Annotated in this window: 38 protein-coding genes and 3 pseudogenes; 19 read left to right on the top strand and 22 right to left on the bottom strand. The window is 54.1% G+C overall.

Annotated features, from left to right (window positions below):
* A partial coding sequence (locus ACTH5D_RS07175) for a M15 family metallopeptidase (protein WP_441669679.1) occupies positions 1-339 on the top strand: 339 nt, incomplete at its 5' end.
* 29 nt (positions 340-368) lie between these two features.
* Here the strand turns inward: ACTH5D_RS07175 and ACTH5D_RS07170 are convergent.
* The 4 genes from ACTH5D_RS07170 to ACTH5D_RS07155 form a co-directional block, all read right to left on the bottom strand.
* Positions 369-1136, bottom strand: a complete 768-nt coding sequence (locus ACTH5D_RS07170; RefSeq protein WP_441669677.1) for an amino acid ABC transporter ATP-binding protein — start codon at positions 1134-1136, stop codon at positions 369-371.
* Complete coding sequence (locus ACTH5D_RS07165) at positions 1129-1794, bottom strand: amino acid ABC transporter permease (protein ID WP_441669675.1); 666 nt, start codon at positions 1792-1794, stop codon at positions 1129-1131. The genes ACTH5D_RS07170 and ACTH5D_RS07165 overlap by 8 nt, the downstream gene beginning before the upstream one ends.
* Before the next feature lie 24 nt (positions 1795-1818).
* Positions 1819-2460, bottom strand: a complete 642-nt coding sequence (locus tag ACTH5D_RS07160) for an amino acid ABC transporter permease (protein WP_441669673.1) — start codon at positions 2458-2460, stop codon at positions 1819-1821.
* Positions 2461-2541: 81 nt separating this feature from the next.
* The gene (locus ACTH5D_RS07155) at positions 2542-3399 is read right to left on the bottom strand and encodes a transporter substrate-binding domain-containing protein (RefSeq protein ID WP_441669671.1); all 858 of its coding nucleotides are present in this window, start codon (positions 3397-3399) and stop codon (positions 2542-2544) included.
* A gap of 196 nt (positions 3400-3595) precedes the next feature.
* Between ACTH5D_RS07155 and pdxR the strand changes: the two genes are divergently transcribed.
* A complete protein-coding gene (gene pdxR, locus ACTH5D_RS07150) occupies positions 3596-5083 on the top strand; it encodes a MocR-like pyridoxine biosynthesis transcription factor PdxR (protein WP_441669669.1) in 1488 nt (495 codons plus the stop codon).
* A 10-nt stretch (positions 5084-5093) separates the two neighbouring features.
* Here the strand turns inward: pdxR and ACTH5D_RS07145 are convergent, their stop codons facing one another.
* Positions 5094-6440 (bottom strand): aspartate aminotransferase family protein, encoded by a 1347-nt coding sequence (locus ACTH5D_RS07145; protein WP_441669667.1) that lies wholly within the window; start codon positions 6438-6440, stop codon positions 5094-5096.
* 270 nt (positions 6441-6710) lie between these two features.
* Between ACTH5D_RS07145 and ACTH5D_RS07140 the strand changes: the two genes are divergently transcribed.
* Both ACTH5D_RS07140 and ACTH5D_RS07135 read left to right on the top strand, forming a co-directional pair.
* The gene (locus tag ACTH5D_RS07140; RefSeq protein WP_441669665.1) at positions 6711-7472 is read left to right on the top strand and encodes an SDR family NAD(P)-dependent oxidoreductase; all 762 of its coding nucleotides are present in this window, start codon (positions 6711-6713) and stop codon (positions 7470-7472) included.
* Between the two features lie 134 nt (positions 7473-7606).
* On the top strand, positions 7607-8116 hold the full coding sequence (locus ACTH5D_RS07135) for a LysE/ArgO family amino acid transporter (protein WP_441669663.1): 510 nt from the start codon (positions 7607-7609) through the stop codon (positions 8114-8116).
* Here the strand turns inward: ACTH5D_RS07135 and ACTH5D_RS07130 are convergent.
* The 9 genes and pseudogenes from ACTH5D_RS07130 to ltnD all read right to left on the bottom strand — a co-directional run.
* A complete protein-coding gene (locus ACTH5D_RS07130) occupies positions 8069-8959 on the bottom strand; it encodes an NAD(P)-dependent oxidoreductase (RefSeq protein ID WP_441669661.1) in 891 nt (296 codons plus the stop codon). The genes ACTH5D_RS07135 and ACTH5D_RS07130 overlap by 48 nt on opposite strands.
* Positions 8960-9006: 47 nt before the next feature.
* Complete coding sequence (locus ACTH5D_RS07125; RefSeq protein ID WP_441669659.1) at positions 9007-10467, bottom strand: aldehyde dehydrogenase family protein; 1461 nt, start codon at positions 10465-10467, stop codon at positions 9007-9009.
* Between the two features lie 11 nt (positions 10468-10478).
* The gene (locus ACTH5D_RS07120) at positions 10479-11753 is read right to left on the bottom strand and encodes a TRAP transporter large permease (RefSeq protein ID WP_441669657.1); all 1275 of its coding nucleotides are present in this window, start codon (positions 11751-11753) and stop codon (positions 10479-10481) included.
* On the bottom strand, positions 11750-12310 hold the full coding sequence (locus ACTH5D_RS07115; RefSeq protein ID WP_441669655.1) for a TRAP transporter small permease: 561 nt from the start codon (positions 12308-12310) through the stop codon (positions 11750-11752). The genes ACTH5D_RS07120 and ACTH5D_RS07115 overlap by 4 nt, the downstream gene beginning before the upstream one ends.
* 61 nt (positions 12311-12371) lie before the next feature.
* Positions 12372-13373, bottom strand: a complete 1002-nt coding sequence (locus ACTH5D_RS07110; RefSeq protein ID WP_441669653.1) for a TRAP transporter substrate-binding protein — start codon at positions 13371-13373, stop codon at positions 12372-12374.
* 90 nt (positions 13374-13463) lie between these two features.
* Positions 13464-14426: a D-erythronate dehydrogenase gene (denD, locus tag ACTH5D_RS07105; protein ID WP_441669651.1), complete on the bottom strand. Its 963-nt coding sequence runs from the start codon at positions 14424-14426 to the stop codon at positions 13464-13466.
* A 90-nt stretch (positions 14427-14516) separates the two neighbouring features.
* On the bottom strand, positions 14517-15311 hold the full coding sequence (gene otnI / locus ACTH5D_RS07100) for a 2-oxo-tetronate isomerase (protein WP_441669649.1): 795 nt from the start codon (positions 15309-15311) through the stop codon (positions 14517-14519).
* Positions 15312-15446: 135 nt separating this feature from the next.
* Positions 15447-15632 (bottom strand): annotated as a pseudogene (locus tag ACTH5D_RS07095) (four-carbon acid sugar kinase family protein); the annotation flags it as partial.
* 62 nt (positions 15633-15694) lie between these two features.
* Positions 15695-16654, bottom strand: a pseudogene (ltnD, locus tag ACTH5D_RS07090) (L-threonate dehydrogenase); the annotation flags it as partial.
* A 149-nt stretch (positions 16655-16803) separates the two neighbouring features.
* Here ltnD and ACTH5D_RS07085 point away from each other — a divergent pair.
* Positions 16804-17838, top strand: coding sequence for a LacI family DNA-binding transcriptional regulator (locus tag ACTH5D_RS07085; protein WP_441669647.1), 1035 nt, complete (start codon positions 16804-16806; stop codon positions 17836-17838).
* A gap of 10 nt (positions 17839-17848) precedes the next feature.
* On the opposite strand, the gene ACTH5D_RS07080 is transcribed toward ACTH5D_RS07085, so the two are convergent.
* From ACTH5D_RS07080 to ACTH5D_RS07055, 6 genes are all read right to left on the bottom strand, one after another.
* The gene (locus tag ACTH5D_RS07080) at positions 17849-19249 is read right to left on the bottom strand and encodes an amidase (protein ID WP_441669645.1); all 1401 of its coding nucleotides are present in this window, start codon (positions 19247-19249) and stop codon (positions 17849-17851) included.
* A gap of 24 nt (positions 19250-19273) precedes the next feature.
* Positions 19274-19741 (bottom strand): RidA family protein, encoded by a 468-nt coding sequence (locus ACTH5D_RS07075; protein WP_441669643.1) that lies wholly within the window; start codon positions 19739-19741, stop codon positions 19274-19276.
* A gap of 40 nt (positions 19742-19781) precedes the next feature.
* Complete coding sequence (locus tag ACTH5D_RS07070) at positions 19782-21056, bottom strand: TRAP transporter large permease (RefSeq protein WP_441669641.1); 1275 nt, start codon at positions 21054-21056, stop codon at positions 19782-19784.
* A gap of 16 nt (positions 21057-21072) precedes the next feature.
* Positions 21073-21594 carry a TRAP transporter small permease gene (locus tag ACTH5D_RS07065; protein WP_441669639.1) on the bottom strand — a complete coding sequence of 174 codons (522 nt, stop codon included), beginning with the start codon at positions 21592-21594 and terminating at the stop codon, positions 21073-21075.
* A 58-nt stretch (positions 21595-21652) separates the two neighbouring features.
* Positions 21653-22654, bottom strand: a complete 1002-nt coding sequence (locus ACTH5D_RS07060) for a TRAP transporter substrate-binding protein (protein WP_441669637.1) — start codon at positions 22652-22654, stop codon at positions 21653-21655.
* 77 nt (positions 22655-22731) lie between these two features.
* Entirely contained in the window at positions 22732-23727 is a 996-nt protein-coding gene (locus tag ACTH5D_RS07055) for an asparaginase (protein WP_441669636.1), read from the bottom strand.
* 219 nt (positions 23728-23946) lie between these two features.
* On the opposite strand from ACTH5D_RS07055, the gene ACTH5D_RS07050 reads away from it, so the two are divergent.
* Both ACTH5D_RS07050 and ACTH5D_RS07045 read left to right on the top strand, forming a co-directional pair.
* Positions 23947-24705, top strand: coding sequence for a FadR/GntR family transcriptional regulator (locus ACTH5D_RS07050; RefSeq protein WP_441669634.1), 759 nt, complete (start codon positions 23947-23949; stop codon positions 24703-24705).
* A gap of 439 nt (positions 24706-25144) precedes the next feature.
* A complete protein-coding gene (locus ACTH5D_RS07045) occupies positions 25145-25990 on the top strand; it encodes an alpha/beta fold hydrolase (RefSeq protein ID WP_441669632.1) in 846 nt (281 codons plus the stop codon).
* A 122-nt stretch (positions 25991-26112) separates the two neighbouring features.
* Here ACTH5D_RS07045 and ACTH5D_RS07040 read toward each other — a convergent pair whose 3' ends face one another.
* Both ACTH5D_RS07040 and ACTH5D_RS07035 read right to left on the bottom strand, forming a co-directional pair.
* On the bottom strand, positions 26113-26298 hold the full coding sequence (locus tag ACTH5D_RS07040) for a hypothetical protein (RefSeq protein WP_441669630.1): 186 nt from the start codon (positions 26296-26298) through the stop codon (positions 26113-26115).
* A gap of 341 nt (positions 26299-26639) precedes the next feature.
* A complete protein-coding gene (locus ACTH5D_RS07035; RefSeq protein WP_441669628.1) occupies positions 26640-28775 on the bottom strand; it encodes a PhoX family protein in 2136 nt (711 codons plus the stop codon).
* 244 nt (positions 28776-29019) lie between these two features.
* Between ACTH5D_RS07035 and hemP the strand changes: the two genes are divergently transcribed.
* From hemP to ACTH5D_RS06975, 12 genes and pseudogenes are all read left to right on the top strand, one after another.
* Entirely contained in the window at positions 29020-29199 is a 180-nt protein-coding gene (hemP, locus tag ACTH5D_RS07030; RefSeq protein WP_441669626.1) for a hemin uptake protein HemP, read from the top strand.
* 107 nt (positions 29200-29306) lie between these two features.
* Entirely contained in the window at positions 29307-31283 is a 1977-nt protein-coding gene (locus tag ACTH5D_RS07025; RefSeq protein ID WP_441669624.1) for a TonB-dependent receptor domain-containing protein, read from the top strand.
* A gap of 60 nt (positions 31284-31343) precedes the next feature.
* Positions 31344-32396, top strand: coding sequence for a ChuX/HutX family heme-like substrate-binding protein (locus tag ACTH5D_RS07020; protein ID WP_441669622.1), 1053 nt, complete (start codon positions 31344-31346; stop codon positions 32394-32396).
* The gene (locus tag ACTH5D_RS07015) at positions 32393-33295 is read left to right on the top strand and encodes a heme/hemin ABC transporter substrate-binding protein (protein WP_441669620.1); all 903 of its coding nucleotides are present in this window, start codon (positions 32393-32395) and stop codon (positions 33293-33295) included. Before ACTH5D_RS07020 ends, ACTH5D_RS07015 begins: the two co-directional genes overlap by 4 nt.
* Positions 33292-34332, top strand: a complete 1041-nt coding sequence (locus ACTH5D_RS07010) for a FecCD family ABC transporter permease (RefSeq protein ID WP_441669618.1) — start codon at positions 33292-33294, stop codon at positions 34330-34332. The genes ACTH5D_RS07015 and ACTH5D_RS07010 overlap by 4 nt, the downstream gene beginning before the upstream one ends.
* Before the next feature lie 53 nt (positions 34333-34385).
* A pseudogene (locus ACTH5D_RS07005) lies at positions 34386-35087 on the top strand (ATP-binding cassette domain-containing protein); the annotation flags it as partial.
* Between the two features lie 31 nt (positions 35088-35118).
* Positions 35119-35688, top strand: coding sequence for an RNA polymerase sigma factor (locus ACTH5D_RS07000; protein ID WP_441669616.1), 570 nt, complete (start codon positions 35119-35121; stop codon positions 35686-35688).
* 4 nt (positions 35689-35692) lie between these two features.
* Positions 35693-36703: a FecR family protein gene (locus ACTH5D_RS06995; protein WP_441669614.1), complete on the top strand. Its 1011-nt coding sequence runs from the start codon at positions 35693-35695 to the stop codon at positions 36701-36703.
* Positions 36704-36791: 88 nt separating this feature from the next.
* A complete protein-coding gene (locus ACTH5D_RS06990; RefSeq protein ID WP_441669612.1) occupies positions 36792-37394 on the top strand; it encodes a biliverdin-producing heme oxygenase in 603 nt (200 codons plus the stop codon).
* Between the two features lie 62 nt (positions 37395-37456).
* Positions 37457-37720, top strand: a complete 264-nt coding sequence (locus ACTH5D_RS06985; RefSeq protein ID WP_441669610.1) for a hypothetical protein — start codon at positions 37457-37459, stop codon at positions 37718-37720.
* 130 nt (positions 37721-37850) lie between these two features.
* Positions 37851-40892 (top strand): TonB-dependent hemoglobin/transferrin/lactoferrin family receptor, encoded by a 3042-nt coding sequence (locus ACTH5D_RS06980; protein WP_441669608.1) that lies wholly within the window; start codon positions 37851-37853, stop codon positions 40890-40892.
* A 125-nt stretch (positions 40893-41017) separates the two neighbouring features.
* Positions 41018-41596, top strand: coding sequence for a heme acquisition protein HasA (locus tag ACTH5D_RS06975; RefSeq protein WP_441669606.1), 579 nt, complete (start codon positions 41018-41020; stop codon positions 41594-41596).
* Positions 41597-41770 lie beyond the last annotated feature (174 nt).

Raw genomic sequence — 41770 nt, 5'->3', positions numbered from 1 at the left:
CCACACCTCACCGGCGGCGCGGTGGATGTCACACTCTGTGATTTCGATGGCATGCCGTTGGATATGGGTACGCTGTTTGATGAGGCACTTCCGGCATCTCATAGCGACTACTTTGAACATCTGGGAATGCTTACCCCACAGCAAGATAAGGCGCGGGATCACCGCCGTTTGTTGTATCACACCATGCATCAGCATGGCTTCACCAACCTGCCCAGCGAATGGTGGCACTTTGATTACGGCGACCAATTATGGGCCTACTACGGGGCGCATGATCATGCGCAGTACGGCCCAGCAGAGTTGGATACCATTGAAAATCGTTGGCGCAGGCAGCTGGGGTAATGATCGAGCCAATCCCAGGCGCTGTGTCGTTACACAGCGGGCGCTTCTATTTCCAAAAAGCGCCGTACCCGTTCTGTTTTGGGATTGACAAAAAACTCACTAGGGTGCGATTTTTCGATAATGATGCCTCTATCGAGAAAGACCACCTGATCGGAGACGGCACGAGCAAATTCCATCTCGTGGGTGACTAGCACCATGGTGTAGCCCTCTTTCGAAAGGTCTTTAATAACCCCAAGCACTTCACCCACCAGTTCCGGATCGAGCGCAGAAGTAGGCTCATCGAACAGCATTACCTTCGGTCGCATGGCAAGCGCACGGGCAATCGCCACCCGCTGCTTTTGCCCACCTGAAAGGGTGTAAGGATATTGCTCGCGCTTGTCGACCATACCGACTTTTTCGAGCAGCGCCATGGCGCGTTCTTCGGCCTCCTTCTTACCCACGCCCTGAACATGAATGGGAGCTTCAGTAACATTGCGCAGCACACTCAGGTGAGGCCATAGGTTAAATCCTTGGAACACCATGCCTAGTCGCGCACGCATGGTCGCTAGTTGGCGGCGTGTCATAGGTTTGCCGGTATCACTTACTCCGATATGGTCACCATCGATACGAATGTCGCCATGGTCAGGCTGTTCAAGCCAGTTAATGCAGCGTAGCAAGGTGGATTTTCCTGACCCTGAAGATCCCAAAATACTCATCACTTCGCCGGGCTGCACTTCCAGCGATACATCGCGCAGCACTTCGGTTCCATCAAAGCTTTTGGAAAGATTGCGAATACTGACAGCGGCGGTCTCAGGCATTTTCAAATCCTCGCTTGGCGCCAAAACGGCCAATCATTTTAATAAACAGTTCTAAGCCAATACTGATCAGCCAGTAGAAGCCAATCACCACGATGAAGGCTTCCATGGGAATGAAGTAGGTGCTCGACAGGCTGCTCGCTGCTGCGGTCAGTTCGCGTACGGTGATAATCACCAGAAAGGCGGTGTCTTTGAGCAGGATAATCAGTTGATTGCCCAGTAAACCTCTTGTCTTCAAAATTAGCTGCGGCAAAATAATGCGCATAAACATGCTGGATCGCGAAAACCCCTGGGCGATGGCAGCTTCTACTTGCCCTTGCGCGAAAGTAGCGCGGCAGCCACGCAATATTTCTGCGAAGTAAGCGCCGTGATACATCACTAAGGCAATAATCCCCGCCGTCCAGGCACTCATCCGCACCCCTGCGCTAGGTAAGCCGTAGTAAAGTAGATATGCCAATATCAAAAACGGCAGCATGCGCATGCCATCAATAAAGATGCGCAACGGTATTTTTAAACGCGGGCGCGAACCCTCTAACAAAAACACGACCCCACTACCCAATATAAACGCTAGCACTGCGGATAAACCAAACAGTTTTAAGGTGTTATAAAAACCGTTCAAAAACACATCGTACGATGACCAAAGAATATCCCAGTTGCTCATAAAGGCTCCCCTTTGTTGGCCATGTTAGACGGCCAATCGGCTGGCTTTTCGCTCAGCTAGGCGTTGAAGCCATACCAACAGGCTGATGATCAGCATATACAGGGCCGCAGCCACTAAAATGGGTGGCAGCGGGTCGTAGGTAACCGCCGCAATACGATTGGTCACGCGAGTCAGGTCGACCACGCCGATCACGGCAATGGCGGGGCTGCCTTTAATCAGAAACGACATCTCGTTTACCAATCCCGGTAGGCTGGTAATCGTGATTTGCGGTAGCATAATGCGACGAAAATAGACCCAGGGGGTCATGCCAATGGCTAGCGCCGCTTCACGCTGCTCTTTGGAGAAGTTGTTGAATGCAGAGCGCCATATTTCGGCGTTAAAGGCGGTAGTATTGAGGGTTAGCGCGATAATACCGGCCACATTGCGATTAAGGTTAACGCCCATGGTCGGTGCAGTTAAAAAGATGAAGAGTACCAACGTTACCAGCGGTGTGGCTCTTGCCAAGCTAATATAAATACCCAGCAACGGATGCAGAACAGGGATTTTTGCCACCCTTAACAAGGCGATTATCAGCCCCATTACTACGCCGATAGCAATAGAGATGCCGGATATCCACAGCGTTGTCCAGGCTCCCTGAATGAGCAGTCCCCATGCGCTACTGTCCATACGCCCCCCTTACTTGCTGGATAAAGACACCCAGCCGCTGCACCGCTTATGCGGCGAACGGCTGTTATAGTTCACGCCTTACTACATACCGGCCATTTCGTGGAACTCTTCCACGGAGATGATAGGGGTGGTCGGTAGGTCATCAAACGACTCGCCAAACCACGCTTCCTGTAGCTCAGCTAAGCGGCCAGAGTCACGCAGGTGGGTCATAAAATCGGTGATATAGGTCAGCAGCTCTGGGCTGCTTTTAGGCATCGGCCAAGCCACATAACCGGGGCCTGAGACAGCTTGGCCTGCTTCAAAGACATCGGCACGTTCACTAATCAGATCATTCACGGGGACGATTGAGTTGATGACGTAATCAACACGGCCATTGGCAAGATCGGCGTAAATTTCTGGGTAGGCTTCATACTCCATCACCTCACCGAGCTCGCCGCCGCTCTCTTCCAGCATGGCTTCGAGTTCTGGCAGACGCGACAGCAGTGCGCTACCTGCTTGAACGCCCAGCGTCAAACCACTCAAATCTTCAATGCTATTGATACGGTCATCGCCCGCCCGCTTGATGTAAAAGTGCTGGGCAGAGGCGAACGGCGGCGCATAGTTAAATACTCGCAGGCGTTCATCCGTTACTGAGGCACCGGTAAGCGCCATATCGTATTGGCCTGATGAGACGGAGGCTAAAAGCCCTGTCCACGGCAAAATGTCCTGACGAACTTCAAAGTCAGCGTACTCCTCAAGCTCAACCAATATATCTTTGATAAAACCATCGGGGTCGCTGCCACTCATAAAATTAAACGGGGCGTAATTATCTTCAGTCGCTACTCTCAGGTAACCACGGCTCTCTATTTCTTCTAAGTCTGCAGCGTTGGCCGTTAATGACATACCGAACGCAAGAACACCAACGCTTAATACGGAAGTTAAAACAGCTAAGTTCTTCATCACCTGATTCCCCTAGAGTAGACAAACATCGATAGCCGAACGGCTACATGTGGAAGGTGACTTCACCCTAGTTTTTTATCCTGCTCTCGATTAGAGCCAGTTGGCGTAAAGTAAAAGGACAGTTGGCCAGCTTAGAACTGGCACGAAAGATGCTTAGATTAACGTGAGGACAAGCTTATCTGAAGAGGAGTAATGGATGGCAACGCTGTGCCTTGACGTCGACCCGAATGCCGCAGCCTGCCTGCAAGAACAACTGCGTGCCACGCTACTTGAAGCGATTCACTTAGGTAGCTTGCCCTCCGATGAGGCGCTCCCCTCCTGCCGTAAGCTCTCTCAACAGCTAGGTATTTCACGTAATACAGTGTCTATTGTTTATGAAAAACTGGTCGAAGATGGCTACTTAATTAGCCGTCCACGTAGCGGCTATTATTTGCATCCTGACTACAACGACCCACATTTAGCGCTTAATTCATCCTTAATGGCATTAACTGAAAAAAAAGATGAATCAACAACTGCACCAAACTGGCACAAACGTATTACTCAGCGCCCTACTAACTACCAAGGCATTCTCAAACCAGGCAATTGGTCAGAGTATGCATACCCATTTATTTATGGTCAGTTAGATACGCGGCTTTTTCCGTTAGCCCAGTGGCGTGATGTTTCTCGTCGATTATTAAGTTCGCAGCGTGATAAACCGTGGTTACGTGATCGTATTGATCAAGATGACCCACTACTCATTGAGCAACTGCGTAAACGTATTTTGCCGCGTCGAGGTATCTTCGCTCGTCCAGAGGAGATCCTCATCACTATGGGCACGCAAAATGCGCTCTATTTGATTGCGCAACTGCTGTGCCACCGAGGAGTGCGCGTTGCTTTAGAGTCGCCCGGTTATCGCGAAGCAATGAATGTGTTTTCCCACTGCGGTGCCAACCTGCAATTCCAGGCGTTGGATGCAGAAGGCATGCGCCTGGAGAATACCCAGCCGTGTGACTATCTCTATGTGATGCCCAGCCATCAGGTACCAACGGGCGTCACCATGAGCCGGGCCAGGCGTGATGCCTTGCTAGCACAACTCCCCCATCGCGACCAAATTGTGATTGAGGATGACTACGACGCCGAGATTCATGGCGATCAATTCGCGCTCCCGGCCCTTAAAGCCAGTGCGCAGAGTGCGCGGATTATCTATATGGGCAGCTTATCCAAAGCACTCTCACCAGGGCTACGCATGGGCTACGTGGTGGCGGATCCTGAGTTGATTGATGAGCTACGCGCACTACGCCGCATGATGTACCGCCACCCGCCCGCCGCCTTGCAGCACCAGTTGGCACAATTTATTTCCCAAGGGTATTACGAGCGCTATCTCAAGCTGCATGTGGAAGAGATCGACCGACGGCGCGACGCGATGCGGCGTGCCATTGATCGGGCAGTACCCGGTTGCCTCAGCCACAGCAGTACCCGCTCCAGCGCCTTTTGGCTGGAGGCGGACGCTAGCATCGATACCCAGCGCCTTGCCTGGCACGCGGCTCAACGAGGCGTGCTCATTGAACCTGGCTTTCAGCACTTCTTTGATGCCGCCCCGCCGCGACGCTTTTTCCGCTTAGGGTTTGGCGCCATCGCGATGGAGCGTATCGACCCAGGCATACAGCGCCTGGGTCTTGCCTACGATAACGCTTTAAGCACTTAGCGGCTTGTTATCAGGTAGATTGAGTGTAGCTTTCCAACACGCGGTTCAAGATTGCCAAGCCCTCTGCCACTTCCTCCGCTGTCACGATACACGGCGGTACCACGTGAATGCGGTTTTCTACGGCGAAGACCAGCAGGCCTTGCTCCATCAACTGCTGTTTTAACTTTAGTACTTCAGGCCCTGGTAGAGGCGTTTTACGCACGGGATCACTGACCAGCTCCAGGGCGTGAAATACGCCCAGCCCGCGCCAATCACCAATAACAGCATGGCGCTCAGCCAGTTGCTTCAGCCCTTCCGCTAATGATCCGTTACCTATTTTGTCAGCATTCTCTACGATGCCCTCTGCTTCCATAGCGTCCAGGGTGGCAACAATCGCCGCCATCGCTAGCGGATGGCCAGAATAGGTTAGCCCGCCGACAAAAAAGTGGTCGTCGAAGTAACGGGAGATAGGCTCTGAAATAATCACCCCACCGGCGGGCACGTAGCCGGAGTTAACCCCTTTGGCAAAGACAATTAAGTCGGGCGCCATGCCGTAGTGTTCAAAGGCGAACCAGCGCCCGGTGCGGCCAAAACCCGCCATCACTTCATCGAGAATCAACACGATGCCAAACTCATCGGCTAGCTGCCTGACACCCTGTAAATACGCTTTGGGAGGTAATAGAACGCCAGCGGTACCGGGTATTGTTTCCAACAAGATAGCGGCGACTGCCTTGGCGCCTTCGCACTCAATCACCCGGCGCAGATGGGTTAACGCCCGCTCACACTCTTCATCCTCACCCCGCGCCCAAAACTCGCTGCGATAAAGGTAGGGGTTAAAGAAGTGAACATGCCCACTGGCATACTCGTTGGGCACCCGCCGCCAATCACCGGTAGCGGCAATCGCTGAACCGGTATTGCCATGGTAGGAGCGGTAAGCAGAAAGGATTTTTGTTCGCCCCGTATATAGTCGCGCCATGCGGATGGCATTTTCATTGGCATCAGCCCCCGCATTGGTAAAAAACACCTTACTGAATCCAGCGGGCGCTTTAGCGATAATACGCTTGGCCGCCTCACCACGGGCTAAATTTGCATAGGCTGGGGCAATAGTGCACAGGCTCGCTGCTTGGGCTTGTATCGCGCTTACCACTTTGGGGTGCTGATGGCCGATATTGGTATTAACCAACTGGCTACTAAAATCTAAATAGGTGCGTCCTGCAAAGTCCCACACCCGGCAGCCTTGCGCGCCAGCAATGACCATAGGGTCTAAACTGCTTTGCTGTGCCCAGGAGTGAAACACATACTGGCGATCTAAGCCGTGTACATAGCGGTCATCCACATCAACGGTGGCTGGATAAGAAACGGCAACATTGGCATTCATAGCAAGCACCCTGTTTAATCAATGGTCATAGCGTGCTTGCCAGCCTAGTAACTTCAGCCCGTTAGGCTGTAGGGCCAATCGTTACATGCCAGGGGGACAGATGACGTCAGGAACAGTCAATGTCCCACCAACGGGCGTTAACTGGCTCTAAATTTCTTTTACCTGTGCTGCTTAAAATAATGAAATGCACGACCTTTTATCGACACAAAACCATTAATTAAACCTGATTTTTAACTGCTAATAATTGTTAACTACAAAGGAGGTACCCCCATGCCAAGCGTACTTATCACTGGAGCGACGTCAGGGTTTGGTAAAGCGGCAGCGCAACGCTTTGCTAAAGCGGGTTGGTCATTGATCTTAACCGGCCGCCGTGAAGAGCGCTTACAGGCGCTAAAGGATGAGCTTTCAGAGCAAACCTCAGCACTAACACTAGCCCTAGACGTTCGTGACAGTGATGCGGTGACCCAGGCAATTAGTAATTTGCCGGCGGAATTTCTACCGCTGACGTGCCTCATTAATAATGCTGGACTGGCGCTAGCGCCGGAGCCAGCGCAAAAAGTAGCACTGCAAGATTGGCATACGATGATTGATACCAACATCACAGGGCTGGTCAATGTGACCCATGCGGCGATGCCGCTGCTGCTTAAAACGGGTGAAGGTGCGAGCATTCTTAATTTGGGTTCAGTGGCGGGGCAATGGCCTTATCCCGGTGGTCATGTATACGGGGCATCGAAAGCGTTTGTGCAGCAGTTTAGCTATAACCTGCGCTGTGACCTGCTAGGAACAGGTGTCCGCGTGACCGATCTTGCCCCTGGCATGGCGGAAACGGAATTCACCCTGGTTAGAACCAAAGGCAATCAAGCCGCCTCGGACGCACTTTACAGAGGTACATCGCCACTCCAAGCGGAAGATATTGCCGAGCAGCTTTTCTACCTGGCGACACTACCCGCACATATCAATATCAATCGTCTTGAAATCATGCCGGTACGTCAGGCATGGTCAGCGTTTGCAATTGATCGCGATCCTGCTTAGGCAATGTTCTTATAAAGCCCATACTTACCTAAAGTGGCTCCAGCACCTTTAGCGCCTCAAGCCGAAGGTGCTCGGGCAGTCCAGACAATAGCGTTCCACCATTGCGCCAGTAGTGCCAATAGAGGGGAACCTCGATGAACCGTTCTGGAAACAAATCTACTAATTCACCGCGCGTTAACGCCTGCTGTACCTGTAGTTCAGGTACTAACCCCCAGCCTAACCCACCTTGCATAAGTCGCAAGGAATTAAGCCTGTGGCAGAGCTATAGCAACGGTTTGCTGTTGTCTATTGGATTCATCATGGCTATCGGTGCTCAGAATGCGTTCGTGCTGTCGCAAAGCCTGCGGCGCGAACACCATATAGCGGTGGCGCTGCTATGCATCGTTTGCGATAGCCTGCTGATAACCGCAGGCGTGTTCGGCTTGGCCAGTTGGTTAGCGCAGAATCCACTTTTGCTTGCTATCACTCGCTGGGGCGGGATCGCGCCGTGGCTTTCGCGCCCAGTCATTTGGCGGCTGATCGACATGGGCGTCGCTATCATGATGTTTGCCGTTAGGCATGGTATGCGATCGACTTTATATAAAGGTTTACTTCACTCACAGCCTCCGGCCCTCCAACACGCCAATCACTTCCGGAACGGCTAAGGTTGTGTCATCGATAGACGAATAGAGCGCATGCACTGCTCCAGCAATACCACGCTCTACCCCCAGCTCATTAGTCATGGTGTGATAGTAACCAAGGTCTTTGCTGGCGTTGGCGACAGTGAATCTAAAACCCGAAGGATCATTTTCAGCGATATAGGGGCGTAACCGCTCTAGTATCACTCCGCCACCGCCGCCTGCCCCGAGCACTTCTAATAATGCAGTATCGCTGATACCTGCTTTACGAGAGGCAGCAGTGGCCTCGGCCAATACCGCCGAAAAGCCCAAAGAAACAAAGTTATGCAGCAGCTTAAGGGTATGACCCGCCCCCACTCCTCCCGCGTGAGTAATAACCTCAGCGAAGCTCGCTAGTAGCGGATGTAACTGCTCAAACAGTGATTGGTCTGCGCCAACGATAAGGTTTAGCCGCCCTTCCTCGGCCTCTTTGGGCGTTCGCGTCATCGCTGCATCAACTAAGTAGCCTCCTACTTCGGCTACCTTAGCGGCGACCTTAGCTGTAGAGCTGGGCAGCGAGGTTGAGCAATCCACCACAATGGCGTCCTTAGCCAGCCCCTCCAACACCCCATTAGACTCAAAGAGAACGGCCTCCACCTGGGGCGACCCTGTCACACACAGCAAAACCACATCTGCTTGCTCAGCCACTTCCCGTGCGCTGGAACACGGCACGGCCCCCGCCGCTAATAAATCATCCACAGGCTGGTTGCCTGAGTGATCAAGAAAAGCCAAGGAGTATCCCGCTTTAAGAATGTTCTTAGCAATGCCGTGCCCCATTAACCCCACACCCACCATGCCAACGCGATGCTCTGTACGAACGAGTTGATTCATGAATAATCTCCTAACCTAAAATTGCGTATGACTACTTACGCGTTTGCCTAGCCATGGCGAATGGCCACCGTTTTCAACCGGGTATAGCTGCGCAGCCCTTCGAAGCCTTTTTCCCGCCCGTGACCCGAACGACCGACACCGCCGAAGGGCAGCTCGATACCGCCGCCCGCGCCATAGTTATTGACGAATACCTGGCCGCTTCGAATGCCTCTCGCCAAGCGCAATTGGCGACCACCGTCACGGGTCCAAACGCCGGCACAAAGCCCAAAGTCGGTGGCATTTGCCAAGCGCAGTGCTTCCGCTTCATCGTCAAATACCTGGACGGCCAACACGGGGCCAAACAGCTCTTCGCGCAGCACGTTATGCCCATCGGGAATCCCTGTGAGCAGGTGCGGAACGACAAAGTGCCCCCCACGTGAGGCATTTTTGGTTAATTGCCCTTTGGCGGCGATGCGAATGCCGTCCGCTTCGGCAGTGGCTAACCGCTCATCAAGCTGAGACTTTTGGCGCGCATTAATCAGCGGACCACAATCGGCATCCTCCTCGCCCGACGCACATCGCAGCGCTGAAAAGCGCTCTACCAGACGATCAGTAAACGCTTCTGATACATCGCGCTGGATCAATAAACGGCTGCCCGCCGAACAGGTTTGCCCCGCATTTTGGATAATCCCCCGTACCACCGCTTCGAAAGCCGCATCAAGATCAGCATCCGCAAAAACAATCTGCGGCGACTTGCCCCCGAGTTCTAACGTCACTGGAACGTGATGCACTGCCGCCGCCTGCGTCACCTGGGTGCCTGTTTCAGGTGAGCCGGTGAATGAGAGATGGTCAATGCCCGGGTGCGCGGCCAGAGCGGCGCCGGCCTCACGCCCAAGCCCAGGCACTACATTAAGCACCCCTGCTGGCAAGCCGGTAGAAACTGCCAGGTTTGCTAAGCTCAAAACGCTCAAACAAGCATCTTCGGCGGGCTTGAGTACGACGGTATTACCGGTAGCCAAAGCGGCTGCCACGCAGCGGCCAAAAATCTGGGCAGGGTAATTCCAAGGGATGATCTGAGCGCAAACACCGTAGGGTTCACGCAGCGTCATAACGGTGTAGCCCTCTTCATAGGGCAGGGTTTCACCGTGTAACTTATCGGCGCCACCGCCATAAAAACGAAAATAATGAGCGCAGGCTTTAATATCCGCGCGTGCCTGGGTTAAGGGTTTGCCGGTGTCCAGACACTCCAGCGCCGATAGATGCGGATGATTAGCCTCAATGGCATCAGCAAAACCAAATAGCCATGCGCTGCGCTGCCGTGCACTCCACTGAGCCCACTCCCCCAGCTCACCAGAAAAGGCGCGCCGCGCCGCAGTGATGGCGTCATTAACATGCTCGGACGTGCAACGCGCAATTTGCGTGACGACCTCTCCACGAGCAGGAGCCTCTACCGGCAATGTAGCACTGGTAGTTACCCAGGCGTTGCCTATCAACGCGGCCTGAGGTGGAAACTCGGGCAAATGAATCATTGGCATACTCCTTAGCTATACAGCAGGTTAACCAACCCCATGGAGATCCAGGGCATATAGGTAACCGCCATCAGACACGCCAACACCACCAGTACAAAGCGCACCAGCCAGGGCAGCATCTGATCGATGGAAATTTTTGCCACTGCACACGCGGCAAACAGGTTGACGCCCAGCGGTGGGGTAATCATGCCTAGGGCTAAATTGACCACCATGATCAGTCCAAAATGCACCGGGTGAACTCCAAACTGCATGGCAATGGGGGTGAGAATGGGCGCCAGTACCAGAATGGCAGCACCGGTCTCGACAAACATCCCCACTATCAGCAGCAGGATATTGACCGCCATTAAGAATGCCCAAGGGCTATCGAACATGGCCGTGACGCTGGCGGCAACCTGGGCCGGAAGACCGGAGCGACTAATTAAAAAGCTAAACAGCGCAGCCGCAGAGATAATCAACATTACCGCGGCGGTTGAGATAACACTTTGGCGCAGCACGGGCACCAGGTCGGAAAACTTAAGCTCACGGTAGCAAGCACCGACCACCAGGGCATAGAACACCGCCACTGCCGAAGCTTCGGTGGGGGTAAAAATACCGCCATAGATGCCGCCGATCACCACGACGGGCATCAGCATTGCCGCCCAGGCGCGCTGGAAGGCGGTGACGAAGCGGGTACGGTCATTGCGATCTTGAAGTCCAAATCCACGCAATTTACAAAAAATGTACACAAAGATCAGCAGCGCGCCGCCGACCAACAGTCCCGGGCCAATGCCCGCAATGAATAGCTGGCCAATAGAGGTGTTAGTGCTCACCCCAAACAGGATTAATGGGATAGAGGGCGGAATCAGCACCCCAAGCTCTGCCGAGGAGGCCTGAATGGAGGCCGCTAGGGGTTTGGGGTAACCGTGCTTGACCATCGCCGGAATCAGGATCGCCCCGATGGCAAAAGTGGTGGCCACGCTAGAGCCTGACACCGCAGCAAACATCATGCAGGTTAGCACGCAGGTCATCGCCAGTCCGCCCTGAACGCCGCCCACGATCGACTTGGCCAGATCCACCAATCGGTTGGAGATGCCCCCGGCCGCCATCAGGTTCCCCGCCAGGATGAAGAAGGGAATCGCCATTAGCGGAAAGTGATCAAGCCCCACAAACAGCTGCTGAGGCACCATCACTAGCGGCAGTCGCGAGAAAAACTCAATGCCGATGATCGAGGCCAACAAAATGGAGATCGCGATTGGAACGCCTGTGGCGAACAGAATCAACAGTGACAGACCAATGGCAAGGTTCATAAGTGCGACTCTTTCTGGGTAGCAGACACCTCGGTCATCACCTCTTGCTCGGCCGCTTCATCATGCGCCGGCCCCAGGGCCTCAAGCCCACAGCTTTGAGCCAGCAGTCGCGCGAGAACAGCGACCATCGCAAAAGCGCTGCCCACCGGAATGGCCGCGTACGCCCAGGACATCGACACCTCCAGGGCCGACAGCGTCTGGTTGCTGACTCGTTGGGTCATTTGGATGCCGTAGTACACCAGGACAGTGAGTACTAGAAGGCAACACAGCCCGATAAACCACTCCAGCGCCAGTAGAGTAGATTTAGGCACCAGCTTGTAGATCACCTCCACGGCCATCATAAAACCGCCGCGAAACGTAGCCGCTGCTGCCATAAAGACACACCAGATCATCGATGCCCGTGATAGCGTTTCCGACCACGTGGAAGGTGCATTAAAGATAAACCGAGTGAGTACCTGATAGAAACTCAGCGACACCGACACGATCAACATCACAATAGCGATCGCCATTGCCAACCGGGTCAACACATGCTCGATACGCAAAAACCAGGACACCATGCGTCACCTCATCCGTCAGGGGGTGGGAAAGGTGGCGCCTCATTGGCGCCACGGGACGGGCTCAGCAACTGCTGTCGCGGATACGCTCTAGCATCTCATCGCCGTACTGCTCAACAAAATCGGCGTGCACTGACTCCACGGCCGTTTGGAAGGGCTCAGGGTCAACGTTTTCGGTCACCGTCATGCCACGCTCCTGCAGGAATGCCACGCCCTCTTCTTCTAAGCGTGACACCTCAGCACGGGTGGCCTCGGTAGAAGCTTGGGCGGCTTCATCGAACCACGCACGCTCCTCCTCACTCAGTCCATCAATCAGCACCGGCGAGCCGAGCACAATGGCTGGCGAATAGACGTGGCCGGTCAGCGATAGTTGATCCTGAACTTCGTAGAGGTTCGCGGCCACAATCACCGTAATGGGGTTTTCCTGACCGTCTACCGTTCCCTGTTGCAAGGCGGTGAACAGCTCTGGCATGGCCATCGGCGTTGGGCTCGCCCCTAACCCTTGAAAGGCTTGCTGGTGAATACGGTTCTCCATAGTACGGATTTTCAACCCGCGGACATCCTCTGGCTTATCGATAGCGCGTCGGCTATTGGTGATATGGCGGAAACCATTCTCTGACCAGGACAGGCCCACCAGGTCATGGTCATCCATCTTATCGAGCAGCGATTGGCCGACCTCTCCATCGAGGACGCAACGGGCCTGCTCGTAGCTAGTGAACAAAAACGGCAGGTCGAGAACGTAGGTCTCCGGGACAAAGTTACCCAGCGGTCCGGTAGAGGTAATCACGATATCGACGGTGCCAATTTGCAACCCCTCGATCATGGCCCGTTCGCCACCGAGAGAGCCACTAGAGTGATCCGTGACGGTAAACGCACCGTCAGAAAGGCGCTCAAGTGTCTCTTTAAACGCCCGCGAGCCGGCACCGTAGTGAGAATCACTGGAGATGGCATAGCCCACACTGACTTCTGTCGCGGCTTGGGCTTGAAACGCCAAGCCGGCCAGGGCCAGAGAGGTAGCGGTGCCGATAGCGGTTGCAAGCGTACGCTGAGCAAAACGAGTGGTCATGGTAATACTCCTGATTGTATTTATTAGTAAGAACGACGGGGAGTAGAGACCCCTTATTGCTCGCTCACCAGACAGGTAGGCGAAGGTAAATTAGCGATGTTCTTCCACATAGGCATCGATAATTTGCTTGAAGTCACGGTCTCCAACAAAGCCAAGCTGATTCGCCTTATCAGTTTCAAAACGGGCGGGCCAACTGGCCACCAGAGGCGCGATACGAGGGTCGGGGTCATGACGTACACGCGCCACGGCGTCTGGGCCCGCCACCTCACGTAAAGCCTCCAGCATTTCAGTAACATTAGTGGTAATACCCGGCAGTATAAAGGCGCGAAATTTACCAAATGCGTCTTCTTGAATTTCGGCGCCATGTATCAGCGCTTCGATCACCTTATCTGGTGACATAACAAACAGGGCTTGGTCTAACGGCACGGGGCAGATCGCCTCCTCTCCATTTAAGGGCTCGCGCAGAATACTAGAGGCGAAACTTGAGGCCGCGGCATTCGGCCGCCCAGGACGGATAACAATCGTCGGCAAACGCAGCACTCTGCCGTCAATCAGGCCGCGTCGGCTGTAGTCGTTGATGAGGAGTTCGCACATCGCTTTTTGCGTGCCATAGGATGTTTGCGGCTGTAAAGCAGTCATATCATCCAGTACGTCAGGCAACGTCCCACCATAAGCCGCCACGGAGCTGGCCATTACCAAGCGAGTCTTATTCAAGTGATGGGCACGGCAACCTTCCAGCAGGGCGCGAGTGGCATCAAAATTGACGGCCATTCCTAGGTCCAGGTCGGCCTCAGCAGCGGAGCTTACTACGGCTGCTAGATGGAAGATGACATCGGGCTGTTGGCTAAGTACACCATCGAGTGCGTTGGGAGCGGTAATATTGACGGCAGCATTGTGGATCGTTATATCAGCCGCTTCGGGTACGGCAGCCTGGGTTTGATCGATCAGGGTTAAATGCGTGACCGGCTGACCGCACAGCTCTTTACGGCGAATCAGTCGATGTAAAAGACGCTGCCCTAGAAACCCAGCAGCGCCCGTTATTAAGATATGCATGGTTAAGGTGTCCTCGCTTTATTGTAGGTGGTTAGTGCTTGAGACTGTTTATCTGTTACCCATTCCCATGGCGCGCTATGAAGTACCGCGTCATGTACGCAGGCCATAATCTCGTCCCCAGCCTAAGCCTTGGCGAGTGTCCCCGGCAGGCTTGTATTCACAGCCAACCCAGCCGCTATAACCCAGCGCATTGAGCCTGCTAAACAGCGCTGGATAGTTGATCTCGCCTACATCTGGCTCATGCCGTTCAGGTACTCCAGCCACTTGAACATGCCCGATAGCGCTAACTTGCTGCTCAAGATGACGAATAAGGTCTCCCTCCATTATCTGGCAATGGTAGAGGTCAAACTGTAGCTTCAGATTGCTCGCCCCTACCTCTTTCAGAATCGCCATAGCCTGGGCTTGGCGAGATAGGAAAAACCCCGGCATATCGCGGGTATTGATGGGCTCAATCAATATGTCCTTGCCTAGTTTGGCGGCTTCACTGGCAGCATATTGAAGGTTACGAAGGTAGGTAGCCTGATGGTCGGCTTGGGTCGTAGCATCGGCGCCTTCCGGCAGCAGCCCCGCCATGACATGAACACGAGGGCACCGAAGTATCTCGGCATAACGCAATGCCTCTACCACCGAATCGCGAAATTCAGCTTCGCGGCCGGGCAGGCTGGCTAGCCCTCTTTCACCTGCCTCCCAGTCGCCCGGCGGCAGATTGAATAGCACTTGCTCTAACTGGCTATCCCTAAGCGCGTGACGCAATTCCTCAGCACTGTATGCGTACGGAAATAGGTACTCAACCCCTTTAAACCCTGCATCAGCCGCCGCCGAAAAACGGTCGATGAAGTCGTGCTCGTTAAACAGCATGCTAAGGTTGGCGGCTAATCGAATCATGATTTATGGGTGCCTCTTTATCGCAATGTAGGCTAATCCCTGGGGAAACCGCGCCTCAAGTTCATCAACCTGTTCAGGCGTTAGGCCCCGCACGGCATCGCCCAGCTGGGGGTCGCCGGGTGCGCCCGTGCAACGTCTGTGAGAGAGTACCCGCACGAGATCAGCATCGATCATTGGCGTCAGCGGGTGGTGCTGCATGCCGCTGTCGTTAAGTAACCGGTCACCGACAAATAGATGCCCCTGGTAGATCGTGCGGCCATTAATCGGAAAGGCGGGTACCATGACGGTTTGATCCGCTCCCAGGACGTCCACGACCGCATCGACCTCACTCAGGTCGTCGGCGATGGCCCCTAGTACCATGTTCGATCCCATACCCATGTTGATCAGGCTCCTTGGGCATCGTTAGCGGCTTCTGGCAATGCGATTCCCGAAAGCCGTTGATAAACCTTGATCACCGCTGAATCATCTTCGCGGCCAAAGCCTGCGCCACTGGCAGCGGTAAACTGCTGCAATGCACTGGACGCCACCGGCGTTGCCAATGCCAGCTCGCGGCCGGTCTGATGAACGATATTGAGATCCTTGACGAAAATATCCACCGCCGACAGTGGCGTGTAGTCGCCACTCAGAATGTGCGGCACACGATTCTCAAACATCCAGGAATTGCCTGCAGAGTGGGTAATAACGTCAAAAATCACCTCCGGGTCGAGCCCCATGCGAATGCCCAATGCCATCGCTTCGGCGGCTGTGGCGATATGCACCCCTGCCAGCAACTGATTAACGAGCTTCATGCTGGAACCAACGCCGGGGGCATCACCAAGCCGGTAGACCTTGGCGGCCATGGCATCAAGCACTGGCTGGGCGTCGCTGAACGCCGCCGGCGCCCCGGACGCCATCACCGAAAGCTCACCGCTTTTGGCTTTCGCCGCACCGCCGCTGATCGGTGCATCCAGCATCATCAACCTCTGCGCCGCCAAGCGTTCACCGAGCTGTTTGGCCTGACTAGGTGCGACCGTCGCACACTGCACAATCAGGCTGCCCTGCGCCAGTTGACCAACCACACCCTGCTCACCGAACAACACTTGCTCAACCTGTAAACCGTTAACCACCACCACCAGCACAACCTGACAATGAGCGAGTTCCGCAGGAGTGGTGACACTCTTGCCACCTGCCGCCACGAAAGTCTCGCGCGCCTCGGCAGAGATATCACAGCCCGTTACTGCCAGTCCCTGTTTAACCAATGAGGTAGCGGTGCCCATGCCCATGGCACCCAGGCCAATAACACCTACTTGAAGTGTTTGATTATCGCGTTGACTCACCTGCCGATACCTCGTTGTTTTGAGACTGTTGTTGTGTTTGTTGCTGTTATCGCGGTGTTATTTCCTTCTCTTACCCGATGCTGAAAACGAATGGTAGCGCTGTCATGATAGCGCTACCATTCGTTTTAGATTATTCTTCGCATAACAACAAGCCGAACATTAGGGCCGTGCGACCAATGTCTAAAGACACCAGCCATACTGCTAAACAGCGCCGACGCTCTGACCAAGTCACGCTAAGCCAAGTCGCGCTGGTGGCAGGGGTGTCACCGATTACGGCATCGAGGGCATTGAATTACCCTGACAAAGTCAGTAACAACGCTCGACAAAGTGTTCTAAAAGCAGTGGAAAGTTTGGGGTACGTACCCAACTTGGTAGCCGGTAGCCTGGCATCGTCTCGCTCACGACTGATTGCCGTGATCGTTCCATCACTCATCAATAGTGTGTTCGTGGAGGTTATCAAGGGCCTGCAGGAAACACTGGAAGCCGAGGGCTATCAGATACTGCTGGGTAACACCGACTATGATCTAGACCGCGAGTATCAGTTAGTGCGTACGTTTTTAGGCTGGTCATGCTCGGCGCTGGTCACGGCCGGATTACGCCACAACACAGCGTGTCATACGCTGCTGGCCAATTGGGATCACCCCATTATGGAAGTGATGGAGCTGGGCAAGGGGATGGATCTTAACGTTGGACTAGACCATGTCGCTGCGGGTCGCTGTATGGCTACCCATCTGATCAACAAAGGCTATCGCCATATTGTTTATGTAGGCGCGCGCCTGACTCAGGATTACCGAGCGGGCATGCGTTATCAAGGGCACAAGGCTGTGTTACAGGCCAAGGGAGTCGAAGCACCATTGGTAGAACTGGATACACTGGGTAGCCTGCAAGCAGGGGCTGACAGCCTGCCTCAGGTATTAGCGCAACACCCCCACACCCAAGCCATCCATTTTGCTAACGATGACCTAGCGGCAGGCGCCCTGCTTGCGGCTCAGCGTCAAGGCCTCAATGTGCCGGGCGATATCGCCATTGCCGGCTTTAACGGCCTGCCACTTGGACAGCACGTAACCCCTCAACTCACGACTATTCTCTCACCCAGAGAAGAGATGGGGCGCTTAGCCGCCAAGGAACTTATCCGGCGGCTAAGCGACAAAAGCGTCTACCGCCGCCAGCACGACGTGGGTTTTACGCTTCAAATCGGCGGAAGCACTTAGGCTCGCTTGATCACACCGCCGGCGGCTGACCTAAAATCTCCAATCCTGACCCCAGTTCGTTTTCAATCGCCTGCCCCATGGCCAACAGTTTAGCGTCTTGCCACGGTCCGGCGAGCACTTGCAGACCAACGGGCATGCCTGCGGCATCTTTCCCAACCGGCAGCGTTAAGGCACACAGACCGAGGAAATTAGCGATCACCGTGTTGCGCAGGGCGTGCATATTGGCTTTGGGATAGGCACCTTCTGGCTCGAGACTTTCGATAGTGGGCGGGGTAATTGCTACCGTCGGGGTAAGCACCGCATCCACATCGGCCATGCGAGCGGCTGCAGATTGATAGAGCGAATCCAGCACCGTACGACGACGTACATACTCCCACGCCGGCATATCATTTGCCGCGGCCACACGCGCTGCGACGTTGGGGTCGAGGGAATTGATCATTTCAGGTAGTTCAGTTTTTAGAAACGCCGCTAGCTCTGCGGCGGCCACACCGCCCAGTTTGAATAACGCATACGCTTCGTCGATTCCAGGTAGTTCCAGGGTCACTATTCGTGCCCCGGCGACTTCCAGCTGTTTGATAGCCGCGCGAACGGTTTCCGCAATACCCGGACTGCAGTCGTCCCAGAAAAACGTCTCCGGCACGCCAAAGGTTAAATCGGCAAGCGAAGGCGTCGCAGGGACTTGATCATCGTTACCGCTCAGATGAACGTCCAGCGCGTCAAATGCAAAGACGATATCATCGACTCTTCGCGCCAGCAGCCCAGGGGTATCCAGCGTGGTCGAGAGCGGTACGATCTGGGCGGTCGACCAGCGTCCTACGGTGGTTTTCAGGCCTACCACGCCGGTCATTGAGGCGGGTATACGCACCGAACCGGCGGTGTCGGTGCCCAATGCCAAACTTGCAGTGCCGCCCACCAACGAAACACCCGCCCCGGAGCTTGAACCGCCAGGCGTGCGATGTTGATGTATATCCCACGGGTTGCGCGGCGCTCCCCAGTGGACATTCGTCCCCAGTCCGCCAAAGGCAAACTCAACCGAGTGGGTTTTGCCCATGACAGATGGCAGCTGCTTCAACAAAGCACTTACTACAGGGCCAGGGCGCTCCCAGCGTTTGGGAAGTCGTTGGGAAGAGCCCGCATAAGTGGGTAGACCCGTCACGGCATAGATATCCTTAATTGAGACCGCCAACCCCATTAGCGCCCCCGCATCGCCGCCTTGGGTAAGCACAGCATCCGTGGCGTTAGCCATCGCCAGTGCCTGCTCACCGTTCCACGTGAGGTAGGCGTGATCGTGTTTGCCACGTTGCTGGTAAGCCGCTATCGATGCCTCCGCAAGAGCAGTCGCAGTGAGAGTCCCTGCACGAAGCCGCGCTTGCTGTTCGCGTAGGGGTAGAAAAATTGCTGAATCCTGCATACTCCACGTACCTCCGGCCGGTGATTAACGCACTTCAAAAATCGCTTCGACTTCCACCGCTGCATTGCCGGGTAGTGTCGCCACCCCAATGGCAGTTCTGGCGTGGCGCCCCGCATCGCCAAACAGAGCGACAAATAGCTCAGACGCGCCGTTAATGACCAGCGGCACATCGTGAAAGCCCGGCGCCACATTGACGAAACCATTCATGCGCACACAGCGCACCACCCGAGAGAAGTCGCCATCAACAGCATCGCTCAATTCCGCCAAGAGGTTTAAGGCACACGCCTGGGCCGCCAGCTTCCCAGTTTCAAGATCGAATTCACCGCCCACCTTGCCAGGATAGAGAACATCGCCCCCACGCTCACAGATCTGTCCCGCTAAAAACAACTGGTTGCCCAACCGGGACCACGGCAGAAACAGACCGCGCGGCTTGGGAATCGCAGGTAACGTCAGCCCCTGCTCTGCTACGGCTTGTTCAATCGTTTTGCTCATGGTTAATTGTCCTTGTTAATTAATGTATTCAAGCTGTTAATTAATAAATTAGCGAGGGCAGCCAGTTACTTAGCCATGGGATATAAGTGATAATAATCAGCGCTACCAGCATCAGACCAATCAGCGGCAAGCAGGCCCGAAACACTTCCTGCAGTGACATTTTGGATATCGCCATGGCGACGAACAGGTTCAATCCGACGGGCGGTGTGATCATGCCCACCGAGAAGTTGATCAGCGTGATAATGCCGAAGTGCACCGGATCTACACCCACCTGGGCGGCAATAGGCTGTAGCAGCGGCGAGAGCACGATGATTGCCGAGGCACTATCGAGAAAGAACCCAGCAATAATCATCACGACGTTAAACAGCGCCATCACCTGAAAGGGGTCATCCGTCCACGACAGTACCTGTCCCGCCAGTTGGCTAGGCGTGCCGGTAATAGCAAGCAGCCAAGAAAAAGCCGAGGCACCTGCGGTAATCAGCAGCAAAGTGGCGGAAATCAGCCCCGAGCTTCTCAGCGTCCCCACCAACGCCGTTAAGTTGATAGTGCGATATACCACCATGCCAACCAACAGCCCATATATGCAGGCTACTGCCGCTGACTCAGTGGGAGTAAATACCCCACTATAGATGCCACCCAACAGAATCACCGGTAAGCCGAGGCCCCAGACGGCAGATTTAAAGGCCGCTAGCACTTCCTTCAGCGTTGGGAAAGAAGAGCGTTCATACCCTTTTATGCTGCTGTAGACAATACAGTAGGCGATGAGCAACGAGGCTATAACGAGGGCCGGTAATAGACCTGCCGCAAACAGTCGTCCTACGGAGGTGCCTGTCACTGAACCGTAGATAATCAGCGCGATACTTGGCGGCACGATGGGGCCCAGCGTACCGGCGGTGGCAATCAAACCAATCGCAAAATGCTTATCGTAGCCAGCCGCTACCAGCGCTGGAAACATGATCGAACCAATCGCCACCACCGTGGCGGGGCTTGAACCAGAAATGGCCCCGAAGAATAGGCATGACAATACGGTAGCTGCTGCTAAACCGCCAGGCACCCACCCCACTAACGCTTTGGCGAGATTAATCAGCCGGTCAGAAAGCCCGCCAATACGCATTAACTCCGCCGCCAGAATGAAAAACGGTATTGCCATCAGCGAGAAGTTATTCATGCCGGTAAACATGCGCATTGGCACAATCACCGGGTTGGTGGTACCAAAAAACTCAATGGCGAGAAACACCGCCAAGGCGAGCGAGGCAAATATCGGTAGCCCCAACAATAAAACGGCAAAGAAGATCGGTAATAACGCAGTAATCATGATCGCTCTCCAAGAGTTAAACGAGCTTATCCGGCTCCGCCACAAGCTCTTCGGAGAGACTTACCGGAGGCTTATTCCATACGTCACTGATCACCCATAAATAGCGCAAGATAAGTAGCACGCCAGATATTGCGATAGGCAGATAGAACCATGCCATCGGCAGGCGAAGCGCGGCGGTCAACTGCCCACGGCCGAGCGTATTAAAATAGAGAACAAAGCCGTAATAGGCCATAAATCCAGCGAACACGATGCCCATTAGCGCTGCGATTAAATGTAGCCAGCGATTAATAGCAGGCGTGGCAATTGCATTCAGTACATCCACCGAAATATGGGTGCCATGACGCACGCCCATACTGGCACCCACAAAACTCATACAAATAATGGAATAAATAACGACTTCTTCAGCCCAAAATAACGAACCGCTAAAGCCGTAGCGATAAACGACTTGGATGGTAGTGAGGACGGTCGCAATCGACATGAAAACGACCATCACCACACTTTCCAAGCGATCAAGACATTTATTGAGCGCTTCGAACATGAGATATCCACACCCTTAATGGGCCAGAAGAAAATAGCTCCGTTGGTGAAAGCTAGCCTTAATATTCAATACCTACTGCGTCATAAACTTTATGCAGCAGTTCAGTAGTGACGATATCTTCATACTCTTCGTGCACCGGCATACTGGCTTCAATAAAAGCTTGGCGTTGCTCCGGCGTGAGCTCATTGATGGCGATCTCATCTTTAATCGCTTCCAGAATGGTTGTTTCATCCTGCAGGGTTAATGCTCGCGACGTGTCACGACCGTTATCAAAGGCTTCTAACATGACTGTCTGTAGATCTTCTGGCAGTGAGTTCCAGGAATCCTGATTTATTACCGCGGCGTAAGCGTGATAAGCGTGATTCGTCAGCGAGAGATAATCCTGCACTTCGTGGAAACGCATGGTGTAGATATTGGCCAGAGGGTTCTCTTGCCCTGATACAACGCCCTGCTGCAAACCGTTATACACCTCGGTAAACGCCATTGCCGTCGCGTTGGCACCCAGGTTTTGGTAGGTAGAAATAATGATCGGCGCCTGCATGGTACGCATACGAATATTGGCCATATCCTCTGGCATTTCAATCGGGCGATCATTGTTCGAAATATGCCGGAAACCCGCTCCCCAGAAGTTAATGCCAACCATGTTATGGCCATTCAGGGTATCGAGAATTTCTCGGCCTACGTCACCGTCCAACGTTTCCACCATGGTGTCGTAATCGGCAATTAAGAACGGCAAATCGAGAATCTGCATACGTGGTTCAAAGTTACCCAGCGTAGCGGATGGCGGAATACCGATATCGACCAACCCCATTTGAATCTGCTCAATGATTTCAACATCACCACCTACCTGAGCGGCGGGCAATACGTTGATTTGAATCCGACCGTCAGATTTCTCCTCTACCTCTTCTTTAAACCGCAGCGCCGCTTGGCCGTTAGGGGTTTCTTCAATCAGCACGTGGGCAAAACTGAACGTGTGCTCGGCCGCATGGAGTAGAACGGCGTTAAAAGAAGCGATGGCAATAGCAGCAGAGAGCGTCGCTTTAGTCAGCGTTAGTTTCATGTCCAGCACCTTATTTAGTTATGGTGAATTGCTTTTTTAGTTTCCTGTTACCGCATATGAGCAGGGGCAGTGGCTGCTCACGCCATAATGCGCTCCATCGCATCCCCCAACGCTTCGCGCTGGGTACTACTCAGCAGCAGGGCAAGGGCAAGCCTTGCCTTACGTGCACTGATATCGTTAAGTGTTAGCACCCCAGCAGAGGCTAAATCTGCAAGGCTGCCACTAAATTCATAGCTAGTATTCACTGGCCCTTGAGCACAGCTGCTCACTATCGCGATAGGCACGCCCGAGTTAATCAGCTCTCTTATCGGGGTCATCCAGCTAGGTGGCACATGGCCACGGCCTAAGCCATCAATCACTACGGCTTTTGCCCCGCTTTCAACACAGGCTTTCAATAGCGCGGGGGAGGCATCTAAATAGGCGGGCAGTAGATCGACACGTGGTAACGGAAAGTCCCACCCCTCAATCGGAAGCGCTATCGGCATCGCCGCGTGATAAAGCTTTACCCGCTGCCCGTCGATATACCCCACAGGCCCCGTACCCGGCGCTTCAAAGCCGTTTAACTGAAAGCTGTTCACCTTGCTGACATAGCGCGCAGTAAATAATGATTCATTGAACACCACCACACAGCCGAGTTGACCGAGTTGGGGACTTGACGCCGCCACGATGGCATCGGAGAGATTTTTAAATGCGTCGGTGCCTAGCTGGTGTGGCGCCCGTTGGGAACCAGTGATCACGCAAGGTTTATCAATGGGCAGCGTCAGCGATAGGAAGTAAGCGGTCTCTTCTAAGGTATCGGTGCCATGAGTAATGACTAGGCCGTCGACATCTTCTCGATTTAACGCCTCCCTGCCGTGACGATAAAGCTCAGCGAGATCAGCGAGGGTGACAGCGTTGCTAGGCTTTTGCAGGATCGAACTCACCTCTAGTGTTACTTCAACGCCCTGAGGTAGCGCCACCTGCTCAAGTAAGTGCTCACCACTCAACGCTCCCGATTGGCTGCGCCCTGAATTGCTAGGCTTACTAGCAATAGTGCCGCCCGTGGTTAGCACTATAATGCGCTTTTTGGTCATTCAGATTCTCGCTTCAAAGTGCCTGGAATCACTTACATACCAGACATCAGATGTCTGATATCATGCTAGACCTAATAACGAGCCATAAGCAAGATGGGTGCATAAACCAAAATAAAATAAACATATTTCTTTTAAATATATGAGACCAAGTATCTTAAGCCGCTAGGCTTATGGCATTGATAGAATGCAATAAACACCGATGAGCCACGCGAGGCCCACATGAGTTTGAAACGCCAGTCCGAGACCACTTCCTCGAATAAGACATCTTTTGGGGATTCAATGGAGCGCAGTTCCGTCGCGCTGCAACTGCTAGAACGCATAAAAAGTGCTTTGATTCGCGGTGATTTAAAGCCAGGCGACTACTTACCATCAGAAACTGAATTGACCCACAGCTTAGGGATTGGGAAATCGAGCGTGCGGGAAGCCATCAAAATGCTGCAAGCAATAGGTATTGTGGAAGTCAAACGCGGCCAGGGGACGATGATTCGCCGCGAGCCAGGCACGCCTCTGGTCGACCCGATGGCGTTTGGAATGATTTTAGCGCGGGGCATGACACGGGACGTGCTGGAGTTTCGCCTTATGTTTGAACCAGCGTATACCCTTCAAGCTATGCATAGCGCAACGGCAGAGGATCATCAGCGTATTCAGCAGAGTATCGACGCGATGGAAGAGGCGATCAGTTCTGGCGCACAAACCTCGCGGCACGATATCGCGTTCCATCGCGCCATTTTGCACAGCACACATAACCCCATGACCATTCGAGTCGGTGAGACCTTGCTACAACTGATTGAAGCCGCACTGGAAACGTCGATGCGCTCACTGCCGGAAACCGCTTTAAAGGATCACAAAGCGATTTATAAAGCCTTAAAAGCAGGCGATAGCGCAGGTATTCATGCAGCCATTATGGTGAGTAGCGAAAGTTGGGAAACTACCCTTACCTATAACGGAGATAGCGAATTAAGTGCGCCGCCACGTTAACGCTGTTTTTACCACCCCCCACTCTTATATACGCACCCTAAACTTAATTAAACACTTCTCCCCAAACGAGGGAGAAGACTACGTTTTAAGCGCTATGGCCCTGCCTCAGTAAACTTGCCACCCCAACCTCTCCTTATAACAATGTCTTTCTTAACACAAAAAATACTCGATCACACACAGTGAAACCGTGTTGAATTAAAACGTTACCTATAAGATATCTCTTATATAGAAATAGCGAATTTCCTACAAATAAATAAGCTTTAACTTACATACATTCCAGCTTCCACCTACAACAATGAAGGATAAATAACAACGCACTAATAAATAAAACCTTACTTACGATATTCGTGATAGCTAATGGGACTGCTTTGGCTCAGCTACTCATACCAGCACGCTTGAGTTCACATCATCCAATATTCACATACCGTAGGGGAAGGAAATGAAAGCTGAATCCCAGGTCGTCATGATAGGCAAACACTGTGTTCATGTTGAACTCTATCAACAACCTCAAAACATTGAGAGTATTATTATGGTGAACGGGGCACTAGCAACGACCGCCTCCTTCACTAATTGTGTCAAATATTTAAGCAATAGTTTAAATGTCATTCTTTTCGACTTACCTTTTTCTGGCCAATCGAAACCGCACAACCCTGCCAGTGGAATTGTTACTAAAGAGGATGAAGTCAACATTCTTCTTGCCCTGATTGAGCGTTTTAAACCAACATCACTACTATCGGTTTCATGGGGTGGTTATGCCGCAATGATGGCGTTAGCTCAGTCACCCAGCTCTATAAAAAAAGCAGTTCTAGCGTCCTTTTCAACCCAGCTTAATAATGACATGCTGCGCTATATTAATGGTGCGCGTCACTGCATACAAGCTGGCGATGTCAAAACTGCCGCCCATCTTCTTAATGATGAAGTAGGCAAATACTTACCTCGCTTATTGAAACATATCAATTACCGCCACCTCTCAAGGTTAGATGAACAAGAGCTTCAACAGGTTTGCTTTCATATTGAGCAAATACTATCCATGCACGACACCGACTATGAACAGCTACTGGGTAATATTGAGATACCGACCCTTTTCGTTAATGGCAAGCTGGATGAATACACAACACCAAAAGATATTCTGATAGCCGACAAGTACATGCCTCAGTGCGCATTTGAGGTCGTGCCCAATGCCGGGCATTTTCTTGACCTCGAGCATACCGACGCACGTAAGGATATGGAAAAAATCCTTCGCGGCTTTTTGATTCCTAGCGAGCTTGAAAGGCAAGTGGCATAGTCTTTTCTTGTTCCAAATTACAGTACCCTGTTAAACAGCAGCGGAGCACTGTCATTCCACTCATGCCAACTCAAAAAGCCATGACGATGACGTAAATTAGCGGGAGGCTAAGAGGGCGCTTACTACCCCTCCCTGAATGTCTCCACCACGCGTTCAGCCAGCACTTCACTGGCATCGCCACTACCCGCTCGCTTGACGAGAGATACTTGGTAATCACCCAGGGGCGGTAGTGAACCGCTGCTTAGTCGTTTGAGCGGCGGTCGAATCAGGCTTTTTGGGTAAGCGGTGACGGCAAGATCAGCTAGCATAGCCGCTTCCTGACCGACACAATGATCGCAGGAGTAAGCGATTCGGTAATGAATGCCGGCATGATCCAGCGCGTTTAGCGCAATCCGTCGCCATATTCTGCCTTTATTGGCCTACGACGATCAGGTTCTGCTGGATATTGGGCACCACAGTGAAGATATTCTCTGGGCCGACCAACTCCCACTAAAGGTAGATGCCATTCACGCGTTAGAAGCAAGGCAGAAAAAACGACAAGCTCAGCAAGCTTAGAACAAAAAAAGCTTCGAACCCTGGAAATGGTTCGAAGCGTTTAATATCGCGCCTAATAATAGCGGTGGCGCCTGGTGCTCAGCGGCTACTTTTTTTAAACCGCTATCGGCCCGCCATCGCGTTTCTGGATAACAACGGTAGAAGCACGAGGGCGTACTTGGCCACTGGCAGCGACAGTGGCATCCGATGTCAGCGCGTTGCTATCAGCGGGCCAGTTGCCTGGGTGCTGAATATTAATAAACAACGCGGTTTTATCCGGCGTAGCAAAGATACCGGTGACTTCACTGCCATTAGGCCCTACCGCGAAACGCTTTAGCTGCTGCTGATTGCTATTGTTAATGACCGGGCCGGTGCCTTGGATATCGCCCAGCCCGTTAGGTACTACCGCAAGCAATTGATCGTTTGTATATTCCGTTAACCCGCCATAGCCATTATCGGTTTGAATCCAAAGAATCCCCTGGCCGTCACCACGCTCGTCGAACCACAGCCCATCGGGGCTCGCGAACTGGTTCATTTCGCTCAGGCCAGAGTGGTTATCCACATCGTTTGCCGCGGCACCAAACACAAACACCTCCCAAGTAAAGGCATTAGGCAACCGGCTTTCGCGCCAGCGGATAATATGCCCCGCTTCGTTATTGGCACGCGGATTGGACGCATTGATGGGCGCTGTGCCATAACCGACTCCTAACTGCTCAATGTCGTCACCGGTATTGGTAAACGTCGGCGTGGTTTCTTCGGCAGTACGCTGAGTATTATTGGTCAGCGTGAGGTACACCTCGCCTGATGCAGGATCGACAGCCGCCCATTCTGGCCGGTCCATTGGTGTTGCACCCATAAAATCCGCCGCATCACAGGTATTAATGATAATTCCTGCGTGGTCATCGTCTGCCAAGCCCAGCGCCACGGCTAGCGTGCGGCCATCCTGCGTTGTCGCATCAGGCGTCAGCGCTAGCCACTCACCACTGCCATCGGCATGGAAACGGGCCACATAAAGCGTGCCGCTATCCATATATCGACTACCGATAGCCAGGCGGTCGTATTCTTCGCCGGGGCGGTTGGCATCGGCGGGGTTCCATAGGGCGTCAGAGACGTACTTATAGACATACTCATTGCGCGAATCATGGCCAGAGTAGTAAACCACCGGCTGACCGGGTTCCAGCTTGCCCAGCCAGCAGCCTTCATGGCGAAAACGACCCAGTGCCGTGCGCTTAACGGCGAGCGCATCGCTATACGGATCCACTTCTACCTGATAGCCAAACGAGCGCGCCTCGTTGCGATAGTCGTCAGCCGCGTGCTCACCTCTTGGGGTAATATCGAAACGGCCAAACTCAGCGCTGTCTTCGCTGGCATCGCCTGCCGAGGTATCCCAGCCATAGCGGCTTTTATCGGTAGGAATACCGATGCGCGCATCGTCCTGGAAGCGTTCACCACGGTTAACAAAAATATCCGGCCAGTTCTCTTCGCAGGCAATATAGGTGCCCCAGGGAGTAACACCATTGCCACAGTTATTGTTGGTACCACGGGTCTGCATGCCCGACGGCGAAAACTGCGTTTTGACGTAGTCGCTGCCAGCGACAGGGCCTGCGATTTCCATCACCGTTGCGCTGGTAAAGCGGCGGTTATACGACGAGCCCGGCACATGCGCCCAGTGGCCGTTGGCATCTTTTTCAACCTCAACCATGGTGACACCATGGGCATTGATCTCGGTGCGTGACTCATCGGCGGGCCGCTTACCGCTTTCCGCATTCGTTGGACCACCCTGAGGTGCCCACAGCGCTTCTTGATCGATATATTCATTGTTAAGCGCCAGCACAAATCGACGCGAGGCGTTATCGGCATCCAGCGCAAACCCTGCCATGCCGTCATGGTTCATCCCCACGCTCGCAGCCTGGCGATCAGGCGTCATCGGCTGGTCAGACTGCCAGGTGTCGCCGGCGTTTAGCGGCGTACCCCAAGGCACTAGCACCTGTGCCACATAGCCTTCTGGCACCACTATCGCGTCAGTCAGTGAACCGTGTACGGCTTCAAACGCCAGCGTCAGCGGTGTTTTTTGCGTGCCGTTTGAGGCAAGCGCCTGAGCGGCGCCACCAAAACTAAGCATTGAGGCCGCCGCCATGCTTAAGCCGCCACGCATCACATCGCGTCGAGATACATGTTTTGCTAATACGGCTGCGAACGGTTTATTGCGGCTTGGGTTAAGCAGACGATGATCTTCGATCTCTTTACTCATGTTGGGTCTCCCTCGTATCGTTTTAAGCTAACGATTGAATTTCAAGAGACTCTAGCTAAGCAAAATGACAGCGTGATGACGGTCTGCCTACCTGTATATAGGTAAATTAAAGACACCTTTTCGCGCAGTTGCTGCCATTAGCCGCATGACGACAAGCGTTTACCATCCAAAGCCTATTGAGCGGCATTCTCAACTCTGTTAAATTAACGCTAATAGTTATCATTAACACAGAGGTCATTATCGCATGCAGTTTCCCGACAAGGGCGCTGAGCAACGCCATGCACCAGTAGTGGCGCCTATCGTGGCGCGTGAAGTGGATAGTAAAGAGCTGCTGGGCAGCGCTGGCCAGCTGATTATTCATCATGAACAAAGACGCTATATCTTGCGGCGCACCAAAAGCGGCAAGTTAATCCTTAACGCATAAGCACACCCTAATTTTAAAACTAATACAGCAACAGCCAGCCATATTGCAGCCTGACTGCACTCAGCCAGCGATGTCTTCCACCTCTCTTTGTTGGAACTATCCGGCTCATGAAATACACATGTGCATTCAGCGGCCTTTGCCTCACTCTTTTCCCTTTACTCGCCGCCTTTGCAGGCGATGCCGAACTTAATCCAGTCACGGTGACGGGCACTCGCACGCCGACGGACCTCTCTCGGGCACCGCTGATTATCGATATCATTAACCGCAATGATGCGGTGATGACGACGGCTAGCCGAGTGGAAGACATCCTTAGCCGCCAGCCGGGCCTGCATGTCGCTGGCCAGGGACGCCGCAACGGCCAAACACTGAGCATGCGTGGCTTTGGTAGCAACGGTGTACTGGTGCGACTAGATGGGGTTCGTCAGGACATTTCTACGGGCCACATTGGCAACTTCTTTCTTGACCCTGGCTTAATTCAGGAAGTACAGGTAGCCCGCGGCGCCCTCTCCAGTTTATACGGCAGCAATGCGATGGGGGGTGTGGTTAGTTTTACCAGCGTGGAAGCCGATGACCTGCTGGCACCTGGCGAAGATAGCGGCGTACGCTTATCAATAGGCGGTGCCACTGCCAGCGATGAATTACGCGGCAGCCTAACGGCCTTTGGCCGCCGCGATACCACCAACGGCAAGGTGGATGGCTTATTTTCAGTCGGCCGCAGTGAGTCAGGCGATATTCGCCGCGCCGGAGGCGATCAAGCAGAGGAAGACGCCACCCTCAACAGCCTACTGTTAAAAGGCGGTTGGGAGCCCAGCGACGACCAGCGGGTATTTATCAGTTGGCAACATTACGACGAGCGCGCAACCCAACCTGCCAACCCTCAGCAGCTTTCAACAGATGCCAGCAGCCCACTGCGTGACCGCGATGTTGAGAGCAATAACGTGCAGCTTGGCCATCGCTGGCAGCCTGGCGTCGCGACCGAGATCACCTCGCGGCTTACCTTTAGCCAGCAGGATATTGATGAGCCTCAGGCCAGCCGCTCATTAGAACGTATCGGCTTGCAAAGCGATGGCTATCATCGCATGGATCACGGCTGGCTCTCCCAAACGCTGGTATTCGGCGCCGAACTGGAACAGGCCCGTCAGCGCCCGGAGGGCGAAGCCAACGGCTTCCCAAAAGCCGATATTGACACCCAAGCCGCGTATTTAGACACCACGCTAACGGCGGGGCGCTATTTATCTGATGGCGGCGCTGGTCAGTTTGATGTTGGTTTGGGTGCGCGCTACGACCGCTACGACGCTACCGGGCAAGATGATGGTGACAGTGCCCATGATCAAGTATCGCCACGCTTTCGCCTAGCCTGGCGTCCTGATGATGCGCTGATGCTGTTCTCTGGCTACGCCGAGGCTTTCCGCGCGCCTAGTCTTTCCGAACTTTACGCCAATGAGCGCCATTTTGCCGGTTTCTGCGCCGGGCCATTTTTCTGCACCCCGGACAACTACTGGATACCCAACCCTAATCTGTCCCCCGAAACCAGCAGCACGTGGGAAAGCGGCGTGGTCTGGCACCAGGGCGATTGGCAGGTACGCGCCAGCTATTTCGATACCCGCGCGGACGACTTTATCGACACTCAGGTCGACATTATGGCGGGTACAACCCAGGCGGTGAACATTCAACGTGCTCAGCTATGGGGCTATGACGCCCGCGTGACATGGCAGCCCAGCGCCCTCCCATCACTGACCAGTTTTGCCGGCCTTTCGGAAGTCTCCGGCAAAGACCGCGACTCTGGCGACCCACTGGGCAGCCAAACACCGCTAGAAGCAACGTTGGGCAGTGAGCTGGCGCTCTATGGCAGCCATATTCGCCTAGGTTGGCAAAGCCGATTCGCTCCATCCTTCGACAAACAGGGCGACGATGAGCGCCTACCTGGCTACGGCCTTCACGATGTGCATCTTGCCTGGCATCTTACCCCGGCCATTGACACCTCGCTGCGGCTCGCCAATGCAGGCGACAAAGTGTGGTACCGCCCCGATGGCAGTCTAGGCGATGGGCGCAGCCTGTTCGCGACGCTCAACTGGCAGTGGTAACCAAGATAATCATCAACCCACTCAGTGACCTATGTTCAGTGACCTATGCAGAGGTAAGTCATGATTGAGTCTCAACAAATCGCTATTTCCGAAGCTTTCGACGCGGCGCGAGCGGCCCAGCCACGGCTACCCGCGATTGACATTGCCGAGCGCTTAGCAATCAGCGAAGGCGAACTCCAGGCCGCCCGCCTCGGGCGCGATGTGTGGACGCTACCCTTAGCACCGAATGAGCTTGCCGCTTACCTGCCCCAGCTGGGCTGTGTTAAAGCGCTCACCCGCTCTCGCTTAGCAGTACTCGAGCAAAACGGCGATTACCCTGAGCTAAACGGCGGGCCGCAAACGGGGCTGTTGCTTGGTCCCGGCGGCCTAGATCTAAGACTGCTCTATTCCCACTGGCACTGGGCCTGCTTAATTCGGGACACGATGCCGCCACTCGAAGGCAAAGAGACATGGCGCTGGAGCATTCAGGTGTTTGATCGCCATGGCCGCGCTATCCACAAATGCTTTGCCCTCGAAAACCCACTGCCGCGATCTTGGGGCGAACTAATGGCCATGGGCAATAGAGATTCACCCGCGTTTACCCAGTTGGCACCACGCATACCGCGACCGCTTCCCGACGCGCCCACTCTCGCCAGCGAGTGGAGCGCGATGCGCGATGTCCACCAATTTTTCACGCTACTGCGACGGCATCAATTGGAGCGTATCGAGGCCAACACTCTAATGGAAGGTCGTTTCACCCGAGCCTTGCCTACCCATGCATTGGAAGCATTGCTAACTCAGGCGAGCCAACAGGCGTTGCCGCTGATGCTCTTTGTGGCAAGCCCCGGCTGCGTGCAGATACGTACGGGCATCGTCCCCCCTCCGCAGCGCGCCCGCGGTTGGCTGAACTTATTTGGCGATCAATTCACCCTGCACATTGATGACACGGCGATTAATCACATCTGGCAAGTCAGTAAACCCAATCGTGACGGCGGCGTTACCAGCATTGAGGCCTTCGATAAAGACGGTGCACTCGCATTACAGATTTATGCCGAGCGCCAAGAGGGGCAGCCAGAAAGACGCGAATGGCGGCAACTCCTTAACGCTTTAGAAAGTTGCGAGGAGGTTGCATGATTCAGCCCCGCTGGACCTCACGTTTATTAGGCGCGATGGCTTTGGGGTTGATGCTGGTCAGCATGCCGCTAGCCCATGCAGAAGAGCGTGCTGCGGCTCACGAGCGCTGGGTAGTCCTCGGTGGTGATATCGCCGAAACACTGACAGCACTGGGTGCCGATGCCAACGTGATCGCTCGCGACGATACCGTCCTTTATCCCCCGGCAATGGCCGATTTACCTTCGGTTGGTTACTTACGCCAGCTCTCAGCGGAAAGCGTACTGTCGGTTCAGCCTGACCGCGTGCTGGCCGCCGAGCATGCCGGCCCGAAAGAAGTGCTGGAACAGCTGACAGCAGTGGGGATAACGATCGATATTATTGCAGCCCCCAACACGCTAGAGGCTATCCCTGCCAAGGTCCGTGCGGTGGCACACCAGACTAATCGTCAACGCGAGGGAGAGCGGTTAGCAGTGTCTTTAACCGCGAAGCTGGAACGCCTAGCCGCGCTGCCCCCACTGCCACCGACCCGTGCCATGTTTGTGATGCAACATAGCGGTCTGACGCCTAGGGTCGCGGGAAGCGGCACGGCAGCCCATACCGCCTTAGAAGCCGTTGGGCTAGAAAACGCGTTTGCAGCCATGCAGGGCTATCACAACGTGGGCGCCGAAGCGTTGGCGAAAGAGGCCCCCGAGCTGATGATTATGTCGCAGCGTGGATTAGATGCGCTGGGTGGCGAAACGGCGCTATGGCAGTTACCGGGAATGGCATTAACGCCAGCGCGCCATGCTCAGCGCTTGATACTCATTGATGACCAGGCGCTGCTCGGCTTTGGCCCCCGTGCGCCGGATCAACTACTCGCGCTGCGCCAGCAGGTAGAGGCGTTATTAACCGCGCCAACGACCGCGCGGACTAATCAATGAGCATTAGCCTAAGCACGCACCGCCCTCATGCTTGGCTGCCGGCCAGCCGCGCGCCGCGCATTCTTATCGGCTTAACCATCGCGCTGATCATCGCCTTAATGTGGGGCGCGGCCTCAGGCGCACTAGGCATTTCTCCCCGGGCGCTTATGCGTAGTAGCGCCAGTGAACTCAGCGTGCAGGTGTGGTGGCAGTTGCGCTTACCCCGGCTGCTGCTAGGCGTTGCCGTTGGTGCCATGCTAGCTGGCAGCGGCGCCGCCATGCAGGGCTTGTTTCGCAACCCGCTGGCCGATCCGACTCTACTCGGCCTTGCCAGCGGTGCGGGGCTATTTGTCGCGGTATGGATTGTGCTCTTTCAAGACAACGGAGCAGGCAGCCTTTACGGTCAGTTTGCGGCAGGCTTTCTAGGCGCCCTCTGCGTCTGTTTGATTGTATTTGGCTTAGCCAAGCGCCAAGGTGGCGGTAGTGCTGCCGTGATGACCCTGCTGCTGGCAGGCTTAGCCATCAATACTCTGGCCGGGGCGGGGGGCGGAGTTTTAGCCTTTATCGCCAGCGATGAGCAGCTACGCCAGCTTAGTTTATGGGGAATGGGTACGCTCACTAATGCTCTGTGGCGTACGACGGCCTTAGCCCTGGTACTCATTGTCTTTGCCCTATGGCTATTAATACGCAGTGCCGATGAACTCGACCTGCTCCAGCTAGGCGAATCTACCGCCCATGCGGCTGGCCTGGATGCAACCCGTCTAAAACGCCGAGTCGTTGTTGCTACCTCCTTAGGAGTAGGACTTTGCGTGGCGCTCACCGGGGTAATTGGCTTTCTCGGCCTGCTGGTGCCCCACTGCTTAAGGCTGTGGCTAGGGCCTGGCCATCGGTTGCTGCTGCCCGCCTCAATGTTGGGCGGCGCGCTGTTGTTAGTCGTGGCCGACACCTTAGCCCGTACCATTGCAGCACCTGCGGAAATTCCCGTTGGACTGCTTACCAGCCTGCTGGGCGGCCCCTATTTCCTGTACCTCCTGATGCGCAGGAGCCGAGCATGCTAACGCTACACCAGGCCGGGTTAACGGCCACGCCTGCTATCACTCCTCTGGATGGAACTGTTCGCCCCGGCGAACTACTCGCCATTGTTGGCCCTAACGGCGCGGGCAAAAGCACGCTACTCAGCATGCTGTCGGGGTTTCGCCCTGCTGAGCAAGGCGAACTACAGCTGGATGGAAAACCCCTGAATGAGTGGCCAATCACTGAACTTGCCAACCGACGGGCGCTGGTTGCCCAACAGGAGCTTCCAGGCTTTGATTGGCACACTGAGGAGCTGTTGAGTCTTGGTAGTCACCCAACTCAATCACTGGTGGCTGAGTTACTGGATAACTTAGACCTGACCCATCTTGCCAAGCGCAGCGTACTCTCACTTTCCGGCGGCGAACGCCAACGGCTAATGATCGCACGGGGCGCCTGCCAACTGCTCTCAAGGCGTGCTCCAACGGCTAAAGATGGTGGTCTTTTATTACTCGACGAACCGACGAGCGCGTTGGATATCGGCCAGCAGCAGCGCCTAATGCGCCAACTACGCTTTTGGGCAGAGCAACACCGTATGGCGATTGTTAGCGTCTTACACGACCTTAACCTCGCCAGTACCTACGCCGACCGAGTATGGCTGCTACACCAAGGGAAGCGTATTGCCCATGGCTTGCCCAACCGCGTGCTTAATCCCAACGCCATTGCAAAGGTTTACGCCGCCGAACTGCACTGCATTGAGGGCGCCACCCAAGACAAGCCCCTACTCTTCCTAGCGCCTTAATTGTACTGCCAGGGAACATACGAATACTGCTATGAGCAAGCCACCTTCGTCACTGCTGCATATGTTCTTGAACGAACGCCAACGCCTTGTCAAACGGCTTAGGCAAGTGGTCGGCAGTGCTAGCGAAGCAGAAGACCTTGCTCAGGAAACGTTCTTGAAACTCTGGCAGCGCCCTACTACTGATGCCGACACACCGGGACTACTACACCGCACAGCACATAATTTGGCGCTGGATTATCTGCGAGCTCAGGCGGTACGTCAGCGTCATCATGAACAGGAACTGCACAATAGCACTGAATACCGTCCCCAGGATCCCAGCCCAGAAAAGCTGGCGACAACATTACAGCAGTGGCAACGGTTGATAATGCAGTTAGACACCCTACCTGGACGAGCCAAGAAGGTTTTTCTTCTTAACCGCGTCGAAGGGGAAACCTATACGGCAATCGCTGACCGCTTGGGTATTTCTATTAGCACCGTCGAAAAAGACATGATGCGGGCGATGCGCCTATGCCGACAGTGGCAACAACAAACGAAAGATGAGGAAGAACGGCGCGTTAAACGTTATACCCATAATAATACGACGCACTCGCAAAAGAGGTAATACCGTGAAGACATCATCAACTGCCTCTGGAGAGCCAGATTACTCACCTCTTTTTGATGACGACACGCTTGATATTGCGCTTAGCTGGCATCTACGTCTCAAGGACGCCAGTGCCACTGCCCAGGATCGTCTGGACTTCCAAACGTGGGTAAGCGCTTGTAACAGCCATAAAGCAGCTTATCAAGAAGCTATTCAACTCTGGGATGACATTGAAGTCCCCGCGCAACTGTTTTACCAGTATCACCCCGTACATAAGCCACGCCCAAGGCAGACCGCACCGAGCAACCGGCTAGGGTGGGCAGTTACGGCAGTCGTCATGCTAACCATGGTTCTGAGCTTCGAGCTCTGGCGCGACCCGGCACGTCTGGATCGCTGGATGGCTGATATAGCCACTTCATCAGGTAAAGCACAACAGGTGGTGCTGGAAGATGGTTCATCACTCTTTCTAGATGGCAACAGTGCACTTGATATCGCCCTGGACGAGTCTCAGCGTGAATTGACACTAAGGCGTGGGCGGCTATGGATTGATGCCGCCCGAGACCCACAGCGGCCGCTGCACCTGAATGCAGGTGATACATCGGTAAGCGTGCTGGGTACGCATTTTGCTGTTAGCCGTTTTCACTCCCGAGTCACTATCACTGTTGGTGAAGGCCAAGTCGCCGTCCGCGATGCCTATCAAAACCAAGCTCTGTTGACATCTGGCCAGCAGCTTGTCGTGGACAACGGAAAGCTCGGGGAAACTCAGGAAATAGATACCCACCTGGCCCTAGCCTGGAAAGAGGGCAGGATTATCTTCGACCAAGCAGGTATTGACGACATCGTTGAGCAGCTCGAACGCTTACTGCCAGATCGAGTATTTTTTAACGCCCAGGATTTTGCTGACCTGAGCTTCTCAGGCAGCTTCTCTACCGGCCACCCCCACATAATACTCGAAGCATTAACAAACCTATCAGCCATCGAGGCTCACCACCTACCCGGCAATATGATGTGGTTACGTTCCGCGAGCGCAGGCTAATGAACAGCCCTTGTGCTCACCAGAGGAAAAGGGCAAACCCGCTTTAACGCCCTTTCATTGTTATCTACCCACTGTCCGCGAGTGCCTTATGGAAGCCATACTGAACCAAGCAAAGCCAGCAAGCACGCTACCACTTAGCAAGCAGCTTAAACTCTCCACCCACGCAGCCCATGAGCGTGTTGATAAAGCCATTATGGCGCTCTCCCCATTTGCCAACCTCGATGGCTACAAACGGTTTCTCACCGTTCAATACCAATTCCAGCACCACACCGCCCCACTCTATGAGCAGGCGGATCTCTGTAAGTGGCTGGAACGACTTGAGCAACGCTGCCGTTTTAGCGTAGTAAAGCTTGATGCCAAAGATCTATCAATTAATGAGGATGAGCTAAAGATAAGCCTCGTTTCACCTCCGACTATCGATTCTCTGGCAGCCGCGCTGGGCTGGCTTTATGTCAATGAAGGCTCAAACCTTGGCGCGGCGTTCCTGCTCAAGTATGCAACTCAATTGGGATTATCGGCCAACTTTGGTGCTCGCCACCTTGCACCCAGCGATTCAGGTCGTGGGCTGCACTGGAGATACTTTATTGCTCAGTTAGATGCCGTCCCGTTATCAAGCGAGCAGGAAGGTCAGGCCCTTCAAGGCGCCCGTGATGCATTTACATTCGTCGAAGCATTGGCGCTGAATAATTGATAAGAACCTGCAACCTATCATCAGCGCCTGATTTCACATGTATAAAAACCAGGGGAACATCAATGAATGACGCGATGCTGTACCACAAACCCAAGCTGCGTACCCGCTGCTTGCCTGCCGCAATGCTGCTGCTCAACTGGTGGGCTGCACTCTTATGCATCATCACCTTGCTAGCTTTATGCGGCGGCACGCTCTACGGGCTAATGATCGAAACCAACGGAATATGGATGCCAATGTTACTTTCCATCATCGCTGGCTCCTTGCTGCACAGCGTCATCATCGTTATTGCGCTATCTATTTCCGTGTCAGCCGATCCTGCTTCCTGAGATCAATAAAACCTATCGCAAGACTCCCGAACCGATAATTATTGCTTTTTTTGATGAGGGAAACCCCAGCCTCAAACGTTAATGCTTATACAAACGATTATTATTAGCATAAAAAAGGGGCATTACGTTCATGCACGTCAAGGGTTTCCCACTCAAGCCGCTTGAGGCAAGTCTTAAGCCTAAGCGTCGACCTACCTTTAGGTATACCACAACCGCTATTATGCTGGGCTTGTTGGCCACGCAGGCACAGGCCCAGCCCTCTGTACCGGCCTCATCCGATGCGACGCAGCAAAACCCTTTACAGCAGCGTTACACGTTCGACCTGCCCGAGCAGCACCTGCTCTACTCGCTGGGTGAATTTACCGCCACCACACAGATTGCCGTCATCCGTCAGGATGGCCAGCCTATCGACGGTACCGCACCGGCCCTACACGGCGAAATGACTGCCGATGAAGCACTTCGCACACTCCTAGCCGACTCGTCACTCACCCTTTCATACCGCAATGACAGAACGGCGGAACTGCTAGCACAAGCCACCTCGACCACCGTGGGTAATCAAACAACGTTCAGCCCCCTAACAGTAACGGCTAACCGTATTGGCGACGACTGGATCTATCACGAGCCCCGTTCGGTGAGTGTTATCAGCCGCGAGCAGATTGATCGCACACCGCCCCGTCATGCCGCCGATATGCTCCAGGAAACGCCGGGCGTTTATAGCGCGGTCAATGCGCAAGACCCAGGGCTGTCGGTCAACATCCGTGGTATGCAAGACTTTGGGCGCGTCAATATGATGGTTGATGGCATGCGCCAGAACTTCAACGAGAACGGCCACCAGCAGCGCAACGGCACCATGTATGTCGACTCCGAGTTATTGTCGGATGTCGTCATTGAGAAAGGCGCCAGTACGGGGGTACATGGCGCGGGCGCCATCGCTGGTAGTGCCAACTTCCGCACCATCGATGTAGATGATGTTCTTTTACCGGGTAAAGATATCGGCGTGCGCTTACGCGGCATGACCGGCGTAGGTGGCGAAGGCAATGGAGTCAACTTTATTGGTAGCGCGGCTGTGGCCGGGCGCCTTGGCGATCGCTGGGAACTACTGGCGGCGCGCAGCAACCGTAATTTCGGCGAATATACGCCTGGGCGTCGGCGCCCCAACTATGACTTCCTGACGGTAGGTGTTCAGGATGAGTTTCACCAGCAGATAGAGCAAGACGTCGAACGGGTCAGATTTACGGATAACGAACAAGATTCAAACCTGTTCAAGGCAAGTTTTCATATCAATGATGATCAGTCACTGACGTTCTCTTACCTGGGTACTGAACTCTCCTACAACAATGTCTCTGATCGCCAGATCACAAATCCGGCCACTGGAGAAGTTAGGGATGGCGATGACGCTTGGCGGCGCTTTGGCGACGCCAGCACGACGTCCGACTCGGTCAGCCTGCGCTATAACCTTAACCCCTCCTCCCCTCTGCTTAACCTGGAGGCTAACGCCTACTTCGTTTCAACAGAAGGGCAGCGTTATACCGAAGCTGGCCGGCCCGTGGTGCAAAACGGCACCGATATGACCGAGCTTTACTGGATGATAGGCGTCTGCGAAGCCAATCCGGTTCAGGACATGTACTACAACGCCTGCCGGGCGGGTCTGGATAACAATAACCGCACTCAAATCGATACCTACGGCTTTACGCTGGAAAACACTGCGCACTTTTCACTAAGTGGCATGGACGGTTTCTCCTCTAACCACGGTATTGAGTATTTTATTGATAAGGGCGAGTCCACCACCACACAGGAGCGTGGCGGACGCCAGTTGGCCTCGACCGACAACACCATGCAGCCCAGCGGAGAGCGCAGTATTGCCAGCGCCTTTGGCAATCTGCAGTGGGAAAACAAGACCTTTACCCTGGCGGCAGGGCTTCGTTACGACTACTACAAGCTTGATGGATCCACCAAGTTGCCTGGCGCGGAATGGACTTATCGTGACCGCTATGCCATGGCTTCGCGGTACGCAGAGAATCAGTTGGCAAATCGAACCAGAAATTGTCATAACCCCTCCCCCGGTTCAAGTGAGCGCTCGATACAGAGGGCTTGCGATAGCATTGCTGCTTATGAAGGCTACGCCAACGACCCAACCACTTTCCCCAACTATGAGACAAGCGGCCATTTCAATCCGATGTGGCTCTCGGAAACCGTGATGCAAGATTATGACGTTGATAACAGCATGGACAAACTTCTGCCAACGCTATCCGCAGCCTACCGCCCCAATGAGAACGTTGAGCTGTTTGCCAACTGGGGCCGCGGCTGGCGGCCACCCTCACTTACCGAAACACTTATGCAGGGCAGCCACCCGGGTGATCCTTTTGCGGTAATGTTCCCCAACCCCCATGCCCAGCCCGAGACCTCACGCAGCTGGGATGTGGGCGCCAACTTTATTGCCCAGGATCTGTTTAAGGATGGGGATCGTTTCTTCAGCAAGCTCTCCTACTACGACACCCGGGTAGACAACTACCTGATCACTTCCATGGTTAACGTGATGCCAGGACAGGTAGGGGGATTAGGCCACACCATGTTCGTGCCCAACCTGCTACCGATGAACTTCCGTGGTTTAGAGCTGGAGATCGATTACGACGCTGAAAATTGGTATACCCAAGCTAACTACACCCATGTTCTGGGTAGCGATAATCAATTCTGCCAAAAGGTCTACCCACTAGGCAGCGGCAATATCCGCGAGGATATGCCAGATGAGAACGGCAACTACTCTGACGCCCACTACGAAGCCATCGAGGCAGGCTACGACTCTTATGAAGCCATGAGAGATGACCTGACCTATTGCGGCATCGATGTCATCGGTATGAACAGCGCCCGGCAATTGCCCATGGATCGCGGCAGCCTGGTATTTGGCACCCGCTGGTTAGATCAGCGCCTGGATGTGGGCACGCGTCTTAACTACAGCGCTGCAGGCGGCCCGGAGGACTTCGACTTTGACCTGTGGCCCAGCTATGTCACCTGGGATCTGTTTGCCAGCTACCAAGTCAACCCCAACCTGTTATTGCGCGCCACCATGCTTAACGTACGCGATCGTAACTACGTCACCGGCTACTCGGATATTTTCTCCAAGAGCTACGGAGCAGGTCGTACCTTGATGGCAGGGGCGGAACTACGTTTTTAACTTCATGGCAGTGCGAAGGCGCTGCCCAAGAACATGCCCGCCCAGCGGGTATGCAGGGCAGATAACCCACGTTATCTGCCAATCACGGCCTCAAGGCCAGCATTGATAAAGTAAGGAGACTGAAGATGTCTATTAGCTATACTTACGATGAAACTTGGTTCCCCATCGATTTCACTTCCGGGACTCTGGAAAGCCTACTACTTGAATTTCAGGAGTCTGGCGCACCCGGCGAGCACGACGATAGCAACCCAGGCGGTATCAATACAGGCGGATTCTATACCAATGGATTCAACTCAGGTCTTGCGGGCGATACCTACGCCATGGCTAACGCTGGAGGCGACTTTGCTTTCTCAGCCACAGGCACCCTCTCATATAACTTCGCTGATCATGCGCTGACTGGCACCCTGGAGAGCGTTACGCTGGGTTCCTTCCTCAACGACGACGGCACGGTAACGAACGACTTCATTACCTTCACCTTCGACGACCCCATCGTTGCCAGCCATGACGATCGTGGTAACGAAGTGCACGACATCATCTGGGGCCTGATGAACGGCTCAGTAGAAGGCTTCAACGATAGCGCCAACACTGGCACCAATGGCGGCTTGCTGGCGGTGTTTGAAGACGCGGGTATCGCCGGCGATGCCATTCCGGCATCTGTCACCGGCGTTGCTGCCAGCGACTTCGACTTCGCCCTGGCGGCGTGAGCAACGCCATCGCTATAACTATCTAATAAAAGCTATCTAATAAAAAAGGCAAGGGGAATCCCCTTGCCGCAACATTCGAACACCGCACCACGGGCTTTGCGCCTGGGGTGCGGTGCCTGGGCATTCTCGCCCGATGAGACGAGAAGTCAAGCAGAGACGTGACCAAAGCACTAA

It is taken from the genome of Halomonas sp., assembly GCF_052095695.1.
Taxonomy (GTDB): Bacteria; Pseudomonadota; Gammaproteobacteria; order Pseudomonadales; family Halomonadaceae; genus Vreelandella.
This window is presented reverse-complemented; position numbering and strand designations above follow the sequence as displayed.

Bases quoted from the DNA above. Each gene is read 5' to 3' on its own strand.
- ACTH5D_RS07170 (WP_441669677.1), bottom strand. From the start codon at position 1,136: ATGCCTGAGACCGCCGCTGTCAGTATTCGCAATCTTTCCAAAAGCTTT.
- ACTH5D_RS07165 (WP_441669675.1), bottom strand. From the start codon at position 1,794: ATGAGCAACTGGGATATTCTTTGGTCATCGTACGATGTGTTTTTGAAC.
- ACTH5D_RS07160 (WP_441669673.1), bottom strand. From the start codon at position 2,460: ATGGACAGTAGCGCATGGGGACTGCTCATTCAGGGAGCCTGGACAACG.
- ACTH5D_RS07155 (WP_441669671.1), bottom strand. From the start codon at position 3,399: ATGAAGAACTTAGCTGTTTTAACTTCCGTATTAAGCGTTGGTGTTCTT.
- pdxR (WP_441669669.1), top strand. From the start codon at position 3,596: ATGGCAACGCTGTGCCTTGACGTCGACCCGAATGCCGCAGCCTGCCTG.
- ACTH5D_RS07145 (WP_441669667.1), bottom strand. From the start codon at position 6,440: ATGAATGCCAATGTTGCCGTTTCTTATCCAGCCACCGTTGATGTGGAT.
- ACTH5D_RS07140 (WP_441669665.1), top strand. From the start codon at position 6,711: ATGCCAAGCGTACTTATCACTGGAGCGACGTCAGGGTTTGGTAAAGCG.
- ACTH5D_RS07135 (WP_441669663.1), top strand. From the start codon at position 7,607: ATGAACCGTTCTGGAAACAAATCTACTAATTCACCGCGCGTTAACGCC.
- ACTH5D_RS07130 (WP_441669661.1), bottom strand. From the start codon at position 8,959: ATGAATCAACTCGTTCGTACAGAGCATCGCGTTGGCATGGTGGGTGTG.
- ACTH5D_RS07125 (WP_441669659.1), bottom strand. From the start codon at position 10,467: ATGATTCATTTGCCCGAGTTTCCACCTCAGGCCGCGTTGATAGGCAAC.
- ACTH5D_RS07120 (WP_441669657.1), bottom strand. From the start codon at position 11,753: ATGAACCTTGCCATTGGTCTGTCACTGTTGATTCTGTTCGCCACAGGC.
- ACTH5D_RS07115 (WP_441669655.1), bottom strand. From the start codon at position 12,310: ATGGTGTCCTGGTTTTTGCGTATCGAGCATGTGTTGACCCGGTTGGCA.
- ACTH5D_RS07110 (WP_441669653.1), bottom strand. From the start codon at position 13,373: ATGACCACTCGTTTTGCTCAGCGTACGCTTGCAACCGCTATCGGCACC.
- denD (WP_441669651.1), bottom strand. From the start codon at position 14,426: ATGCATATCTTAATAACGGGCGCTGCTGGGTTTCTAGGGCAGCGTCTT.
- otnI (WP_441669649.1), bottom strand. From the start codon at position 15,311: ATGATTCGATTAGCCGCCAACCTTAGCATGCTGTTTAACGAGCACGAC.
- ACTH5D_RS07085 (WP_441669647.1), top strand. From the start codon at position 16,804: ATGTCTAAAGACACCAGCCATACTGCTAAACAGCGCCGACGCTCTGAC.
- ACTH5D_RS07080 (WP_441669645.1), bottom strand. From the start codon at position 19,249: ATGCAGGATTCAGCAATTTTTCTACCCCTACGCGAACAGCAAGCGCGG.
- ACTH5D_RS07075 (WP_441669643.1), bottom strand. From the start codon at position 19,741: ATGAGCAAAACGATTGAACAAGCCGTAGCAGAGCAGGGGCTGACGTTA.
- ACTH5D_RS07070 (WP_441669641.1), bottom strand. From the start codon at position 21,056: ATGATTACTGCGTTATTACCGATCTTCTTTGCCGTTTTATTGTTGGGG.
- ACTH5D_RS07065 (WP_441669639.1), bottom strand. From the start codon at position 21,594: ATGTTCGAAGCGCTCAATAAATGTCTTGATCGCTTGGAAAGTGTGGTG.
- ACTH5D_RS07060 (WP_441669637.1), bottom strand. From the start codon at position 22,654: ATGAAACTAACGCTGACTAAAGCGACGCTCTCTGCTGCTATTGCCATC.
- ACTH5D_RS07055 (WP_441669636.1), bottom strand. From the start codon at position 23,727: ATGACCAAAAAGCGCATTATAGTGCTAACCACGGGCGGCACTATTGCT.
- ACTH5D_RS07050 (WP_441669634.1), top strand. From the start codon at position 23,947: ATGAGTTTGAAACGCCAGTCCGAGACCACTTCCTCGAATAAGACATCT.
- ACTH5D_RS07045 (WP_441669632.1), top strand. From the start codon at position 25,145: ATGAAAGCTGAATCCCAGGTCGTCATGATAGGCAAACACTGTGTTCAT.
- ACTH5D_RS07040 (WP_441669630.1), bottom strand. From the start codon at position 26,298: ATGCTAGCTGATCTTGCCGTCACCGCTTACCCAAAAAGCCTGATTCGA.
- ACTH5D_RS07035 (WP_441669628.1), bottom strand. From the start codon at position 28,775: ATGAGTAAAGAGATCGAAGATCATCGTCTGCTTAACCCAAGCCGCAAT.
- hemP (WP_441669626.1), top strand. From the start codon at position 29,020: ATGCAGTTTCCCGACAAGGGCGCTGAGCAACGCCATGCACCAGTAGTG.
- ACTH5D_RS07025 (WP_441669624.1), top strand. From the start codon at position 29,307: ATGAAATACACATGTGCATTCAGCGGCCTTTGCCTCACTCTTTTCCCT.
- ACTH5D_RS07020 (WP_441669622.1), top strand. From the start codon at position 31,344: ATGATTGAGTCTCAACAAATCGCTATTTCCGAAGCTTTCGACGCGGCG.
- ACTH5D_RS07015 (WP_441669620.1), top strand. From the start codon at position 32,393: ATGATTCAGCCCCGCTGGACCTCACGTTTATTAGGCGCGATGGCTTTG.
- ACTH5D_RS07010 (WP_441669618.1), top strand. From the start codon at position 33,292: ATGAGCATTAGCCTAAGCACGCACCGCCCTCATGCTTGGCTGCCGGCC.
- ACTH5D_RS07000 (WP_441669616.1), top strand. From the start codon at position 35,119: ATGAGCAAGCCACCTTCGTCACTGCTGCATATGTTCTTGAACGAACGC.
- ACTH5D_RS06990 (WP_441669612.1), top strand. From the start codon at position 36,792: ATGGAAGCCATACTGAACCAAGCAAAGCCAGCAAGCACGCTACCACTT.
- ACTH5D_RS06985 (WP_441669610.1), top strand. From the start codon at position 37,457: ATGAATGACGCGATGCTGTACCACAAACCCAAGCTGCGTACCCGCTGC.
- ACTH5D_RS06980 (WP_441669608.1), top strand. From the start codon at position 37,851: ATGCACGTCAAGGGTTTCCCACTCAAGCCGCTTGAGGCAAGTCTTAAG.
- ACTH5D_RS06975 (WP_441669606.1), top strand. From the start codon at position 41,018: ATGTCTATTAGCTATACTTACGATGAAACTTGGTTCCCCATCGATTTC.